Source organism: Nocardioides sp. CPCC 205120 (assembly GCF_048654585.1).
Classification (GTDB): Bacteria; Actinomycetota; Actinomycetes; order Propionibacteriales; family Nocardioidaceae; genus Nocardioides.
Window position 1 is genome coordinate 283156 of record NZ_JBMCYY010000002.1, and the last position, 57671, is coordinate 340826.

Sequence of the window (57671 nt, forward strand, 5' to 3'; positions counted from 1 at the left end):
GTCGCCGGCGAGCTCCAGGCGCCCCGCGAGCATCTCGAGCGCCGCCTCCGCCTGGCCGGTGAGGAGACGCACGAAGCCGAGCGCCGTGACGCGCACGACGACCTCCGGGCGGCCGGGCACGGTGCGGCCCGCCGTGCCCGCGCCGGTGCGGACGTGCCCGCCCTCCACGACCACGGTGCGGCGGTGGACGAGCGCACCGCGCCGGGTGAGCTCGAAGGTGACGGCGCAGCGGGTGCTCCCCTCGGGAACGCCGGAGGCGGCCACGAGGGCGTCCACCAGCGCGTCCACGAGCGCGGCGCCGTCGGGTCCGGTCACGCGCTCGAGCACGAGGGTGTCGTCGGCGTCGCCCAGCAGGGCGAGGAGAGCGGGGCCCTCCAGCGCCAGCAGCTCACCCGCGTCGAGCAGCCCGCCCGGGGCGCTCACGCGACCACCACGACGACCGCGACGACCGGCGCGGCGCCGGGCCGCCCACGTCGGGACGCCGGCCGCGGGGCGCGACTGGTGAACATCTGGACTCCGTTCCACTCCCTCAAGCGGTCACAGGGGTAACGCCGGGTTCACCCTGGGGTTACGCGAGTCACATCGTAACCGTCGCAACCGCTGGTCCGTGGCGTGGCTCACGTTCCGGCGGGAGGAACCTACTCGCGGGTACGGGCGCTGCCAAGGGGCTCGCCAGCCCGTCCGCCGCCCTCCGACGACGATCCGGCGGCCGGGCGCGCGCGGTCACCGGCCGGCGCGGCGCACGGGCAGGTGGGTGCGCGGGGACATGCGTGCGCCGTGCCGCGGCCGACGCAGCCCCGCCATCGCCAGCAGCTCGGGCACCCGGGCACGGTGGGGGCGGTAGGGCTCCAGCAGCTCGGCCATCCCGGCGTCGTCGACGGGCTCTCCGGTCAGCGCCCAGCCCACGTCCTTCGCCACGTGGTAGTCGCCGAAGCTCACCGCGTCGGCGTCGCCGAGCGCCCGGCGGGTGGTCTCCGCGGCGGTCCAGACGCCGACACCGGGAACGGTGCGCAGGCGCCGCGCGACCTCGGCCGGCTCCAGCCCGACGGCCCGCTCGAGGGAGTCGGCGAGCCGCGCGACCCGGACGAGGGTGCGGGAGCGACCCGGGTCGATGCCGAGCGCCAACCACTCCCAGGACGGCACGAGCGCGAGGGTCGCCGGAGCGGGGGGCACGAGGAGCGGGCGGCCGGGCCGCACCTGCGCACCCGTCCGCGCCGCGCCCGCCACCGGCCGGTCCCCCGGCGCCGGCCCCGGGGCGGGCTCACCGTGGCGGCGCAGCAGCGCGGCGTACCCGGCGAACGCCTCCTGACCCGTCACCTTCTGCTCGATGACCGCGGGCACCAGCGCGTCCATCAGCACCCCGCTGCGTCCGAGGCGCCACGCGCCGTGGCGCCGCCAGACCTCCCGCACGACCGGGTGGTGGGCCTCGAAGCCGGCGACGTCGTCCGCCGCGCCCAGCAGCCCGGGGGCCGCGTCGGCGAGCCAGTCGGCGCCGGGCCCCCAGCACGTCAGGTCGACCTCGCCGTCGCCGGCGCGGGCGAGCACGCGCAGGGTGGCCGGGCCCTCGGGCGTGCGCTGGGCGCGCCAGTGCGCGCCGTCGGGGGTGACGGCGTACGACGGGTCCCCCGCCCCGTGCCGCTGCTGACGCAGCACGACGGTCGCCGGGCACGGCCACCCGGGCCGCCAGGTGCGTCGTACCTCCCGGCTCACCGCCCGCTCACCCGCCCTCCGACCGCTCGACCCGCACCTCGTCCCACCCCCGCGACGCTAGCCCGTCGCACCGACGTGCGGGCCGGGTCCCCGCCCGGTCCCGCCCCGCCGCCGGCCGTCGTCGCGCGGACATGCGTGCCACGCCCGTGCAACTGTGAGTTGCACTACGATGCGGCGCATGAGCGAGGCGGCGGCACCCTCCCCCGACGAGGCGGGCGGGACGACCCAGGAGAAGGCACCCGGCGGTGACCGGAGGCGGTCCGCGGCGGCGACGCGGCGACGTCGCCGCGAGCAGGACATCCTGGAGGCGACCCGGAGCCTCTTCGACGAGCGGGGCGTGCGGGACGCGCAGATCGAGGACGTCGCGCAGGCCGTCGGCATCAACCGCGCCATCGTCTACCGCCACTTCACCGGCAAGGAGGAGCTCTTCGCCCTCACCCTGGTGGGGTACCTCGAGGAGCTGCGCGACGCGCTCGCCGCCGGCGCCGCCACCTCCGAGCGTGCCGCCGAGCGGCTCGAGGCGGTCGTGACCGCCTTCATCGAGTACGGGATGAGCTACCCCGCGTTCGTGGACTGCGCGCAGACCCTGATGCGCCGCACCGGCACCGAGCTGCTCGACGAGATCAGCGAGAGCGCCATGCTCCGCCTGGGCCGGGGCATCTCCGGGTGCCTGGCGGTCCTCACCGGCGTGCTCGAGGACGGCGTCCGCTCCGGGGAGTTCTCGGTGGCCGACCCGATCCTGCTCTCCAACACCCTCTACGCCAGCGGGCTCGGCGCGCTCCAGCTCGCCCGGGTGGGCATCCTGGTCAAGGAGGCCGCACCCGGCATCCCGACGGTCTCGAGCATCTCGCCCGAGCAGGTGCGGGTCTACATGGTCACCTCGGCGCTCGCCCTGGCGACGACGCGGGGCTGAGCCCACACCTCCCGACGGCCGACGGCGGCGACCCCCACCCGGGGGCCGCCGCCGTCGTCACGTGCGGGATGGTGAGGTGGTGCCGGAGGTGCGTCGTCAGTCGGCCGGGCGCTCGAGGATCGCGGTCACGCCCTGCCCGCCCGCGGCGCAGATCGAGATCACGGCCTTGCCCTCGCCCTTGTCGGCGAGCAGCTTCGCGGCGTTGGCGATGATGCGCCCGCCGGTGGCGGCGAACGGGTGGCCGGCACCGAGCGAGGAGCCCTTCACGTTCAGCTTGTCGCGGTCGATCGAGCCCAGCGGCGCGTCGAGGCCGAGGCGCTCCTTGCAGAACACCGGGTCCTCCCACGCGGCGAGGGTGGAGAGCACCTGCGAGGCGAAGGCCTCGTGGATCTCGTAGAAGTCGAAGTCCTGCAGCCCGTACCCCTCGCGCTCCAGCATCCGCGGCATCGCGTAGGCCGGCGCCATGAGGAGGCCCTCGCCGCCGTGCACGTAGTCGACCGCGGCCGTCTCGTAGGCGGTGAGGTAGGCCAGCACGGGCAGGCCCTTCTCCTTCGCCCACTCCTCCGACGCGAGCAGCACCACGGAGGCGCCGTCGGTCAGCGGGGTCGAGTTGCCGGCGGTCATCGTCGCGGCCTCGCCCTTGCCGAAGACCGGCTTGAGCTTGGCCAGCTTCTCCGCCGTGGAGTCGGCGCGGAGGTTGTTGTCGCGCTCGACGCCGCGGAAGGGCGTGACCAGGTCGTCCTGCCACCCCTCGTCGTACGACGCCGCGAGGTGCTGGTGGGACGCGGCGGCCAGCTCGTCCTGGGCCTCGCGGGTGATCTGCCACTCGACGGCGGTCAGGGCCTGGTGCTCGCCCATCGACAGGCCGGTGCGCGGCTCGCCGTTCTGCGGGATCGTCGGCACGACGTCGGCCGGGCGGATGCGGGCCAGGGCGGCCAGGCGGCCCTTGAGGTCCTTGGCGCGGTTCGCGTCGAGGAGGATCTTGCGGAGGTTCTCGCCCAGCGCGATGGGGGCGTCGGAGGTCGTGTCCGACCCACCGGCGATGCCCGAGTCGATCTGGCCGAGGGCGATCTTGTTGGCGACGTAGATGATCGCCTGGAGACCGGTCCCGCACGCCTGCTGGATGTCGGTGGCGGGCGAGGTCGGCGCGAGCTTGGAGCCCAGCACCGCCTCGCGGGTGAGGTTGAAGTCGCGGGAGTGCTTGAGCACCGCGCCGGCGACGACCTCGCCGACCTGCTCCCCGGCGAGGCCGAAGCGGTCGACGAGACCGTCGATGGCCGCGGTGAGCATGTCCTGGTTGGAGGCGTCCGAGTAGACGGTGTTCGAGCGGGCGAAGGGGATGCGGTTGCCGCCGACGACGGCGACACGACGGGTCTGGGCCTGCATGTCGATCTGCTCCTGATCCTGGGGACGACGGGTGTGCCTATCCTGGCGGCGACCGCGGCCTGGGCGGTACCCGGTGAGCGCCAGGTCACGGAATGTGGACACCGAGTTGCACCACACGTTACTACTGGTGAGTAGTGTACTGCTCGCACATCATGCACCGTCTTGTCGTCGAACCACCCCGCGCACTGGAGGACGTCTGACCATGACCGACCGCTACCAGGGGTTCGTCGCGAGCCCCGTCGGCAAGCTCCTCGTCAAGAACCTCGGCCTGCCCAGCCCGGTCGCCCTCGACCGCTACGTCGAGGGCGCACCCCTCGTGGGCGGCACCGTGCTCGTCGGCGGCGAGGGCCGCCTCGTCGAGCAGCTGCCCGAGGTGCTCGACGGCCTCGGCATCACCGCCACCACGGCGCGGGAGGACGGCGCGACGTACAAGGGCCTCGTGCTCGACGCCACCGGCCTGACCTCGGCCGACGAGCTCCGCGTCCTGCGCGACTTCTTCACCCCCGTGCTGCGCAGCCTCGCGCCGTGCACCCACGTCGTCGTGCTGGGCACGCCCCCCGAGGCGACCGGGTCCACGAGCGAGCGGGTCGCGCAGCGCGCCCTGGAGGGCTTCACGCGCTCGCTGGGCAAGGAGATCGGCCGCGGCAGCACCGTGCAGCTCGTGTACGTCGCCCCCGGCGCCGAGGGCGCGCTCGACTCCACGCTGGCCTTCTTCCTCTCCCCCAAGTCGGCCTACGTGTCCGGCCAGGTCGTGCGCGTCGGCACGACCGGCTCCACCACCGCCGAGCCCGTCGCCGACCTGGCCAAGCCGCTCGCGGGCAAGGTCGCGCTCGTCACCGGCGCCAGCCGCGGCATCGGCGAGCAGATCGCGCGCGTGCTGCACCGCGACGGCGCCACGGTGGTCGGCGTCGACGTGCCGCAGGCCGCCTCCGACCTCGTCGCGCTGGTCAAGGAGCTCGACGGCGACCACATCGCCCTCGACATCACGGCCCCCGACGCGCCGCAGCGCATCGCGCACCACGTCAAGGAGAAGCACGGCGGCGTCGACATCGTCGTGCACAACGCCGGCATCACGCGCGACAAGAAGCTCGCCAACATGGGCGAGGACCGCTGGGACTCCGTCATCGCGGTCAACGTCTCGGCGCCGGAGCTCATCACCGCCGAGCTGCTCGAGCAGGGTGCCATCCGGCCCAACGGGCGCATCATCGGTGTCGCCTCGATCGCCGGCATCGCCGGCAACGTGGGCCAGACGAACTACGCGGCCTCGAAGGCCGGCGTCATCGGCCTCGTCGACGCGCTGGCCCCCACGCTGTCCGACGGCATCACGGTCAACGCGGTCGCCCCGGGCTTCATCATCACGCAGATGACGGCCGCCGTGCCGTTCGCGACCCGCGAGGTGGGCCAGCGCCTCAACGCCATGGCGCAGGGCGGCCTCCCGGTCGACGTCGCCGAGACCATCGCCTGGTACGCCTCCCCCGGCTCCACCGCCGTCAACGGCAACGTGGTCCGGGTGTGCGGCCAGATGATGCTGGGGGCCTGAGCCGGTGGCCGCGCAGGACGAGGCCCGCACGCTGTCGGGGAGCACCGGCGGCCTGTCGGTGCTCGCGCGGGCCGCGCTGCCCGCCGTACCCGGTCTCAACCAGCTGCCCGGGGTGCGCAAGCGCCCCGCGGCGGACTTCACGGGCCTGGCGTTCACCCGCCCGGCCGTGGTGGTCGACCGCGCCGAGGTGGCGGCGTACGCCGCGGTCTGCGGCTTCCCCACCAAGGACGTCGCGCCGCTGACCTACCCCCACATGCTCGCGTTCCCGCTGCACATGGCGATCATGAGCGACCCGGCGTTCCCCTACCCGGCCATCGGCACGGTCCACCTGGAGAACGCGATCACGCAGCACCGGCCCGTCGCGATCGGCGAGACGCTCGCCGTGCGCACCGCGGTCGCCCCGCCGCGGCCGCACCCGAAGGGCCAGGTGCTCGACTTCACGACGACGGCCTACGTCAGCGAGGAGCTGGTCTGGGAGAGCACGTCGGTCTACCTGCGGCGCGGGCGCGGGGACGCCGATGCCCCGTTCGGCACGACCTTCGAGGAGGTGGCGCCGACGGGGACGCAGTGGAAGCTGCCCGCCGACCTGGGGCGGCGCTACGCCGCGGTCTCGGGCGACCACAACCCGATCCACCTCTACCCGGTCACGGCGAAGGCGCTGGGCTTCCCGCGCCAGATCGCGCACGGCATGTGGAGCAAGGCGCGCTGCGTCGCGCAGCTGGAGAACCGGCTGCCCGACGCCGTCACCGTCGAGGTGTCGTTCCGCAAGCCGGTCTTCCTGCCGGGCACCGTCGCGTTCGGGTCGCGCCCGACCGAGGACGGGTTCGCGTTCTCGCTGTCCGACCCGCGCCGCGGCACCGTGCACCTGCTGGGGCGCAGCACCGCGCGCTGACGCACGCTGTCGAGCCCGCCGACCGTGGTGGGGGCACCCGGGACGACCGGGGCCCCCACCACGTGTCGTTCCCGGGCACGGAGGTCAGGGACCGCCGACGTTCGGGCCCGCGACGGGCCGGATGAGGCCCTCCTGCGCCACGGTCGCGGCGCGCGTGCCGTCCTCGGTGTAGATGCCGGCCAGCGACAGCCCGCGGGCGCCGGAGGCCGAGGGCGACTCCTGGTCGTAGAGCCACCAGCGGTCGGCCCGGAACGGGCGGTGGAACCACACCGTGTGGTCGAGCGAGGCCGGCTGGACGCCCGGCGAGTTGAGCGTGAGGCCGTGGGGCACCAGCGTGGCGCCGAGCAGCGTCAGGTCGCTGGCGTAGATGAAGACCGCCCGCTGCAGCGCCTGGTCGTCGGGGATCTCGCCGTCCACGCGCACCCAGATGCGGGCCTGGGCCGGACGGGCCGGGTCGACGGGCAGGCCCATGCCGCTCACGCCGACGTAGCGCACGTCGAGCGCCGACCACTCCCGCTCCCACGCCTCGACGTCGACGCCGCCCTCGCTGCGGCTGCGGATGATGTCGACGAGCCGCAGGGACTCCTCCGGCGGCACGACCGCCGGCGCGCCCGCCTGGTGGTCGAACCCGGGCTCCTCGTCCTGGAAGTTGATGGTCACGTAGAAGATGTCGCGCCCGTGCTGGCGCGCCACGACACGACGCGTCGAGAACGCGCGGCCGTCGCGGAGGCGCTGCACGTCGTACACGATCGGGACCGCGGGGTCGCCGGGGCGCAGGAAGTAGGCGTGCAACGAGTGCGCGAGACGGTCCGGCGCGACCGTGCGGGCACCGGCCAGGAAGGCCTGCGCGGCGACCTGGCCGCCGAAGACCCGCTGGCGCGAGGTGTCCGGCTGGCGCCCGCGGAACAGGTTGACGTCGATCGTCTCGATGTCGAGCAGGTCGAGGAGGTCGGCGGCGGTCTGCGGCATGGCGGGCCTTTCTGCGCCCGCCGCGGGGTGTCGGCGGGGGTGGGTCGGTCGGGTGCGGGGTGGGTCGGGGCGGCGGGTCAGGTGCGGTCGTCGGGCACGTCGGGGCCCTCGAGACCCGCGAGGAACTGCTCGAACTGCCGGCCGATCTCCTCGCCGGAGGGCAGCGGCTCCTCGGGCGCCAGGAGGTTGGAGCCCTGCTCCTCGGCGCGGTGGAACGTGTCGTACTGACGCTCCAGGCCCTGCACCACCTCGAGCACCTCGGCGTGCTCGGTCAGGTAGTCGGCGATCTCGGCGTCGGTGCGCTCCGCCTCGGCGCGCAGCGTGGTCAGGTCGAACGACAGCGACGCCGCCTGCGCGACGTGCTCGAGCAGGCTGATCGCGGCCCGTGGGTAGCCCATCTGCGCCAGGTAGTGCGGCACGTGCACGACGACGCCCTGCATCGGGTGCCCCCACTCGCCGAGCCGGATCTCGAGCATCGCCTGGGCGCTGGACGGCACCCGCAGCTCGCCCTGCCACGGCGACGGACCGGTGACGAGGTCGGCCTCGTTGGCGTGCACCGTCAGCGCGACGGGGCGGGTGTGCGGCACGGCCATCGGCACCGCGGCGAGCGCGACGACCCGGGAGACCCCGAGCCGCTCCACCAGGACGCGCACGGCGCGGGCGAAGGCCTCCCAGCGCACGTCGGGCTCGGGACCGACCAGCAACAGGTACGGCGTGCCCTCCGCGTCGCGCTGGCGACGGACCACCAGGCGGGGGGCCGCGTAGTCCTCGTAGCGGTCGCGGACGAACGACACCGGCGGGCGCCGGGCGCGGTAGTCGTAGAGCTCGTCGACGTCGAACGTCGCGACCACCGGGCCGCGGTCGGCGAGCAGGTGCTCGGCGGCGAGCACCGAGGCCCGCCCCGCGTCGAGGAAGCCCTCCAGGGCCAGCACGAGCACCGGGGCCTCGAGCGGCTCGACGTCGTCGACGATGTGCACCAGCCGGTCGGCTCGGTCGTGGTCCATCGGGCGGCTCCTCTCGCTCGGGCAGGGTCGGTGGCTCAACCGTAGTGGTGGTGCCCCTTGTTCCCCGCCGGGCGGCCCCGGGGGTGAGACCTGCGCCCCACCCCCGGGCCCACGCCCGCGAGGACGTCGACCGGGTCAGCCGCGGGCCGCGGCCTCCTCGCGCGCCAGGTTGGAGCGGCGCACGCCGTACGCGAAGTAGACGACCACGCCGATGACCATCCAGATGCCGAAGCGCAGCCACGTCTCACCGGTCAGGTTGAGCATGAGGTAGCCGCACAGCAGCACCGACGCGGTCGCGACGAACCCGACCGCGGGGGTGCGGAACGCCCGCGGCAGGTCGGGACGGGTACGACGCAGCACGACGACGCCGATGCTGACGAGGATGAAGGCGAACAGCGTGCCGATGTTGACGAGCTCGCCGAGCGTCGTGAAGGGCACGAAGCCGCTCATGAGGGCGACGGCGGTGCCGGTGATGAGCGTGATCCGGTACGGCGTGCCGAACTTCGGGTGGACCGTGGCCAGGCCCTTGGGGAAGAGGCCGTCGCGGGCCATCGCGAAGGCGACGCGGGTCTGGCCCATCATCAGGATCATCACGACGACGGTGAGGCCGATGCAGGCACCGACGGCGATGAGGTCACCGATCCAGTCGCGACCCACCGCGGCGAAGGCGTCGGAGAGCGGCGCCGCGCTGTCGGGGTCGATGTCCTCGTAGCTCTGCATGCCCGTGATCACGAGGCTGACGGCGATGTAGAGGCCGGTCACGATGGCGAGGGAGGACAGGATCCCGATGGGCACGTTGCGCTGCGGGTCGATGGTCTCCTCGGCGGTCGTGGCGACGACGTCGAAGCCGATGAAGGCGAAGAACACGATCGAGGCACCGGCGATGACGCCCGCGACGCCGTACACGGCCGGGTCGAGGCCGAAGATGGAGGAGACGAGCGGCGTGTGGAGGAAACCGCCCTCGGCGTCCGGGGCGGGCTGCGACGGCGGGATGAACGGTGAGTAGTTGTCGGCGCTGATGTAGCCGATGCCCATGATGATCACGATGGCGACGACGGCCAGCTTGATCGCGACGACGACCTGGTTGATGCGGCTCGACAGCTTGATCCCGCCGATGAGCACGGCCATGACGAGCAGCGAGATGACGACGGCGGGCAGGTCGACGACCCCGTCGGTCGAGCTGGACAGCTGGGTCGGCAGCGCGAGCGCGGTGCCGTCGAGCAGGCTCGACAGGTAGCCGGAGAAGCTCGCGGCCAGGGCCGCCGAGCCGACGGTGAACTCGAGCACCAGGTCCCACCCGATGATCCACGCCACGAGCTCGCCGGCCGTGGCGTAGCTGAACGTGTAGGCGCTGCCCGCGACCGGGACCGTCGAGGCGAACTCGGCGTAGCACAGCGCGGCGAGCGCGCAGGCGAGGCCGGCGACCGCGAACGACAGCGCGATGGCCGGCCCGGAGTTCGAGGCGGCGACCGTTCCGGTGAGCACGAAGATGCCCGCGCCGATGATGACGCCGACGCCGAACACCGTGAGGTCGATGGCCGTCAGGTTCTTCTTGAGCCGGTGCTCGGGCTCCTCGGTGTCGGCGATCGAGCGCTCGACGGACTTGGTGCGCATGACGTTCACGCGGAGGACCGTACGACGTGCCACCCGGCCCGGGCGAGCGGGCTCCCGGGTCAGCCGGTGTGGTCGACGTCGAGGAGCGGGCCGCGGTCGGCGAGCGCGGTGATCTCCTCGAGGCACTGGCGCGCGAGCGTCTGCGGGTCGAGGCCGACCTGCTCGAGGATCGCGGCGCGCTTGGCGTGGTGGAGGAACTCCTGCGGCAGCGCGTGGATGCGCACGGGCGTGGTCACGCGGGCCTCGTTGAGGGCGGTGAGGAGCGCGACGCCGCAGCCGCCGACGCGGCCGCCGTCCTCGATGCTGACGACGAGGCGGTGGCGCCCCGAGAGCTCGACCAGCGCGGGGTTGACGGGCACGACCCAGCGGGGGTCGACGACGGTGACGCCGATGCCGTGGGCCCCGAGGCGCTGCGCGACCTCGAGGGCGGTGGTGGCCATCGCGCCGACGGCGACGACGAGGACGTCCTCGTCGCCGTCGCGGTGGAGCACGTCGACGCCGTCGACCTGCTCGAGCGCGGGGATGTCCTCCGGCGGGGGCCCCTTCGGGTAGCGCACCACCGTGGGCGCGTCCTCGACGGTGACGGCCTCGGCGAGCAGCTCGGCGAGGCGGGCCCCGTCGCGCGGCGCGGCCAGGCGCAGGCCGGGCACGAGCTGCAGCAGCGACATGTCCCACATGCCGTTGTGGCTGGCCCCGTCGTCGCCCGTGACGCCCGAGCGGTCGAGCACGAACGTGACGCCGCAGCGGTGCAGGGCGACGTCCATCAGCACCTGGTCGAAGGCGCGGTTGAGGAACGTGGCGTAGACGGCGAAGACCGGGTGCATGCCGGCGAGCGCGAGGCCGGCCGCCGAGGTCGCCGCGTGCTGCTCGGCGATGCCGACGTCGAAGACGCGGTCGGGGAAGCGCTCCGCGAAGGCCTGCAGGCCGACCGGGTGGAGCATGGCCGCGGTGAGCGCGACGAGGTCGGGGCGCTGCTCCCCCAGGGTGACGATCTCCTCGGAGAACACGTCGGTCCAGCCGCGGGCCTTCGGTTTCTCGACGCCCGTGCCGACGTCGAACGGCCCGGGGGCGTGGAACTGGTCGGCCTCGTGGCGCTCCGCCGCGTCGTACCCGTGGCCCTTGCGGGTCAGGGCGTGGACGATGACGGGGCCGCCGAATCCCTTGGCCTGGGCGAGCGCGTGCTCGAGCGCGTCGAGGTCGTGCCCGTCGACGGGTCCGACGTACTTCAGCCCGAGGTCCTCGAAGAGGCCCTGCGGGGCGATGGCGTCCTTGACGCCCTTCTTGATGGCGTGGAGCGCGTCGTACGCCGCGGGGCCGACGCCGGGCACCGCGTTGAGGCGGCGCTTGACGAGGTCGAGCACGTTCTCGTAGCGCGGGCTGGTGCGCAGCGTCGTCAGCGCGGTCGCGAGACCGCCGATGGTCGGGGTGTAGCTGCGGCCGTTGTCGTTGACGACGATGACGAGCCTGCTGCGCGGGGAGATCGCGATGTTGTTGAGCGCCTCCCAGGCCATGCCGCCGGTGAGGGCGCCGTCGCCGATCACGGCGACGACGTGGCGGTCCTCGCCCTGCAGCGCGTAGGCCTTGGCGAGGCCGTCGGCGTAGCTCAGCGCCGTCGAGGCGTGCGAGTTCTCCACGATGTCGTGGGCGGACTCGTCCTGGCTGGGGTAGCCCGACAGGCCGCCCTCCTGCCGCAGCGACGAGAAGCGCGGGGCCCGGCCGGTCAGCAGCTTGTGCACGTAGGTCTGGTGGCCGGTGTCGAAGACGACGCGGTCGTGGGGGGAGTCGAAGGTGCGGTGGATCGCCAGGGTCAGCTCGACGACGCCGAGGTTGGGGCCCAGGTGGCCGCCCGTCGTGGCGCAGGTCGCGACGAGGAGGTCGCGGATCTCCGCGGCCAGCTCCTCGAGCTGAGGGCCCGTCAGGTCACGCAGGTCCTCCGGCGCCGTCACCGACTCCAGGTAGCCCATCAGCCGCGTCCCTTCCGTCGTGTCGTCGCTCGTCCGCATCGTCGTGCGCGCCCGCGACCGTGCCGTGGGCGTCTGTCGAGTGTATCGACCGGGTGCGCGCAGCCCCCGATCCCGACGGGCGCGGGCGGGATCGGGGGCGGGATCGGGGGCGGGATCGGGGGGCGCCCGCTCAGAGGTCGACGCGGGCGACGGAGCCCTCGTGCAGGCTGCCGAGCCAGACCCGGCCCTCGTGCTCGCGCACCCCGGTCACCATGTGGAACTGCGCCCGGGTCGCGGGGTCGCGCACCTCGAGGTCGTGGACGACCGCGCCGTCCGCGTCGAGCGCGACGGCCCGCACGGTACGCCGCGGCGCGGGCTGGAGGCGGTCGGGCAGGGCGGTCGCGGCGCGCCGTACCCAGTGAGGGGCGTGCTGCATGCGGGTGACCAGCGGGTCCGCGGGGCTGGCGACCGCGATCCAGACCAGGCCGTCGCTGCCGGTCGCGATGTTGTCGGGGTAGCCGGGCAGGTCGTCGGCCAGCAGGTCGCGCTCGCCGGCGCGGGGGCCGGTCAGCCACAGCCGTACGACGGTGCGCAGCGCCGTCTCGGCGACCGCGACCCAGGAGCCGTCGGGGGCGAGCGCGACGCCGTTCGCGAAGCCGAGGTCGTCGAGGAGCACCTCCACCGTCCCGTCCGGCGAGCGGCGCAGCAGGCGGCCGGTGCGGGTGAGGCGGACCATCTCGTGCTTCCACTCGTCGATCCCGTGCCGGAGCGAGGAGTCGGAGAAGAAGATCGTGCCGTCGGGCGCGACGGCGGCGTTGTTGCAGAACCGCATCGGCGTCCCGTCCACCTCGCGCACGAGCGTCTCGACGCGGTCGCCGGCCAGGTCGACGGCGAGCAGGCCGCGCCGGGCGTCGCAGACGAGCAGCCGACCGTCGGGCAGGTGCTCGAGGCCCAGCGGGCGACCGGCGGTGTGGCCGACCCGGGTGACGCGGCGACCGTCGTGGGAGATGCGCAGCAGCGCGCCGTCCTCGGTGCCGGTGAACACCGCGCCCTCGTCGGGCCCCTGCGTGCCCACCAGCACGTCCTCCGTCCCGAACCCGGGGACGTGGACGAGGTCCAGGGTGCGGACCACGGCCCCGTCGGCCCCGTCGGCGCCGCTGGTGCCGTTGGGCCGGGTGGCGCTCACGCCTGCTCCCGCAGCGCGGCCTCGACGCGCTCGACCTTGCCGGTCAGCTCGCCGGTCCACCCGGGGCGGATGTCGGCCTTCAGCACCAGGCTCGTGCGCGGCGACACAGCGGCGACGACGTCGACGGCCTCCTTGACGACGGCCATCACCTCGTCCCACTCCCCCTCCAGCGTGGTGAACATGGCGTCGGTGCGGTTGGGCAGGCCCGAGGCCCGCACGACGCGCACCGCGGCGGCCACCGCCGCGCTCACCGACCCGTCGTCGTCCCCACCTCCGGTCGGGGCGACCGAGAACGCAACCAGCACGGAGCACTCCTCTCCTCGTGGCCACCGGTCGCCGCGCGGCGCCCGGGCCGCCGGTGGACCCCACCGGCGACGGCCTCGGCCCAGCATGCCCGCCGGTGCGTCTACCCGACAGTAGGGTGGCCGCCATGTCGCGATCCGTGGAGGAGCTGGCCGCCCGGCTCGGCCTGCCGGCCGAGCGCCTGGCGCTGCTGGAGGGCCACGCCGAGGCCGACGTGGCCGTGCTGGCCGACGCCGTCGGGCTCGCGGTCCTCGCCGAGGACCGGGCGGTCGAGGACGGGCTGGCCGCCGCGCTGCGGATGGTGCCGCCGCCGCTGCGGGGCCGTGCCCGCGCGCTGCTGCTGGGGGACGACGATGCCTGAGCCCGACGTCCCCGGGGCCCCGGGCGCTCCCGACGCCCCGGCGGCTCCCCCGCCCGCGCTGGGCGACGTCGCCGCCCGCCTGGCGACCCGGGCCGAGCTGGCGAAGCTCGCCCACGAGCTCGACCTGGCGCCCGAGGAGCTCGCGTTCCTCGCCGACGAGCCCGCCGACGCCCTGCGCGCCCTCCGCACCGACGTGGCCACCAGCCTCGCCGGGCGCCACGCGGCCCGGCTGCGGCGGGTCGCGAGCCTCGCCGGCGCGCTCCCGCCCGGGCTCGCGGCCCGGGCGGCCCAGCAGGCCGGCCCCGTCGTCGGCGCGCGGGTGGCGAGCGCCCTGGACGCCGAGGAGGCCGTGCGCCTCGCCGGCCGCCTGCCCCTGGACTTCCTCGCCGAGCTCACGCTCTCCCTCGACACGGCCGGCGTCGAGCGGGTCGTGCCCGGCCTCGACCCGGCCCTGGTCACGGCCGTGGGTCGCCGCCTCCTCGAGGACGGCGAGCACCTCGTCCTGGGCCGGCTCGTCTCGGCCGTGCCGCCTCAGGCCGCCCTCGCGGTGGTGGCGCACGCCGACCCGGCCGCGCTGCTGCAGGTCGCGCTGCTCGTCGACGACCGCTCCGTCCTGCCCGGCCTGGTGCGGGAGCTGCCCGCGGAGCAGCTGCGCGCCGTCCTCGCCGCGTGCCACGACCACGGCACCGAGACCGACGCCCTCACGCTCCTCACCGCCCTCGACGCCCCCGGGCGCGGGCGGGTGCTCGTCGCCCTCGCGTCGCTGCCGGCGGAGCACCGCGCCGGGTTCCTCGCCGTGGCCGACGGGCTCGGGGCGTGGTCGGAGGTCCTGCCGGGCCTGGCGCACGTGGACGACGCCTCCCTGCGCACCCTCCTCGGCTCCCCCGCCGGCCCCGCCGCGCGCGCCGGGGTGGGGGCCGCGGCCCGCGCGGCCGGCGACGAGGCCACCGTGGCCCGCCTCGACGCGGTGGGCCCGTGACCCAGGGCGTCCCGGTCCCGCCCCCGCTGGCACGCGTCGCGGAGCGTCTCGACGTACCCCTCGACGAGCTCGCCGCCCTGCAGGGCTGCGAGCCGGCCGACCTCGAGGCGCTCGACACCGCGATCGCGATGGCGCAGCACGCCGAGGACCTCGAGGTACGCCGGAGCATGCGCGACGCCGTGCGCTTCGTGCCCGCTCCGCTGCGCCGCCGCGTCGCCGCGGCGCTCTTCCCCGACGAGGAGCCCGCCGACGCCCGCCGGGACGGCGACGGCGACGGCGACGGCGACGGCGAACCGGAAGCGCGGGCCGAAGGTGCCTGACGTGACGGGCACCGCGGCGGCGACCGGTCACGTCGCGACCGAGCTGGCGCGCCTGCGCCACGAGCTGGCGCTGGACGCCGACGACCCCACCCTCGACTTCCTCGCCGGCCTCGGCCCCGACGAGGTCGCGCGGCTGCGCCGCCGCGTCGTCGACGCCCGCCACCGCCGCCACGAGCACCGCTTCGCGCGGCTGGCCGGTCTCACGCGGTTCGTGCCCGTCGCCGTCTGCGCCCGCGTGGCCGAAGCCGCGCTCGGTCCGCTCGTCGCGGCCCGCACGGCCGAGGTCATGGCCGAGCCCGACGCCGTGCGCCTCGCGGCGCGGATCTCCCCCGACTTCCTCGCCGAGCTGACGACGCACCTCGACCCGGTGCGCAGCGGGTCGCTCGTGGCCGGGCTCCCGGAGCCGCTGCTCGTCGCCGTCGGCCGCCGGATGCTGGAGCGCGCCGAGCACCTGGCGCTGGGCGGCTTCGTCGGCGTCATGGCCCCGCGGGCGAGCGTCGAGGTCATCCGCGACGCCCCGGGACTGGCGGTGCTGGAGGTCGCCCTGCACGCCGAGGACGCCGGGGCGCTCGACGCCGTGGTCGCCGGCCTGCCCGACGCCACGCTGCTGCGGGTGCTGGCCGACGCCGCCGACGCCGGGCGCGCGGCCGACGCCGTGCTCCTCCTCGGTGTCCTCGCGCTCGAGACCCGCACCCGGCTCTTCGAGCTGCTCACCCGCCTCGAGCGCGACCAGCAGCGCCAGGTGGTGGCCGCCGTCGTCACCCGCGGCGACTGGGAGCACGTGCTCCCGGTGCTGTCGCGCATCGGCCCGGAGACCCTGCGCCAGCTGCTGACGCTGCCGGAGATCGCTGATCCCGACGTCGTCGCCGGCCTCGTGCGCCAGACTGCGGCCCATGCCGGTCCCCACGCCCTCCCGTGACCTGGCCGTCGACGCCGCGCGCGGCGTCGCCCTCCTGTCGATGTTCGTGGCGCACTTCGCCCCGACCCTCGGTCCCGGCCAGGTGCTGCTGCTCGCGGACCACCTGACCGCGCCCCTGTTCGCCCTCCTCATCGGGTGGGGCGCCCAGCTGGGCCGGGGCCGGCGCGGGGAGTGGTCGTCGGTGCTCGTGCGCGGCGCGGCGCTCGTCGGTCTCGGCCTCGTGCTGGAGGACGCCGGCGCCCAGATCGCCGTCGTGCTGGTCTGGCTCGGGGTGCTGACGCTGCTGGCCGTGCTGCTCGTGCGGCTGCCGGACGTCGTCCTCGCCGTGGCCGCGGCGGCCCTGCTGTGGACCGCCCCCGACCTCGTCTCCTCCGCCACCACCCACCTCGGGGAGTGGCGCATCGAGCGGGTGTTCGCCGGGGAGCCCGCCGACGGGCTCTACCCGCGGGCGCTGGAGGTGCTGGCGGCGGGCCCCTTCTACCGGCTCGTCGAGCTGGCACCGATGGCCGCGGCCGGGGTCCTCCTGGCCCGCCACTCCGGGCGCGTCGTCACGCTGGTGACGCTCGCCGCCGCCGCGCTCCTCGCGGCCGCCCTGCTCGGGGCGGAGGCGGCCGGCGAGGTCGCGCTCGCGCCGTACTCGGGTACCCACCTCGTGCTCGCGCTGGAGCTCGCCCTGTGCGTGCTCGTCGTGCAGGGCGCCCGCGCGCTCGAGAGCCTGCCCGGCGCCGCCGGTCGCGTCGTGCGCCCCGTGCTCGCGCTCCTCGCCGGCGCCGGGGCGGTGGCCCTCACGGCGTACGTCGTGCAGGTCCTCGTCGCCGCCGCCTGGGTGCGCGACGCACCGCCCGGCACGACCGACGACTCGTGGCTGCTGCTCGGCGGCCTCGCCGCCGGCACGGTCGCCCTCGGGTGGGCGTGGCCCCGGATCGTGCGGTGGCGGCCGTGGGACCGCGGGCCGGTCGAGGGACCGCTGCGCGCGCTCGCGCAGGGGCTCGACCGGGTGCCGCCGTTCCGCCGGCGCCGCGGCTGAGCGCCGGCTGAGCGACGGCCGGCCGACGGCTGTCCGACGGCTCGCCGACCGGACAGCACGACGGCCCGCCACCCCTCGCGGGGTGACGGGCCGTCGTGGTCGTGCGGGGGTGCTCAGGCCTTCAGCAGGCTCCGCAGCACGTACTGCATGATGCCGCCGTTGCGGTAGTAGTTCGCCTCGCCGGGGGTGTCGATGCGGACGACGGCGTCGAACTCGACGTCGCCGGCGCGCACCTTGACCGTCTTCGGGGTGCGGCCCTCGTTGAGCTCGGTGATGCCGGTGATCGAGAACGTCTCCTCACCGGTCAGGCCGAGGCTCTCGGCGTTCTGGCCCGCCGGGAACTGCAGCGGGATGACGCCCATGCCGATGAGGTTGGAGCGGTGGATGCGCTCGTAGCTCTCGGCGATGACGGCCTTGACGCCCAGCAGCGACGTGCCCTTGGCGGCCCAGTCGCGCGAGGAGCCCGAGCCGTACTCCTTGCCCGCCAGCACGACGAGCGGGATGCCCGCCGCCTGGTAGCGCTCGGAGGCCTCGAACACGGAGGTGACCTCGCCGTCGGCGGTGAAGTCGCGCGTCACGCCGCCCTCGGTGCCGGGGGCCAGCTGGTTGCGCAGCCGGATGTTGGCGAAGGTGCCGCGGATCATGACCTCGTGGTTGCCGCGACGCGAGCCGTAGGAGTTGAAGTCCCGGTTCTCGACGCCGTGCTCGGCGAGGTAGCGGCCCGCGGGCGAGTCCTTCTTGATGGCACCGGCCGGGCTGATGTGGTCGGTGGTCACGGAGTCGCCGAGCTTGAGCAGCACGCGGGCGCCGTCGATGTCGGTGACCGGGGTCGGCTCGTCCGGCATCCCGTCGAAGTACGGGGGCTTCCGGACGTAGGTCGACTCGGGGTCCCAGGCGAACGTCTTGCCCTCGGGCGTCGGGAGCGAGCGCCACTGCTCGTCGCCCGCGAAGACGTCCTGGTAGCTCTCGCCGAACATCTCGGAGCTGATCGCCTGGGCGATCGTCTCCTCGACCTCGGTCGGGGAGGGCCAGACGTCCTTGAGGAACACGTCGTTGCCGTCGGCGTCCTGGCCCAGCGGGTCGGTGAACAGGTCGACGTCCATCGAGCCGGCCAGGGCGTAGGCCACGACCAGCGGGGGCGACGCGAGGTAGTTCATCTTCACGTCAGGGTTGATGCGGCCCTCGAAGTTGCGGTTGCCGGACAGCACCGAGACGACCGAGAGGTCCTTCTCGTTGACGGCCGCGGAGACCTCGGGGATGAGCGGGCCCGAGTTGCCGATGCACGTCGTGCAGCCGTAGCCGACGAGGTTGAAGCCCAGCTTGTCCAGGTACGGCGTGAGGCCGGACTTCTCGTAGTAGTCCGAGACGACCTTCGAGCCCGGCGCCAGCGTCGTCTTGACCCACGGCTTGCGCTGCAGGCCCTTCTCGACGGCCTTCTTGGCGAGCAGGGCCGCGCCGATCATGACCGACGGGTTGGACGTGTTGGTGCACGACGTGATGGCCGCGATGGTCACCGCGCCGTGGTCGAGCGTGAACTTCGTGCCGTCCTCGAGGGTGACCTCGACCGGGCTGCTCGGCCGGCCGCCGTCGGTGGACGCGGCGGAGAGGTGGTCGGTCGGCGGGGCCGACTTGCCGTGGCCGTTGCTCGTGGCCGGGTCGGAGGCCGGGAAGGTCTCGGCGACGGACTCGTCGTACCCGTCCTCCTCCTCGCCCGCGACGTAGTCCTTGAGCGACGCGCGGAAGGACTGCTTGGCGTCGGTGACCTGGATGCGGTCCTGGGGACGCTTCGGGCCGGCGATCGACGGCACGACGGTGGCGAGGTCGAGCTCGAGCTTCTCGGAGAAGCGCGGCTCGGCGGCCGGGTCGTGCCACAGGCCCTGGGCCTTGGCGTACGCCTCGACGAGCGCGAGCTGCTCGGGCGAGCGGCCGGTGAGCTCGAGGTACTTCGTGGTCTCCTCGTCGATCGGGAAGACCGCGATGGTCGAGCCGAACTCCGGGCTCATGTTGCCGATCGTGGCGCGGTTGGCCAGCGGCAGCGCGGAGACGCCGGGGCCGTAGAACTCGACGAACTTGCCGACGACGCCGTGCTTGCGCAGCATCTCGGTGATCGTCAGCACCAGGTCGGTGGCCGTCGAGCCCTCGGGCAGGTCGCCGGAGAGCTTGAAGCCCACGACGCGCGGGATGAGCATGGAGACCGGCTGGCCGAGCATCGCGGCCTCGGCCTCGATGCCACCGACGCCCCAGCCGACGACGCCGATGCCGTTGACCATCGTCGTGTGCGAGTCGGTGCCGACGCAGGTGTCGGGGTAGGCCTGCAGCTCGCCGTCCACCTCGCGGGTGAAGACGGTGCGCGCCAGGTGCTCGATGTTGACCTGGTGCACGATGCCGGTGCCCGGGGGGACGACCTTGAAGTCGTCGAACGCGCCCTGGCCCCAGCGCAGGAACTGGTAGCGCTCGCGGTTGCGCTCGTACTCGATCTCCACGTTGCGGCCGAAGGCCTCCGGCGTGCCGAAGACGTCGGCGATGACCGAGTGGTCGATGACCATCTCGGCCGGCGCGAGCGGGTTGATCTTGGCCGGGTCGCCGCCGAGGTCCGCCATCGCCTCGCGCATGGTGGCGAGGTCGACGACGCAGGGGACGCCGGTGAAGTCCTGCATGATCACGCGCGCCGGCGTGAACTGGATCTCCTTGTCGGGCTCGGCCGTCTCGTCCCAGCCGGCCAGCGCCTTGATGTCGTCTGCGGTGATGTTCGCACCGTCCTCCGTACGGAGGAGGTTCTCCAGCAGGACCTTGAGCGAGAACGGCAGCGACGCGACGTCGAGCCCCTCACCGGTCACCGCGTCGAGACGGAAGATCTCGTAGGACCTGCCGTCCACGTCCAGGGTGCTCTTCGCACCGAAGCTGTCCTGACTTGCCACAGTCACACTCCTCGTCGCTGGTCTCGCGCTCCCGGCCCATCTTGCCGCCGGGCCCGGTCACCTTCCTAGGAAGGCTCGCCTTACCTCGGGCCCGGACGGCCTCGCCGCGGTCGGAGCGGCTGGCCGGCATTTGTCTCGACGTCAAGATACATGACGTCGAGCGAAAACCGGAGGGGCCCGCTCAGGCCGTGTCGCCCTCGTCGGGCACGAGCAGCGCGACGCACTCGACGTGGTGGGTCATGGGGAAGAGGTCGAAGCCGCGGAGCCGCTCCAGGCGGTAGCCCCGCTCGCCGAACGAGCCGAGGTCGCGCGCCAGCGCGGCGGGGTCGCACGCGACGTACGCGACCGCCCGCGGTGAGCGCCGGACCACCTCGTCGACGACCTCGCGGCCCGCACCCTCCCTCGGCGGGTCGAGGACGACGAGGTCGACCGGGCCGGCGAGACCGTCGCGCAGCACCTGCGCGACGTCGCCGCGGCGCACCAGCGGGGGGCCGGGGGCGTCCGCCAGGTTGGTCGCGGCGTGGGCCGAGGCGGCGGCGTCCCCCTCGACGCTGACGACCGAGCCGTCCGGGCCCACGCGGTCGGCGAGGAAGCGGGCGAACAGGCCCACCCCGCCGTACAGGTCGAGGGCGTGCTCCCCCGGTCGGGGGTCGAGCATCCCGAGCACCGCCTCGACCAGCGTCGCCGGCGCCCCCGGGTGCACCTGCCAGAACCCGGCGGCCTCGACGGCGAAGCGGTGGCCGGTCCCGGCCGCCGTCACCTGCTCGTGCACCACGCCGGGCCGGGGCTCGCGGGCGTCGGGGTGGGCGATGCGGCAGTCGTCGACCTCGACCACGTCGTGGGCCCGGTGGCGGCGCATGCCGCGCCCGCCGTCGGGGAGCGCGACGTACCGCACCCGCGTGCGCCAGCGCAGGCCGGCCAGCTGCTCGGGCAGGTCGCCGGCGACGGCCTCCACCTCCACGTCCATGTCGAGCCCGGCGAGGCGGCGCAGCTGCTCGGCCACCACGTCGGCCTTCAACCGGCGCTGGTGGGCGAGGTCCACGTGCTGGAAGTCGCAGCCGCCGCACAGCCCGGGTCCGGCGAACGGGCACGGCGCCTTCACGCGGTGCGGCGAGGCCTCCTCGACCACGACGGCGTCGGCGCGCCAGAACCGGTCGCCGTCGCTGCCCTCGGTCACCTCGAGCACGACGCGCTCGCCGGGCAGCGCGTGCCGCACGAAGACGACGCGGGTCCGCTCCTCGTCCGGCAGCTGCACGCGGGCGACGCAGTGGCCGCCGTGGGCGACCGGGCCGACCTCGGCGGTGAACCGCTCGCCGACCCGGGAGGTGCCCCGCGGGGCACGGGTACGACGCGCCCCGCCGCCGCGCGGCCCGCGCCCCCGCCCGCCACCGCGGCGCTGCTGCCCGCTCACCGTCGGCGCTCCGACGGCGGCGGGTCGGCGACCCGGCCGCGGCGCAGGTCGCCCGGCCGCACGCGGGTCATCTGCCGGTCCTCGCGCTCGAGGGCGGCGGCCGACGAGCGCAGCTGGTAGGGCACCGACGTGACCATGACGCCGGGGGTGAAGAGCAGCCGGCCCTTGAGGCGCAGGGCGCTCTGGTTGTGGAGCAGCTGCTCCCACCAGTGGCCCACGACGTACTCGGGGATGTAGACGGCGACCACGCCGCGCGGGTTGGCGCGGCGGATCTCCACGGCGTAGTCGACGATCGGCCGGATGAGCTCGCGGTACGGCGAGTGCAGCACCTTGAGCGGCACGTCGATGCGCCGGGCGTCCCAGGCCTCGAGCAGGCGGTCGGTGTCGGCGGAGTCGGTGGAGACGCAGACGGCCTCGAGCACGTTGGGGCGCGACGCCTTGGCGTAGGCCAGTGCCCGCAGCGTCGGCTTGTGCACCTTCGAGACGAGCACGATCGCGTGCACCCGGGTGGGCAGGACCTTGTCGCCCTCCTCCGCCGCCAGCTCGAGCGCGACGCGCTCGTAGTGGCGGCGGATGCCGCGCATGAGGAAGAACGCGGCCAGCATCGCCAGGATCGTGATCCAGGCGCCCTCGAGGAACTTCGTCACCAGCACGACGACGAGCACGACCGCGGTGAAGCAGAGGCCCACCGTGTTGATGGCGCGCGAGCGGTGCATCGAGCGACGCCTCGCCGGGTCCTTCTCGCTCGCCAGGAGGCGCGTCCAGTGCCGGATCATGCCGAGCTGGCTGAGGTTGAAGGAGACGAAGACGCCGACGATGTAGAGCTGGATCAGCCGCGTGGTCTGGGCGTCGAACGCGACGATGAGCACGATCGCCATGACGGCGAGGAACACGATCCCGTTGCTGTAGGCCAGCCGGTCGCCGCGCGAGCCGAGCGCCCGCGGGGCGTAGCCGTCCTTCGCCAGGATCGAGCCCAGCACCGGGAAGCCGTTGAAGGCCGTGTTGGCGGCCAGCACGAGGATGACGCCCGTCATGGTGACGATGAAGTAGAAGCCCGGCGGGAAGTCGGAGAACAGCGCGCCGGCGATCTGCGCGATCACCGTGTGCTGGTCGTAGCCCTCGGGCAGCGGGTCCCCGGCGACGGTGCGCAGGCGGTCCACCTCGTGGGGGTCGACGTAGCGCAGCCCCATCTCGCGGGCCAGCAGGATCACCGACATCATCATCGTGATGGCGATCGCGCCCAGCATGGCCAGCGTCGCGGCCGCGTTGCGGCTCTTGGGCCGGCGGAAGGCCGGCACGCCGTTCGAGATCGCCTCGACACCGGTCAGCGCGGCGCAGCCCGACGAGAACGCCCGGGCCAGCAGGAAGATCATCGCGAACTGGCTGAGCGGGTCCTCGAACCCCTCGCGCGGCACCACCTGCAGGTCGGCGCTCTCCACCTCCGGCAGCGTGCCCGCGAACCAGCGGATCCCGCCGTACACCGCCATGCCGAGGATCGCGACCATGAACAGGTACGTCGGGACGGCGAAGTAGCTGCCCGACTCGCGGATGCCGCGCAGGTTGGCCGCCATCAGCGCCACGACCAGCGCCGACGCGAAGAAGACCTCGTGGCCCGACAGGAAGGGGATCGCCGCCGCCGCGTACTGCGAGCCCGAGGAGATGGACACCGCGACGGTGAGCACGTAGTCGACCAGCAGCGCGCTCGCCACCGTCGTGCCCGCCACCGGGCCGAGGTTGACGCTGGCGACCTCGTAGTCGCCGCCGCCGCTCGGGTAGGCGTGCACCGTCTGGCGGTACGACAGGATGACCGCGGCCATGACGAGCGCGACGGCCACACCGATCCACGGGGAGAAGACGTACGACGTCGCCCCCGCGATCGAGAGCATGATGAAGACCTCGTCGGGGGCGTAGGCCACGGACGAGAGCGCGTCGCTGGCGAAGACGGGAAGCGCGATGCGCTTGGGGAGGAGTGTTTCCCCGAGCTGGGAGCTGCTGAGCTTGCGCCCGAGCAGGACCCGTTTCGAGGCGTCGGCGAGACCCACGAGGCGCGATCGTACGCCCGCGGGGTTGCGGCGCCACTTCCTCGTGGCGGGGCCCGGCCGCGCCGGACTGGGCTACGGTTCGCCACGTGCATGTCGTGATCATGGGCTGCGGCCGCGTCGGCTCGACGCTGGCGCGCAGCCTGGAGGACCGCAACCACACCGTCTCGGTGATCGACGTGGCCTCGGAGGCCTTCCGTCGGCTCGGTCCGGGCTTCAACGGCGAGAAGGTGACCGGCCTCGGCTTCGACCGCGGCGTGCTCGTCAAGGCGGGCATCGAGCGGGCCGACGCCTTCGCGGCCGTGTCGAGCGGTGACAACTCCAACATCATCGCCGCCCGCGTCGCCCGCGAGTCGTTCGGCATCGAGCAGGTCGTGGCCCGGATCTACGACCCGGGTCGCGCCGAGGTCTACCAGCGGCTCGGGATCACGACGGTCGCCACCGTGAAGTGGACGGCCGACCAGGTGCTGCGCCGGATCCTGCCCGCCGGCGCCGAGCCCGACTTCCGGGACCCCTCGGGCACCATCCGGCTCGACCAGGTGCCGGCGCCCGACCGCTGGGTCGGCGTGCGCACCGTCGCGTTCCAGGAGCAGACCCGCACCCGCATCGCCTGGATCGACCGGCTCGGCGAGGGCACGCTCCCCCACCGCGACAGCGTCATCCAGGACAACGACATGCTCCACCTGGTGATGCGCGAGGAGAACGCCGCCCACGCCTACCAGACCATCGACCGCGGACCGGAGGAGAGCTGATGCGCGTCGCCATCGCCGGCGCCGGGGCGGTCGGCCGCTCCGTCGCGGCCGAGCTGATCGACAACGGCCACGAGGTGCTGCTCATCGACAAGGCCGCCGTCGCCATCCGCCCCGAGCGGGTGCCCGAGGCGGAGTGGCTGCTCGCCGACTGCTGCGAGCTGTCCTCGCTGGAGGAGGCCCGCCTCGACCAGTGCGACGTGGTCATCGCGGCCACCGGCGACGACAAGGCCAACCTCGTGACCTCGCTGCTCGCCAAGACCGAGTTCGCCGTGCCCCGCACCGTGGGCCGCGTCAACCACCCCGACAACGAGTGGCTCTTCAACGAGGCCTGGGGCGTCGACGTCAGCGTGTCGACGCCGCGCATCATGTCGGCCCTCGTCGAGGAGGCCGTCGCGGTCGGCGACCTCGTGCGCCTGTTCACCTTCCGCCAGGGCCAGGCCAACCTCGTGGAGCTCACGCTGCCGGAGGACTCGCCGTACGTCGGGAAGCCCTCGGGCCTCGTGCCGTTCCCGGACAACTGCGCGCTGGTGACGATCCTGCGCGACGGGCAGGTCTACACCCCGGACGCCGAGCAGCCGCTCGAGTCCGGCGACGAGCTGCTCCTCGTCGTGCCCGCCGAGCTGGAGGACGACGTCGAGCGCCTGCTGGCGCCCAGCACCCACCCCTGAGCGGGCCCCGCACGGACGACGACGGGCCGCCGCCCCACCCCGGGAGGGTGGTGGCGACGGCCCGTCGGTGCGTCCGGACCGAGCCGGGGGCCGGGCTCAGCCCTGGGCGTTCGCCGGGTCCGTTGCCGCAGCGGCGCCCGCCTCCGCCTTCACGACGGGCTTGGCGTCGACGCCGGCCTCCTTGCGCTGCGCGGGCGTGATCGGCGCGGGCGCGGCGGTCAGCGGGTCGAACCCGCCGCCCGACTTGGGGAAGGCGATGACCTCGCGGATCGAGTCGACGCCGGCGAGCAGCGACACGATGCGGTCCCAGCCGAAGGCGATGCCGCCGTGCGGGGGCGCGCCGTACTTGAACGCCTCGAGCAGGAAGCCGAACTTCTCCTGCGCCTCCGCCTCGTCGAGGCCCATGAGGGCGAACACGCGCTTCTGCACGTCCTCGCGGTGGATACGGATCGAGCCGCCGCCGATCTCGTTGCCGTTGCAGACGATGTCGTAGGCCCAGGCGAGCGCCTCGCCCGGCTGCTGGTCGAAGGTCTCGACGTCCTGGGGCGAGGTGAAGGCGTGGTGCACGGCCGTCCAGGCGCCCGAGCCGACCGCGACGTCACCGCTCGCCACGGCGTCGCCGGCGGGCTCGAACAGCGGCGCGTCGACGACCCAGAGGAAGCTCCACGCCGACTCGTCGATGAGACCGCCGCGGCGGCCGATCTCGAGGCGGGCGGCGCCGAGCAGCGCGCGGCTGCTCTTGGGCGCGCCGGCCGCGAAGAACACGCAGTCGCCGGGCGCGGCACCGATGTGGGCGGCCAGGCCGGCCTTCTCGGTGTCGGAGAGGTTCTTGGCGACGGGGCCGGTCAGCTCGCCGTCCTCCTGCACCAGCACGTAGGCGAGACCCTTGGCGCCGCGCTGCTTGGCCCACTCCTGCCAGGCGTCGAGCTGCTTGCGCGGCTGCGAGGCGCCGCCGGGCATGACGACGGCGCCGACGTACTCGGCCTGGAAGACGCGGAACGTCGTGTCCTTGAAGTACTCCGTGCACTCGACGAGCTCGAGGCCCATCCGCAGGTCGGGCTTGTCGGAGCCGTAGCGGGCCATCGCCTCGGCGTACGTCATGCGGGGCAGCGGCGTGGGCACGTCGTACCCGACGAGGGCCCACAGCGCCGACACGATCTCCTCGGCGAGGCGGATGACGTCGTCCTGCTCGACGAAGCTCATCTCGATGTCGAGCTGGGTGAACTCCGGCTGCCGGTCGGCGCGGAAGTCCTCGTCGCGGTAGCAGCGGGCGAGCTGGTAGTAGCGCTCCATGCCGGCGACCATCAGCAGCTGCTTGAACAGCTGCGGGCTCTGCGGCAGCGCGTACCAGCTGCCCGGCTGCAGGCGGGCGGGCACGAGGAAGTCGCGGGCGCCCTCGGGGGTGGAGCGGGTCAGCGTCGGCGTCTCGATCTCGACGAAGTCGTGACCGGCGAGCACCTCGCGGGCGGCCTTGTTGACCTCGCTGCGCAGGCGCAGGGCGCGACCCGGGCCGGTGCGGCGCAGGTCGAGGTAGCGGTGGCGCAGGCGCGCCTCCTCCCCCACGTCGACGTGGTCGTCGATCGGGAACGGCAGCGGCGCCGCGGCGCTCAGCACCTCGACGTCGGTCGCGATGACCTCGATCTCGCCGGAGGCGAGGTTCGGGTTGGCGTTGCCCTCGGGGCGCAGGGCGACCTCGCCCGTCACCTTCACGCAGTACTCGTTGCGCAGGCCGCCGGCGACCTCCTCGTCGCGCACGACGACCTGGGCGACGCCGCTGGCCTCGCGCAGGTCGAGGAACGCCACGCCGCCGTGATCGCGCCGCTTGGCCACCCACCCGGCGAGGGTGACGGTCTGGCCTACGTGCGCCGGGCGCAGGGCGCCGGCGTCATGGGTGCGGATCACGGGGTCTTCTCCTGGGGCTGGGGGGCGGGGCGGTCGGGTGCGTCGGTGAGCACCTGCGGGCGCAGGTCCTCGGGCGAGGGTGCCCAGGTGGAGGGGTCGGCGTCCACCTGGTTCCCGTCGCGGATGTCCTTGACCTGGTGGCTGCCGTCGTCCTGGGGGAACCAGACGAACGGGATGCCGCGGCGGTCGGCGTAGCGGATCTGCTTGCCGAACTTCGCGGCGCTCGGGGCGACCTCGCAGGGGATGCCGCGGGCGCGCAGGGCGGCGGCCACCGCGTCGGCGGCCGGGCGGGAGCCCTCGTCGACGAGGGCCACGAGCACGGCGCTGGGCACCGAGCGGCTGCCGCGCACGACGCCGCGGGACAGCAGCGGCACGAGCACGCGCGAGACGCCGAGCGAGATGCCCACCCCGGGGTACGTCGTGCGCCCGTCAGAGGCGAGCGCGTCGTAGCGGCCGCCGGAGCAGATCGAGCCCATCGACTCGTAGCCGTCGAGGCGGGTCTCGAAGACGGTTCCCGTGTAGTAGTCCAACCCGCGGGCGATCGACAGGTCGGCGGTGATGCGGACCTTCCCGCCGGCCAGCGGCGCGGCGGCGCGCACCAGCGTGGCCAGCTCGTCGAGGCCCTCCTCCAGCAGCGGGTGGGTGACGCCGAGGGCGCGCACCCGCTCCACGAAGCCGTCGTCGTCGGTGCGGATGGTCGCCAGGCGCAGGCACGCGTCCGCCTGCTCCGGCGTCGCCCCGGCGTCGGCGACGAGCATCTCGCGCACCCGCTCGGCCGGCACCTTGTCGAGCTTGTCGACGAGGCGCATGACCTCGTCGGTGTCGGCGAGGCCGAGGCCCGCGTAGAAGCCCTGGATGAGCTTGCGGTTGTTGACCTGCAGCCGGAAGCCGGGCAGCCCGATGGAGCCGGGGTCGGCCAGGCGGCGCAGCGCGTCGAGCATGACGCGGGTGACCTCGACGTCGTGGTGGAAGGGCAGCTCGTCGCGGCCGATGACGTCGATGTCGGCCTGCGTGAACTCGCGGTAGCGCCCGTCCTGGGGACGCTCGCCGCGCCACACCTTCTGCACCTGGTAGCGCCGGAACGGGAAGTCGAGCTTGCCGGCGTTCTCGAGCACGTAGCGGGCGAAGGGGACCGTCAGGTCGAAGTGGAGGCCGATGCCGGCGTCGCGGCCGCCGTCCTCCTCCTGGAGGCGGCGCAGGACGTAGACCTCCTTGGAGGTGTCGCCCTTGCGCAGCAGCTGGTCCATCGGCTCGACGGCACGGGTCTCGATGCCGGCGAAGCCGTGGAGCTCGAAGGTGCTGCGCAGCGTGTCGATCACCTGCTGCTCGACGACCCGCTGGGCGGGCAGCAGCTCGGGGAACCCGCTCAGCGGGGTGGGCTTGCTCATGGGTGGCTGGCTCTCTCGGTCACAGGCCGCGGTCGACGCGACCGGCGTCGCCCTCGCGGCCGGTCTCGATCAGGTCGCGGAGGAAGGGGTTGGTCGCGCGCTCGCGGCCGATGGAGGTCTGCTCGCCGTGCCCGGGCAGCACCACGATGTCGTCCGCGAGCGGGAGCACCTTCGAGCTGAGGGTGCGCAGCATCGTGGCGTGGTCGCCGCCGGGCAGGTCGGTGCGCCCGATCGAGCCCGCGAAGAGCAGGTCGCCCGCGAACATGACCTCGGAGACGTCGGGCTCGCCCTGCCCCGCGCCGTACGGCGTGCGGAAGGTGACCGAGCCCTCGGTGTGGCCGGGGGTGTGGTCGACGACGAAGCGCAGGCCGGCGAGCTCCAGCTCCTGGCCGTCGGAGAGCTCGGCGACGTCGTCGGGCTCGACGAACTCGTGGCGCCCGCCCAGCAGCATCGCGGCGCTCTCCTTGCTGATGCCCGCCATCGGGTCGGTCAGCAGGTGGCGGTCGCGGGGGTGGATCCAGGCCGTCGCGTCGTAGGCGCCGGCCACCGGCGTGACCGACCACATGTGGTCGATGTGCCCGTGGGTCAGCAGCACCGCGACCGGCTTCAGGCGGTTCTCGGCGACGACCTGCTCGACCCCTGCCGTGGCGTCCTGCCCGGGGTCGACGACGACGCACTCCGTGCCCTTGCCCGTGGCCACGACGTAGCAGTTCGTGCCCCAGGCACCTGCGGGGAATCCGGCGATGAACACTCCGGCACACTACCGAGCGGGTACGGCGCGCCGCACGTCGGCGGGCACGCCGCCCCACGCGGGGGGGTGGGGATGACTAGCATGTGCCCCGGACAGCCGTGCGCGCGACCAGCGCGCCCGGAGCGAGGCCATCGGGTAGCGAGAAGAGGACGACCACGTGACGGGTCAGGACTGGGGTCGGGTCGACGAGGACGGCACGGTGTACGTGCGCACCTCCGAGGGTGAGCGTTCCGTCGGGCAGTACCCGGCGGGGTCACCCGACGAGGCCCTGAAGTTCTTCACCGACCGCTTCGACGCGCTCAGCTTCGAGGTCGAGCTGCTGGAGAAGCGCATCGGCAGCGGCGTGCTCAGCCCCGAGGACGCCGCCGCGTCCGTGGCGAAGGTGCGGGCCAGCGTGGCGGGGGCGAACGCCGTGGGCGACCTCGAGGGCCTGCTGGCCCGGGTCGACGGCCTCACGGGTGCGGTCGACTCGCAGCGCGAGGCGAAGAAGGCCGAGCGCGCCGAGCGCGTCGCGGCCGCCCGCGTCGAGAAGGAGCGCATCGCCGCCGCCGCCGAGGAGCTGGCCGCGGGCAACGACTGGCGCAACGGCGCCAACCGCCTGCGCGACCTGCTCGAGGAGTGGAAGGCGCTCCCCCGCCTCGACCGTGCCTCGGACGACACCCTGTGGCGCCGCTTCTCGGGCGCCCGCACGACCTACACCCGTCGTCGCAAGGCGCACTTCTCGCAGCTCAACGAGCAGCGTGACTCCGCCCGCGCGGTCAAGGAGCGCCTGGCCACCGAGGCCGAGGCGCTGTCGACGTCGACCGACTGGGGCCCGACCGCGGGCCGCTACCGCGACCTCATGCGCGAGTGGAAGGCCGCCGGCCCGGCTCCGCGCGACGTGGACGAGGCGCTGTGGCGCCGATTCCGTGGCGCGCAGGACACGTTCTTCGGGGCCCGCGACGCGGCGAACAGCGCGCTCGACGCCGAGTTCGCCGGCAACGCCGAGGTGAAGGAGCAGATCCTCGCCGAGGCCGAGGCGCTCCTGCCCGTCGAGGACCTCGACGCCGCCAAGCGCGCGTTCCGCGACCTCGCCGACCGCTGGGACGCGGCCGGCAAGGTGCCGCGCGACCGCGTCAAGGAGCTCGAGGGCCGCATGCGCAAGGTCGAGCAGGCCATCCGCGGCGTCGAGGACGAGCAGTGGAAGCGCTCGGACCCCGAGAAGTCGGCGCGCGCCAACGACGTCATCGTCAAGCTCGAGGCCGCCATCGCCGAGGTCGAGGCCGACCTCGAGAAGGCCCGGGCGGCCGGCGACGCGAAGAAGGTCGCCGACCTCGAGGGCAACCTGGCGTCGCGCCAGATGTTCCTCGACGCCGCGCGCCGCGCCTCCGCCGACTTCGGCTGAGCGGCCGGCTCCTCACCGAGCACCCGCGACCGAGGCCCGGTCCCGCACCTCACCGGTGCGGGGCCGGGCCTCGCTCGTCTGCTGGGGCTGGTGGTCGGTGGCGCCCGACCCGTCAGTCGGCTTCCGCTCGGTGCCCTGTCGTGTCGGGACGCCGGCGCCACGCGCTGACGCCGCTCACCAGCAGCATCCACACCGCCAGGGCCGCCGTCCACGGGGCGTCGAGCAGCAGGGCGACCGGGATCATGACCACCCACAGGACGCAGAGCACGACCAGGGTGCGCGGTGAGGCGTGCACGGCGGCCACCCTAGTCGGGGCGTCGCGCCCTGCCGGTCCGCCACAGCTCGAACATGCTGCTCCCGGCCCCGACGGCCGTGAACGCGCCACCGGCTGCCGTCCACCACAGCCCTCCGAGCAGCGCGATCGAGGTCAGGACCGCGGACACGACGAGCACGCCCAGCAGGGTCCAGAACAGGGGCCGCATGACCGGCAGCCTAGATCGCGGCTCGAGGAGCCGCCGAGCTCGTCGGCCGTGCGATCCGCCCCTGGTCGGATGCGTCGCCCCCGGTCGCCTGGTCAGTGGCGCCCTACTGCGTCAGGCGGTAGGCGTCGAAGACGCCCGGCACGGTGCGCACGGCCCGCAGCACGGTGTCGAGGTGCTTGGCGTCGGCCATCTCGAACGTGAACTTGCTCTTGGCCACGCGGTCGCGGGTCGTGCTCAGCGAGGCGCTGAGGATGTTCACGTGCTGGTCCGACAGCACCATGGTGATGTCGGAGAGCAGGCGGGCCCGGTCGAGCGCCTCGACCTGGATGTTGACGAGGAAGGTCGACTGGGCGGTCGGCGCCCACTCCACCTCGACGAGGCGCTGGGGCTGCGACAGCAGGTTGTCGGCGTTCGTGCACGTCTTGCGGTGCACCGAGACACCGCCGCCCTTCGTGACGAACCCGAGGATCGGGTCCGGCGGCACAGGGGTGCAGCACTTGGCGAGCTTGACCCACACGTCGGCGGCCCCGCGCACGATGACGCCGGAGTCGGTCGAGGTGGGGGTGGCGGCGCGTCGGCGGCGCGGCGAGGTGATGGTGACGCCCTCGGCCGCGTCCTCCCGGGCGCCCTCCTCGCCGCCGTGGAGGTCGATCACGCGTCGTACGACGGTCTGGGCCGAGAGGTTGCCCTCGCCGACCGCGGCGTACAGCGCGGTGATGTCGGCGAGCTTGAAGTGGACCGCGACCTCGGTCAGCGACTCGGCGGACATGAGCCGCTTGAGCGGCAGGCCCTCCTTGCGCATGAGCTTGGCCAGCTGCTCCTTGCCGCGCTCGATGGCCTCCTCGCGCCGCTCCTTGGTGAACCAGGCGCGGATCTTCGAGCGGGCGCGCGGGGAGCGCACGAAGCCCAGCCAGTCGTGCGACGGGCCGGCGTTGGGGGCCTTGGAGGTGAAGACCTCGACGACGTCGCCGTTGTCGAGCGTGGACTCCAGCGGGACAAGGCGGCCGTTGACGCGCGCGCCGATCGTGTGGTGGCCGACCTCGGTGTGCACGGCATAGGCGAAGTCGACGGGCGTCGCCCCGGTCGGGAGCGCGATGACGTCGCCGCGCGGGGTGAAGACGTAGACCTCGGCCTGGTTGATCTCGTAGCGCAGCGAGTCGAGGAACTCCCCAGGGTCCTCCACCTCGCTCTGCCAGTCGAGCAGCTGGCGGACCCACGCCATGTCGTCGCGCTCGGCCAGCCGGTCGGTGTCGACGCCGGCGCGGCCGTCCTCCTTGTACTTCCAGTGGGCCGCGACGCCGTACTCCGCCCGCTTGTGCATGGCGTAGGTGCGGATCTGGATCTCGACGGGCTTGCCCTGCGGGCCGATGACCGTCGTGTGCAGCGACTGGTACATGTTGAACTTCGGCATCGCGATGTAGTCCTTGAACCGGCCCAGCACCGGGTTCCAGCGCTGGTGGACGGCACCCATCACGGTGTAGCAGTCGCGGTCGTCCTCGACGAGCACGCGGATCCCGACGAGGTCGTAGATGTCGGAGAACTCCCGGCCGCCGACGATCATCTTCTGGTAGATCGAGTAGTAGTGCTTCGGGCGTCCCGTGACGGTCGCCTTGATCCGCGCTTCCTTCAGGTCCGACGTCACCCGCGCGATCACCTCGGCGAGGAACTGGTCGCGCGACGGCGCACGGTCGGCCACGAGGCGCACGATCTCGTCGTAGATCTTCGGGTGCAGGGTCGCGAACGCCAGGTCCTCGAGCTCCCACTTGAGCGTGTTCATGCCGAGGCGGTGGGCCAGCGGCGCGAAGATGTCGAGGGTCTCGCGGGCCTTGCGCTCCTGCGTCTCCTGCTTGACGTAGCGCAGCGTGCGCATGTTGTGCAGCCGGTCGGCGAGCTTGATGACGAGCACGCGGATGTCGCGCGACATCGCGACGATCATCTTGCGGATCGTCTCGGCCTGGGCCGAGTCGCCGTACTGCACCTTGTCGAGCTTCGTGACGCCGTCGACCAGCACGGCGACCTCGTCGCCGAAGTCGGCGCGCAGCTCGTCGAGCGTGTACGGCGTGTCCTCGACCGTGTCGTGGAGCAGGGCCGCGACGAGCGTCGGCTCCGTCATGCCGATCTCGGCCAGGATGGTCGTCACGGCGAGCGGGTGGGTGATGTAGGGGTCGCCGCTCTTGCGCATCTGCGTGCCGTGCAGGCGCTCGGCCGTCACGTAGGCGCGCTCCAGCAGGGCGAGGTCGGCCTTCGGGTGGTTGGCCCGCACCGCGCGGAACAGCGGGTCGAGGACCGGGTTCGTGCCGGGCTGGCTGCGGGTGCCGATGCGGGCGAGGCGGGCCCGCATGCTGCGGGCGGACGTGACGGACTCGGTCGAGCGGGTGCCGCCGGGGACCGGGAGCGGGTCGCCCGAGCGGGCCAGGCGACGCGAGCGCTGGCTCGTGGCGGGGACGGCCCCGACCGCTGGGCGATCAGGCGCCGGGCGATCGGGCGCCGGGCGATCGGGCGCCGGGCGGTCGGGCGCGGGGCGCTCCGGCGCAGCCGGGATCAGCGGCGCGTCCGCCCGAGACGCGGCGCCGGCGTCCTCGGTCGGCTCCACCGACGGGTCCGCGGGAGGCGCCTCGGCGACGGGCACACGTGTCCGGGGCTCCGCACGGCTCCCCTGCTCGTCGCTCACCCTCGTGAGTCTAGGACCACGCCGGTCGCGGCGCGCGGGCAGCGGTCGGCTGGTCTCAGACCTGCAGCAGCGCCGTCACCGGCACGCCGTCCACCGCGGCCCTGCCGGGCAGGAAGGTGAGCTCGAGGAGCAGCGCGACACCGACCACGTGCGCCCCGCAGCGCTCGACGAGCGTGCGCGTCGCGGCGGCCGTGCCCCCGGTGGCGAGGACGTCGTCGACGACCAGCACGCGGTCACCCGGCGCGAGGGCGTCGACGTGCAGCGCGAGCGAGGTGGACCCGTACTCGAGGTCGTAGTCGACCTCGTGGGTGGCGCGGGGCAGCTTCCCGGGCTTGCGCACGGGGACGAACCCCACCCCGAGCGCCTGGGCGACCGGCGTGCCGAACAGGAACCCGCGCGCCTCCATGCCGACGACCTTGTCCACGACCGGCGCCCCGTCGGGTCCGCGGCCGACGTCCGCCAGGGCCGCCACGACGGTCCCGAACGCCGCCGGGTCGGCCAGCAGCGGCGTCACGTCCTTGAACACCACGCCGGGCTGCGGGAAGTCGGGCACGTCGACGAGGAACGTGCGCACGGCCTCCGCGGCGGCGGCGCGGCGTCCCTCGACCGAGCCGGACGCGGGCACGCCCGGGGTGCCCGGGATGCCCGACGCGTCCGGCGCGGGGGACGTGGTGGGGTTCGTCGGGGCCATCGGCCTCGGTCTCCGTTCGTGGTGGGTCAGGGCGTCGACACGGTACGGCGTGGCGCAGCGCCCGCGGCACGCGCCGTACCCGCTGTACCCGCCGTACCCGCCGTACCCGAGGTGGGACCAGCCACGGGCGGCAGCGGCGGCGGGGCCATGAGACGGGTCGGGGCGAGCAGCACGGCCGTCGTGGCGGCGACCAGCAGGCCGGCGGCCACGACGAGGAACGGTCCCCGCACCGAGGGCGCCGCGAGCACGACGCCGACCAGTGGCACCAGCGCGAGCACGGCGGCCTCGGCGTAGCGGCGCCACCAGTCGACGACACCGCGCCCGGTCACGACGGCGACGTGCGCGACGACCGCCGTGACGGCGACGGCCAGCAGGGCGGCGAGCGTCGCGGGCGAGGCCGTCACGCCCACCCAGGCGGCGAGCCCGGTGCCGGTCAGCAGGGCGAGGGCGGTGGCCGCCACGACGACGCCCACGGCGCGCACCGACCAGGCCAGCAGGCCCCGGGTCAGGGCGAGCCCGGCCAGCAGCGCGGCCAGCACGAGGGCGCCCGCGCCGACCCAGGCCAACGGCGAGCCCGCGGCCCGGAAGCCGGCCGAGGAGACCCCACCGCCCTCGGTGACGGGCAGCGCGGCCAGGTCGGCCGTCAGGGAGGTGCGCTCGGCGGCGGAGAGGCGCGGCGTCGTGACGAGCACGGCGCCCTCACCGGCGGTCCGCACCGAGGAGACGGGCACGCCGCTCCCCCGGGCCGCGTCCCGCACGGCCGACCGCGCGTCGACGGGATCCCCCACGACCGCGACGAGGTGCTCCTCCCCGGCCGTGAACGCGGGGTCGGAGGCGACGCCTCGCAGCGCGAGACCGACCGCCGCCACGACCGCCGCGGCGACGAGGAGGCCGACGACGACCCGGTGGGCGACCGTGGAGCCCGAGGTGACGGCCGGGGTGACGGCCGAGGTGACGGCTGGAGTGGTGACCGGTGTGCCCGGCTCGCCGGTCCCGCCGGTCTCCCCGTCCCCGGCTGTCCCGGCGGGCGCCACCGAGCCGCGACGCTCGGCGAGGACCACGGCGAGGGGACGGACGAGCAGGAGCCCGCTGAGGAGCGCGGCACCGAGCACGACGCCGACAGCCACGGCCACGTCGCCCAGCTCGCCCCCGGCCACGAGGCGCACCGCGCCCGCACCCACCACGCCGGCGGCGACGCAGGGCCACCAGCGGCGCCACGCCTCGGCGCCGCCGCGCTCGGCGGCCGCGGCCGGTGTGCGTCCCGGGGCCTCACGCTCCCCGGCGACGAGCACCCCGGCCGCGAGCAGCGGCACGACGGGCAGGGTGCCGGCCACGGCCACGGCCACCGGGAGGGTCAACGGCAGGCCGACGACCTGGTCGGCGAGGAGCAGCAGGGGTACGACGAGGGCCGCCGTGCCGGCCGTCGCGACCAGCGGCAGCACCGCCCGCCGACGGGCGACGGCCCCGACGACCGCGGCGGCGAGGAGGAGCCCGAGACCGGCCGCCAGCGCGCCGTGCGCGCCCTCGTCGCGGTCGAGGGTCGAGCCGAGCCGGATGACGTCGACGTGGTCGACCGCGACCGGGAGGGCCCCGGCGCGCACCCGCTCGGCGGCGGCCTCCGCGTCGGGCTGGTCGAGCCGGCCGACGAGCACGGCGCCGTCCGCGGGCTCGGTGAGGTCGGAGACGGCGACGACGTCGCCGTCGATGGCGAGGGCGACCTGCGGGACGTCCGCGTCCGCACCGGGGCCGGTCGGGTCGGTGGCGTCGGTTCCCGACGGGGCTCCCCCACCCGCGGTGTCGCCGGTGTCGCCGGCGCCGTCGGTGGCCTCCCCACCCCCGGTCTCGTCGTCCGGGGCGCTCAGCGCCGCCAGCGTCGCGACGCCGTCCGCGGCCCCGGGCTCGAGCGCCACGCGGACGCCCCAGCGGCCGCCGTCGAGCACCGGCTCCTGCCCGCCGGGCACGAAGTTGCCGTCGGCGGGGTCGTCGCCGAACTCGGCGTCGGGGTCCACGGGTGCGTCGCCGCCCCCGGTCCCGTCCTCCTGCGCCCCGCCCTCGGGCGCGTCGTCGCCGGGCGCCTCCTCGCCGGGGCCCGGGTCGCCGGGCACCTCGTCGCCGGCCGCGGGCTCGTCCCCGAGCCCCTCGGCGCCGTCGCCCGGAGCATCCGCCCCGCCGGGCGTGCCGGGCTCGACGTCGTCGCCGGCAGGTGCCTCCCGCAGCTCGGCCGCGGCGCCCGTGACGGTGTCGCCGGCCGCGAGGGCCGGCCCGAGCAGGTACGTCGTGCCGTCCGCGTCGCAGGCGAGCAGCGGCTGGTCGGCGGCGACGGGGCCGATGTCGTCACCGCAGCGGTACGACGGGAGCGCGGCCACCCAGGCCGGGTCGGGCGACCGGGTCCACGCCACGGCCGAGTCGCCGGTCGTGGGGAGCGCGGCGAGGTCGACGCCGCCGGGTCCGGGCGACGTGCCGGAGGCGGCCGGGTCCGCGCCCTGCCGGGCGACGACCGCGCGCAGCCCCACCTGGCCCGTCGAGCGCAGCGCGTCGACGACCCGCTCGTCGGGCCGCCCGGGCAGGGTGACGAGCAGGGCGCCGTCGCTGCGGCGGCGTGCCGTCGCGCCGGGCGCGCCCGCGTCACGGGCGCGCGCCTCCAGCACCTCGGCAGTGGCGTCGAGCGCGTCGGCGGAGGCGTCCTCGGTGGTCGGGACGACCACCACGCGGGTGCCGGCCAGCACGTCGACGCCCCACCGGGGCGCCCAGCTGGCGGTCAGTGCCACCACGCCGAGGGCGGTGGCGACGAGCAGGACGTGGAGGACGATCGCCCTGCCGTGGGTGGTGGCGCGTCCCCCGGCCACCGGTCAGGCCCCGTCGGCCCGCTTGTCGAGGTCGACCGCGGTGTCCGCGGTCGGGTCGGCCGCGTCGGCCGGGAGGGAGGTCTCCTCGTCCGTGACGACGACCGCGACGGCGGCGCGCACGACCTCGACGACGGTGCCGGGGGCGAGTTCGACGCGCACGCGCTCGCCGTCCCCCACCTCGCGCAGGACCCCGAAGACCCCGCTGGTGAGCATCACCTCGTCGCCGACCCGGAGCGAGCTCTGGAGCTCCAGCTGCGCCTTCTGGCGACGCTGCGCCGGACGGATCATGAGGAACCAGAAGAGCAGGAACAGCAGGGCGAGGAACAGCAGCTCGTACACGAGGCGACATCTCTTCGGCGTCGACGACAGGGACCGGCCGCGCGAGCGACCTCCGCGATCCTAGCCCGCCGGCCGGTCCCCGGGCCCGCGCGGCGCCCGTCGTCGGCCGGTCGCCGGTGGGTGCAGCTCAATCGTCGAAGAGCGGGGCGTCGGCGCCGCGGGCGCCGGGTCCGTCGTACGACGCGGGCACCGCGAGCCCGAGGTGCGCCCAGGCCGCCGTGGTGGCGACCCGGCCCCGGGGCGTGCGGGCCAGCAGCCCGGAGCGCACGAGGAAGGGCTCGGCGACCTCCTCGACCGTCTCGCGCTCCTCGCCGACGGCGACGGCGAGCGTGGAGACGCCCACCGGTCCCCCGCCGAAGCGGCGGCACAGGGCGTCGAGCACGGCCCGGTCGAGCCGGTCGAGGCCCGAGGCGTCGACCTCGTAGAGGTCGAGCGCGGCGCGGGCCACGTCGCGGGTGACGACGCCGTCGGCGCGGACCTGGGCGAAGTCGCGCACCCGGCGCAGCAGCCGGTTCGCGATGCGCGGGGTGCCGCGCGAACGGCCGGCGATCTCGGCGGACCCGGCGTCCTCCAACGTCGTGCCGAGCAGCCCGGCGGAGCGGCGGACGATGCGGTCGAGGTCCTCGGGCTCGTAGAACTCGAGGTGGGCGGTGAACCCGAACCGGTCGCGCAGCGGGCCCGGCAGCAGCCCCGCGCGGGTGGTCGCGCCGACCAGGGTGAACGGCGGGATCTCGAGCGGGATGGCGGTGGCGCCCGGGCCCTTGCCGACGACGACGTCGACCCGGAAGTCCTCCATCGCCATGTAGAGCATCTCCTCCGCCGGGCGCGACATCCGGTGGATCTCGTCGACGAAGAGGACGTCGCCCTCGTTCATGCCCGAGAGGATGGCGGCCAGGTCGCCGGCGTGGGTGATGGCGGGGCCGCTGGTCAGGCGCAGCGGCGCCGACATCTCGGCGGCGATGATCATGGCCAGGGTCGTCTTGCCCAGCCCCGGCGGACCGGAGAGCAGCACGTGGTCCGGCGTGCGGCCCCGCCGCCGCGCGGCCTCGAGCACCAGGCCGAGCTGCTCGCGCACGCGCACCTGCCCGACGACCTCGTCGAGCGTGCGGGGGCGCAGCGCGGCCTCGACGGCCCGCTCGTCGCCCTCGGCCTCGGCCGCCGTCAGGGTGCGGAGGTGGGCCTCTTCCGCGGCGCTGAGGTGGTCGTCGTACCCCTCGAGGTGCTCGTCGCCCACGTCAGGCCTTGCTCAGCGTGCGCAGCGCGGCGCGCAGCAGCGCGCCCACGTCGGGGACGTCACCGGCCTCGGGGGCCACCGCGTCGACGGCGCGGTCGGCCTCCTTCGCCGACCAGCCGAGCCCGACGAGGCCGCTGTGCACCGGCGCGCGCCACGCGTCACCGGGGGCGACGACCGGCTGGCCCGGCGCGACCGCCGTGCCGGGGGCGCCGATGCGGTCCTTCAGCTCGAGGATGATCCGCTGCGCGCCCTTCTGGCCGATCCCGGGCACCCGCGTGAGCGTCTTGACGTCCTCGTCGGCCACGGCGCGGCGCAGGTCGTCGGGCCGCAGCACGGCGAGCATGGCCTGGGCCAGCTTGGGCCCGACCCCCGACGCGGTCTGCACCAGCTCGAAGACCTGCTTCTCGTCGTCGTCGACGAACCCGAAGAGGGTCAGCGAGTCCTCGCGCACGACGAGGCTCGACGCCAGCGTGGCGCGCTCGCCGCGGCGCAGGGTGGCCAGCGTCGCGGGGGCGCACAGCAGCTCGACGCCGATGCCGCCGACCTCCAGGACGGCGCTGGTCAGACCGACCGTGGCGACCTCGCCGCGGACGAACGCGATCATCTCTTCCTCCCGTGGGCGGCGACGGCCGCGGCGTACCGGTTCGGTGCGGTCGTGCTGGTGGCGCCCGTGGCGGTCCCCCGGGCCGGGGCCCGCGTGGTCGCCCGCGCCCCGGCCACGGCGGCCTCGAGACGGTCCTGCGCGCCGCCGCGCCAGATGTGGGTGACGGCGAGGGCCAGGGCGTCGGCGGCGTCGGCGGGCTTCGGCATCTCGGTGAGGCGCAGGATGCGGGTGACCATCGCGCCCACCTGCGCCTTGGTGGCGCGGCCGCTGCCGGAGACCGCGGCCTTGACCTCGCTGGGCGTGTGGAGCGCGACGGGGATGCCCCGGCGGGCGGCGACGACCATGGCGATGCCGCTGGCCTGGGCGGTGCCCATGACCGTGCTGACGTCCGAGCGGGCGAAGACCCGCTCGATGGCGACGACGTCGGGCCGGTGCTCCTCGATCCAGGCCTCGACGCCCTTCTCGATCGTCACGAGCCGGACCGGGACGGGCTCGGTGGCCGTGGTGCGCAGCACGTTGACGTCGACCAGGGTCAGCGGTCGACCGACGCTGCCCTCGACGACGCCCATGCCGCAACGGGTGAGGCCGGGGTCGATCCCGAGCACGCGCATCCGTGGTCCTCCCGACGCGAGGTGGTGGTGTCGAACGTGTGTTCTAGCGCGCCACCGTAGCCCGCGGGCGGAGCGGAGGTGCGGCGACGCGCCGCCGCACCGTCGGGTCGCCTCAGGCGTCCTCGAGCTCCGCCATGACGTCGTCGGAGATGTCGAAGTTGGCGTAGATGTTCTGCACGTCGTCGAGGTCCTCGAGCACGTCGACGAGGCGCAGCATCTTGCCGGCCGCGTCGCGGTCCAGCTCGACCTTGAGGTCGGGGCGGAACTCGGCCTCGGCGGAGTCGTAGTCGATGCCCGCGGCCTGCAGCGCGGTGCGGACGGCGACCAGGTCGGTGGCCTCGGAGACGACCTCGAAGGCGTCGCCGATGTCCTCGACCGCGTCGGCGCCGGCCTCGAGGGTGGCCTCGAGCACGTCGTCCTCGTCGACCGTGCGCGCGTCCTGCGCGGCGGGGACCACGACGACGCCCTTGCGGTGGAAGAGGAACGACACCGAGCCCGGGTCGGCGAGCGACCCGCCGTTGCGGGTCATCGCCGTGCGGACCTCCATGGCCGCGCGGTTCTTGTTGTCGGTGAGGCACTCGATGAGCATCGCGACGCCCGCCGGGCCGTAGCCCTCGTACATGATCGTCTGGTAGTCCGCCCCGCCCGTCTCCGCGCCCGAGCCGCGCTTGACGGCGCGGTCGATGTTGTCGTTGGGGACCGAGCTCTTCTTCGCCTTCTGGATGGCGTCGTACAGCGTGGGGTTGCCCCCGGGGTCACCGCCGCCCATGCGGGCCGCGACCTCGACGTTCTTGATGAGCTTGGCGAACATCTTGCCGCGCTTGGCGTCGATGGCGGCCTTCTTGTGCTTCGTGGTCGCCCACTTGGAGTGGCCAGACATGCGTCCCTCTTCTACTCAGCTGGTACGACGGGCCCGGCCGCACCCACCACCGAGTCCCAGAACATCCGGTGGACGACGGGGTCGTCACCGATCTCGGGGTGGAAGGACGTCGCCAGGAGCGAGCCCTGCCGGACCGCGACGATCCTACCTGCGGCGCCGCCGTGCGTCGGGGAGCCCTCCACCCGCGCCAGGACCTCGACCCCGGGCCCGACGGACTCGACCCACGGGGCGCGGATGAGGACCGCCGGCACCCGGGACCCGGCGAGGTCCACGGTGGTCTCGAACGAGTCGACCTGTCGGCCGAAGGCGTTGCGGCGCACGGTGACGTCGAGCCCGCCGACGGCCTCGCTGCCGTCCTCCTGCGCCGGGGTGCCGTCGAGCACCCGGTCGGCGAGGAGCACCATGCCCGCGCACGTGCCGAGCACGGGACGTGCCTGCGCCACGAAGGCGCGCACCGCGTCCATCACCCCGAAGCGCACCGCGAGCCGGCCGATCGTCGTCGACTCGCCGCCCGGCAGCACGAGCCCGTCGAGGTCGGCGAGCTCCTCGGCGCGACGGACGGGCACGACGTCGGCACCCAGGCGGCGCAGCGCAGCCACGTGCTCGCGGACGTCGCCCTGCAGGGCGAGCACCCGACGCGGGGCCGGTCCGGGGCCGCGGGGCGGTCCGCGGCGGAGGGGCGCTCGGGCGGGGGCACGGGCGCCGAACCCAGCGGGCGGCACCCGCCCGCCCCGGAGCGTCCCGCATCCCGGCGCGGCTCAGCCCGCGCGGAGCGTCACCACCACGACCTCGGGCGGGGCGCCGACACGCACCGGCGGGCCCCAGGCGCCGGCGCCCCGGCCGGTCACCAGGGTCACCCCGCCGACGTCGTCGACACCGGCGACGGTCGGTTGGTCGAGGGGCACGAACCAGCCGAACGGCCACAGCTGGCCGCCGTGCGTGTGCCCGGACAGCTGCACGTCGACGCCCCGGTCGGTGACCACCTGGGACGGCTCGTGGGCGACGTAGAGGATGGCGTCGTCGGGGGTGGTGCCGGCGAGGGCGGCGTCCGGGTCGGGGGCGTCCGCGCCGGTCCCGACGGCGTCGTGGACCCCGGCGACGACGAGGCGCGCTCCCCCGGCCTCGACCACGACCGACTCGTTGCCCAGCACCGTGGTGCCGAGCTCCTCGAGGCGGGCGACCAGCTCGTCCGCGTCGCCGTTGAGGAACTCGTGGTTGCCGGTCACGCCCACCACGCCGTGCGGCGCGTCGAGGTCGCCGAGCGGGTCGAGGTACGGCCCGACGTGGCGGTGCAGGCCGTCGGCGTAGTCGCCCCCGAGCACCACGAGGTCGGCGTCCGTCCCGGCCACCTGGTCGACCACCTCCCGCACGAAGTCCCCGTCGCGGACCGGCCCGACGTGCAGGTCGCTGACGAACGCCACCCGCAGGCCGTCGAGGCCCGCCCCCAGGTCGTCGACGACGACCTCGTGCTCGGTGGTGCGCACGTGGGCGGCCTCGATGTGCCCGTACGCCGTGGTGGTCGCCGCCGCGAGGACGGCGAGCACGGCCCCCCACCGGGCGGCCCGCAGGCGGGCCGACGGACGTCGCGCGAGCCGGAGCGCCCCGCACACGAGCGCCACCACGAGGAGACCGAGCGTCAGGTACCAGGTGAAGGCGACCGCCGTCAGGCCGAGCCACAGCATCGGGCGCCACGGCGCGGGGTCGGTCGTGCGCTGCACGACCTCCGCCGCCACGAACGCGACGACCCCGAGGGCCGCGACGGCGACGGTCGCGCGCCGTACCACCGCGGAGCGCCGCGGGCCCAGCACCTCGGCCCACGCGGGTGCCACCGCCAGGCGCCGCACCAGCCACGTCACCCAGCCGGCGAGCACGAGGAGGGCGAGCGCGGCGCCGAGCCAGATCACCCGCTCATCCTGCCGGGCGCGGCCTGACCGCCGGCCCGGCGGGCGTCACCAGCCGCGCTCGGCGAGCCGGTGCGGCTGCGGGATCCCCTCGACGTTGATGCCGACCATGGCCTCGCCCAGGCCCCGCGAGGCCTTCGCGACCACGTCGGGGTCGTCGAAGAAGGTGGTCGCGCGCACGATCGCCTCGGCGCGCTGCGCGGGGTTGCCCGACTTGAAGATCCTTGAGCCGACGAACACACCCTCGGCGCCGAGCTGCATCATCATCGCGGCGTCCGCCGGGGTCGCGATGCCGCCCGCGGTGAACAGCACGACGGGCAGGCGCCCCGCGGCCGCGACCTCCGCGACCAGCTCGTACGGCGCGGACAGCTCCTTCGCCGCGACGTACAGCTCGTCGGGGGCCAGGGAGGACAGCCGCGCGATCTCGGCGCGGATGGTGCGCAGTGGGTCACCGCGCTGGACACGTCGCCGGTGCCGGCCTCGCCCTTGGAGCGGATCATGGCGGCGCCCTCGGTGATGCGCCGCAGCGCCTCGCCCAGGTTCGTCGCGCCGCACACGAACGGCACGGTGAAGGACCACTTGTCGATGTGGTGGGCGTAGTCGGCCGGGGTCAGCACCTCGGACTCGTCGACGTAGTCGACCCCGAGGCTCTGCAGCACCTGGGCCTCGGCGAAGTGCCCGATGCGGGCCTTGGCCATGACCGGGATCGAGACCGCCTCGACGATCGAGTCGATCATGTCGGGGTCGCTCATCCGCGACACCCCGCCCTGCGCCCGGATGTCGGCCGGCACCCGCTCCAGCGCCATCACGGCCACCGCGCCCGCGTCCTCCGCGATCCGCGCCTGCTCGGCGGTGACGACGTCCATGATCACGCCACCCTTGAGCATGTCGGCCATGCCCCGCTTCACCCGCACCGAGCCGGTCGTCGGGCGGCCGGGCGCGTCACCGGACGTGGGCGAGGCGGGCGAGGCGGGCGAGGCGGGCGAGGCGGGCGAGGCGGGCGAGGCGGGCGAGGCGGGCGAGGCGGGCGAGGCGGGCGAGGCGGGCGAGGCGGGGGCGTCCGTGGGGGTCATGGGCGGCAGCCCTAGGGTCGACGGCGCGCGCGGCGTCCGCCGTGCCGAGGGGTGGGCGCGACCGGCCGCGACCGGGCCACCTCCACCATGGCGTCGCGGTCGACGAGCTTGCGGCGGGGCCGCCCGTCGCGCGCTCCCCAGGCCCGCTCGTAGGTGTCGACGGCGGCCCAGCCGGCCGCGTCGATCGACCGCGGGGCCCGGCGGCGCACCAGCTGCGCGAACGCCTCGCGGTGCGCGCCCGGGGCGCCGTCGGGGCCCGCCGGGACGCCGGCTGTGGGGGCGCCGGGCTCCGGCAGCAGGCCCGCGTTGAAGTCGGCCACGAGGTGCGCGACCGTCTCCTCCGCGTCCGACTTGTTGGTGCCGATGTAGCCGCTCGGTCCCCGCTTGATCCAGCCCGCGACGTACGTCCCCGGCACGGGCGTGCCGGTGCCGTCGTGGACCCGTCCGGCGTCGTTGGGGATGGTCGCGCTGACCTCGTCGAAGGGCAGGCCGGGCACGGGGCGACCGCGGTAGCCGACGGAGCGGAGCACGAGACCGGCCGCGACGGTGGAGACCCGGTCGGTGGCCACGGCGCGGGCGTTGCCCTCCGCGTCGACGACGAGGTCGTTGTCGACCACCTCGAGGCCGGCGACGGCCCCCTCGCCCAGGATGCGGAGGGGGGACTGGGCGAAGCGCAGCACCACGCGGCGCCGGCCCCCGCCCCGGGGCTCCGGCAGGTGCTCGAGCATCCGGATCTTCTGCTCCAGCATCGGCTCGAGGGTGCCGGCGGCCCGGCGGCGCGACGTCTCGTCGTCGAGGCGCAGCCCGCCCTCCACGACCACGTCGATGTCGTCGCGCATGACGAGACCGGTGAGCTCGGGCAGCGTGTACGCCGCCTGCGCCGCGCCGCGCCGGGCCACGAGCACGACCTCGCGGACCTTGCTCTCGCGTAGGGCCTCCAGCGCGTGGTCGGCGATGTCGGTGCCGGCCAGCCGCTCGGGGTCGGTCGCGAGGATCCGGGCGACGTCGAGGGCGACGTTGCCGTTGCCGACGACGACGACGCGCTCGGCGTCGAGGGGGACGTCGAGCTCGGTGTGGTCCGGGTGGCCGTTGTACCAGGCGACGAAGGCCGTGGCCGTGCCGCTTCCGGGCAGGTCCTCGCCCTCCACGCCGAGGCGCCGGTCGAGCGAGGCGCCCGTCGCGTAGAGCACGGCGTGGTGGTGGGCCAAGAGGTCCTCGTGCGTCAGGTCGACGCCGACCTCGACGCCGAGGTGGTAGGAGAACCCGGCCTCGCGCTCGATGGTGCGGAAGAGGTCGACGACCTTGCGGGTGTCGGGGTGGTCGGGGGCGACGCCCGCGCGGGCGAGGCCGTACGGCGTGGGCAGCCGCTCGATCACGCTCACCTGCGCGCCGTCCTGCTTGAGCACCTCGTCGGCGGCGTACATGGCCGCCGGCCCCGAGCCGACGACGGCGACGCGCAGCGGGCCACGGGCCGGGTCGGCCCGCTCGATGGGCCGCAGGGGCGCCTGCACCGGGCGCGGCCGCGGCGGGGTGTGGAACAGCTCGTTGATCTCGAGGAAGGGCAGCTCGCCGTCGGTCAGCTTCGTGTGGGGCTTGATCGCGCCCACCGGGCAGGCGCTGACGCACGCGCCGCAGTCGACGCACGACGCCGGGTCGATGTACAGCATCTCCGCGGTGCCGAAGTCCGGCTCGTCGGGCGTGGGGTGGATGCAGTTGACCGGGCACGCGAAGACGCACGAGGCGTCCCCGCAGCACGAGCGCGTGACGACGTGGGGCATGGGGGGGTTCGCTGTCTGTTCGGGGGCGCCGCGGGGGTGCGGGCGGCCGGCTCGACCGGGGGAGAACGGTACGGCGGCACCGGCGACGTGGTGACCGTCACCGGCACCGCCGTACCGGGGGTGCTGGGCGCGTTGGGTGCCGTGGGCCGGGGCCCGGGACCTCAGGCGGCGAACTTCACCGGGGGCTCGCTGCGGTAGCGCGAGGGGCGGGTGCCGTACATGCCGAGGCGCTTCCACAGTCGCTTGGCCAGCGGGTTCATCAGCCCGGACTGCTCGGCGAGCATGCGCACGTCGGCGAAGGTGTCGGCCAGCATCTTCTGCGACTCCGGGGAGTCCCAGTAGAGCTCCTTGATGAGGCTCTCCGGCACGTCGAACTTGCGGCGGAACTCCTTGGGCGGCATCAGGATGGCGTCGCCGAGGATCCGCATGATGATCGGGTAGAGCAGCGAGACCGCGAGCTTGTTGACGCGGCCCATCTTCGGCGCGCGGCGCTTGATCAGCTCGTGGGCGAAGGAGATGTGGCGCGCCTCCTCGGCGACGTGGATCTCCATGATCCGCCCCATCATCGGGTGGATCTCGTCGCGGCTGCGCAGGATCGCCTTCTGCGTGTGGTCGATCGGCTCCTCGCCGGCGAGGACGCCGACGAAGAAGATGACCGGCAGGCGGTTCGCGACCAGCGAGAACGTGGGGCTCAGGGCCCGGATCCACCGCGGCATGCCCGAGACGTCCATGCCGACGCGGTTCACGGCCTCCTGGAACATCTGGGTGTGGTGGCACTCCTCCGTCGCCTCGTGCATGAGGTAGCGGTACTCCGGCGAGCCGTTCTTCAGGCTGAAGACGTACTGCATGATCCCGCGGATCAGGATGTTCTCGAACTGCCAGCCGACCTTGAAGATGTTGGCCTGGCGCCACAGGCCCATCTCGATCTGCTTCTCCACGGGCTGCGAGCGGTACCACTCGCTGGCGCCCAGCGGGTCCGCGCTCGGCAGGATCCAGCGGGGGTCGTCGTGACGCACCTGGAAGTCCGGGTGGTCCCAGTCGATGTCGACGAACGCGTCGAAGTGACGCTCCACGGACGCGACCGAGAGGCGGTGCAGCACCTCGGCGTACTCCTCGTCGGACAGGCCTTCGGGCACCTCGGGCGCGTCCCAGTCGATCATCTCGAGGGTGAACTTCTCCGGCTCACCGGAGGCGTCGGGCTTCTCGGACACCTGTGCGGTCATCGCTGGCACTCTCCTCGCGTCGTCGCGGCACGGCCGGTCTCCCGGTCGTTCGAGGGTGGCTGGGCCACCCGTTCACCCGATCGTGCTCCGCCGCACGGACGATGTCAAGGACTATGTAACATTCAGAGTGTCATGTTCGCGGACCGCCGTCGTCAGCCCGCGGGCGGCGGCACCGTGCCCTCTGCGAGCGCCTGCTGGCGCACCACCCAGATGCGCTGCACGACCGTGACCGTGCTGGCGACCGCCAGGGCCCAGAGCGTCACCTGCATCAGGATCGGCAGGTCGAAGATGCCCGTCAGGCCGGTCATGACGAGGATGGCGACGAGCCGGTCCGCCCGCTCGGCGATGCCGACCTTGGCCTGGAAGCCGAGGCCCTCCGCCCGTGCCCGGGCGTAGGAGGTCACGCTGCCCATGACGAGGCAGACGAGGCTCAGCACGAGGTAGAGCCGCGAGTCGCCCGGGCCGGCGAAGTAGAGCGCCAGGCCGCCGAAGATGGCGCCGTCCCCCACGCGGTCGAGCGTGGAGTCGAGGAACGCGCCGAACTTCGAGCTGCGCCCCGTCTCCCGCGCCATGAACCCGTCGATGAGGTCGGAGAAGACGAAGGCGGTGATGAACAGGACGCCGACGAGCAGCTCGCCCTGCGGGAAGAACACGAGGGCGCCGACGCAGACACCGATCGTGCCGACGAGGGTCACGGCGTCGGGGCTGACCCCGCGGCGGATGAGGAAGCGGGCGATGGGCGAGAGGAGTCGGGTCCAGAACCCGCGGAAGCGCTCGAGCATGGTGACGGCAGGCTAGCGGCCCGCGAGCGCGGCGCACGCCTCGGCGACCGCCGTCGGCGCGCCCGCGGCGTACCAGTCGAGCCCGTCGACGACCTCGTGCCGCGTCGTGCCGCCCACCCCGCGCACCAGCGCCGCGCCCGGCAGCTCGTCCCACGTCGGCACCGAGTGCTGGAACACCAGGCCGAGACGGCCCTGCGCGACGGCGGTGGCGTCCATGCTCCCCGACCCGAGCATCCGCACCGCGGCCACGGCACCGGTGGCGCGACCGAACGCCCGGCCGGCCGCCCCCGCGAGGGCGGCGGGGTGGAAGTAGGTGGCGGCACTGGCCCGCGCGAGCGGTACGTCGTCCAGCTGCGGCAGGCGCTGCCCGTCGCGGGTGGTCGGCAGGCCGGGCCCGCCGACGAACAGGGCGTCCTCGTGCGGGTGGTAGACGGCGCCGAGCACGAGCTCGTCGCCGTCGAGCAGGGCGAGCGCCGAGCACCACCACGACAGCCCGGAGAGGAAGTTGTAGGTGCCGTCCACGGGGTCGATCACCCAGCGGCGACCAGTCGTGCCCGCCTCGTCGACGCCCTCCTCCCCCAGCAGCCCGTCGCCGGGGCGCTCGGCGCGCAGCCGTTGCGCCACCAGCTCCTCGGCGGCGTGGTCCGCGGCCGTCACCACGTCGGAGACCGACGTCTTCTCGGCCACGGCGAGACCCTCGACGCCCTCGTCGCGCATGGCCGCGGCCAGCCGGCCCGCGGCGCGCACGACGTCCCCGGCGAGGCGGACGTCGTCGGGGTCGGGCGCGCTCACGCCGGCCACGCGTCGCGCAGCAGGTCGCGCGTGTCGGTGAGCAGCTGCGGCAGCGTCTTGGTCGCACCGAGCACGGTCATGAAGTTGGCGTCGCCGGACCAGCGCGGCACCACGTGCTGGTGCAGGTGCGCCGCGAGCGAGCCGCCGGCCGCCGAGCCGAGGTTGAGGCCGACGTTGAAGGCGTCGGGCGCGGCGATCGCCCGGATCGCGCGGATCGCCGACTTCGTCATCGCCGCCACCTCTGCGGTCTCGTCGTCGTCGAGGTCCGTGTAGTCCGCGACGTGCCGGCGCGGCAGCACCATGAGGTGACCCGGGTTGTAGGGGTAGAGGTTGAGCACCACGAAGGTGGTCGGCCCCTCGGCGACGACGAGGTCGGGCTCGGTCGACGTGCCCGCCACCATCCGGCAGAAGGGGCAGCCGCGCGGCTCGGTGCGCGGCTGCTCCTCACCGTCGCCGCCCCGGATGTAGGCCATCCGGTACGGGGTGTAGAGCCGCATCAGCCCGTCGGGGTCGCTCACGTCGCTCCTCCGCCTCTCTCGCACGAGTCCGTCAGTACTGGTGGAACCACCGGCGCAGCTCGCTGGCCACGCCGGGACAGGTCACGTTCTGGTCGCGCTCGTCGGCCACCCACTGGCCCAGCACCGCCGGGCCGCCCTGGATCACCCATTCCTCGCCGCAGCGCTCGAGGGCATCCTCGCGGGAGGTGTGCCCGGCCGCCCGCCACTCCGGCACGCCCAGCGCCAGGTCACCGACGACCTGCTCCCACAGGTACGGCGTGGAGTAGACGCCGATGGCCAGCCCGGCGTCCGTGTAGCCCCGGGCCACGCCCTCGACGACGGCCGCGTTCGCGTCCGGGTCGTCGCTCCACTCGAAGTCGGGCACCGGCTCGACGTCGATCCACACCACGGGCGAGACCAGGCCCGCGGAGCGCATGGACGCGACGTTGAACCGCGCCTGCTGGTAGCCGGTGTTGCGCAGGGCGCCGTCGGGCGTCGAGCCGTCGAACGGGCCCGTCGTGCCGTGGCGGGCCACGGTCGCCGCGTCGGGGAAGCTGGCGACGGCGTACGCCGCCGCGAGCAGCCGGCGCTCGGCGACCCACGCGACCTGCTCGGCGAGGCACGGGTTGGGGTGGAACCCGGGGCCGTTGGTGAGGCCGATGACGACGTACTCCGCCTCCGGCAGGGGCATCGGCATGCCGAGCGTCCGCTTCTGCGGGATGCCGAGGCCACGGGGGCACTGGGGCCAGCTGATGTCCCCGCCGAGCACGGCCTCGTCCGGGTCGCGCGCCGGCGGCTCGGCCTGCTCGCCGGCCAGCTCCTCCGCGAGTCCCGCCAGGTCGCCGGCGGCGGGGCCGGGGCCCGCCGTGCCCGGGTCGGGGACGTCGGTCAGCCCGGTGGTCGCCGCCGCGGGGGCGCTGGGTGGCGAGGTGGTGCTCGGCGACGACGCACCGTCCCCGTCACCCCCGCCGCAGGCGGCGAGGGGGACGACGAGGAGCGCGGCGGCCAGCAGGCCGCGCACTCCCCCGACGGCCCCCACGCCGTCCCCCACGTCGCTCAGACCTGGGTACGGGCGGCGACGGCCTCGACGACCCGGCTGACCGCGTCGTCGATCGGCACGCCGTTGTCCTGGTCGCCGTTGCGGTAGCGGAAGGACACCGCGCCCGCCTCGACGTCCTGGTCGCCCACGATGACCATGAAGGGCACCTTCTGCAGCTGGGCGTTGCGGATCTTCTTCTGCATCCGGTCGTCGGAGTCGTCGACCTCGACCCGGATGCCCGCGGCCCGCAGGCGCCTCGCCACGTCGTACAGGTAGTCGACGTGGCGCTCGGCGACCGGGATGGCCTGCACCTGCACCGGCGCGAGCCACGGCGGGAAGACGCCGGCGTAGTGCTCGACGAGCACGCCCAGGAAGCGCTCGATGGACCCGAACTTCGCGGAGTGGATCATCACGGGCTGCTGGCGCGAGCCGTCCGCGGCGGCGTACTCCAGCCCGAAGCCCTGGGGCTGGTTGAAGTCGTACTGCACGGTGCCCATCTGCCAGGTGCGGCCGATGGCGTCCTTGGCCTGGACCGAGATCTTCGGGCCGTAGAAGGCGGCGCCGCCCGGGTCTGGCACGAGCTCGAGGCCGGAGCCCAGGGCCACGTCCTCCAGCACCTTCGTCGCGGTCGCCCACTGGTCCTCGGTGCCCACGAACTTGCCCGGCTTGGAGTCGTCGCGGGTCGACAGCTCCAGGTAGAAGTCGTCGAGCCCGAAGTCGCGCAGCACGCTCAGCATGAAGTCGAGCAGGTGCTTGACCTCGGCCGGCGCCTGCTCGGGGGTGCAGTAGGAGTGCGAGTCGTCCTGGGCGAAGCCGCGCACGCGGGTGAGGCCGTGGATGACGCCGGACTTCTCGTAGCGGTAGACCGAGCCGAACTCGAAGAGCCGCAGCGGGAGCTCGCGGTAGGAGCGTCCGCGCGAGGCGTAGATGAGGTTGTGCATCGGGCAGTTCATCGCCTTCAGCTGGTAGTTCGAGCCCTCGAACTCCATCGGCGGGAACATGGTGTCGGCGTAGTACGGCAGGTGCCCCGAGGTGTGGAACAGGCCGTCCTTGCTGATGTGCGGGGTGCCGACGTAGGAGAAGCCCTCCTCGATGTGCCGGCGGCGGACGTAGTCCTCCATCTCCCGCTTGATGACCCCGCCCTTGGGGTGGAAGACCGGCAGGCCCGAGCCCAGCTCGTCGGGGAAGCTGAACAGGTCCAGCTCGCGGCCGAGCTTGCGGTGGTCGCGGCGCTCGGCCTCCTCGAGGCGGTGCAGGTGGGCCTCGAGCGACTCCTTGCTCTCCCACGCGGTGCCGTAGATGCGCTGCAGCTGCTTGTTCTTCTCGTCGCCGCGCCAGTACGCCGCCGCGCTGCGCATCAGCTTGAACGCCGGGATGCGCTTGGTGGTGGGCAGGTGCGGGCCGCGGCACAGGTCCTTCCAGACCACGTCGCCGCTGCGACCGATGTTGTCGTAGATGGTGAGCTCGCCCGCGCCGACCTCGACGCTCGCGCCCTCGGCGGCGTCCTCCGCCGCGCCGCCGCCCTTGAGCGCGATGAGCTCGAGCTTGTAGGGCTCGTCGGCGAGCTCGGTGAGCGCGTCGCCGTCGGTGGTGACCCGGCGGGAGAACCGCTGGTTCTCCTTGATGATCTTGCGCATCCGGGTCTCGATCTTGTCGAGGTCCGCGGGGGTGAACGGGGTCTCGACGTCGAAGTCGTAGTAGAAGCCGTCGGTGATCGGCGGGCCGATGCCGAGCTTCGCCTCCGGGAACAGCGCCTGCACCGCCTGGGCGAGCACGTGCGCGGTCGAGTGGCGCAGGATGTCGAGGCCGTCCTTGCTGGTGATCTCGACGGCCTCGACCTCGTCGCCGTCGGCCAGCTCGTGGGAGAGGTCGCGCAGCTCGCCGCCGACGCGCGCGGCGACCACGTCGGGCTGCTCGGCGAAGAGCTCCCAGGCCTTCGTGCCGGCCGTGACCGTCCGCTCCTCGCGCGCGTCGGCGTGGATGCGGGCGATCGAGATGTCGGACACGAGGTATCTCCTGGGGACGTGCGGTCGGGTGGCGGGTGCACGGGGCGCCCGGCGCGATGCTATCGGTCCCCGTCGGCCGCGCTCGCCCCGGTTTCACCCCGCGGCGGGCCCGTGACGGCCTACCCTGCGCGGGTGAAGCAGACGACCCGCCGCAGCAGCCCTCCCGCCAACCGGTGCGCCGTGTGCTGGAGCGCCGTCGACCTCACCGACGGCACCACCGTGCGCCTGGTCCTGGCCCGCGGGCTCGACGAGCCGGCGTCCGACCCCACGACGGCCTCGAGCGAGATCGAGACCGACTGGCGGCACTCGTACGCCGTCAGCTTCTGCGGGATGGACCACGCGCGGTCCTGGGCCGCCGAGGCCGACGTCCCGCAGCACGCGTGGGTGCGCTCGTCCCCGGTCAGCGACCGTGGGCTCACGCTCGCGCTGCTCGCGGTCCTGCTGGTGCTGGTGCTCGCCGGGTTGGGCGTCGCGGACCTGGTGGGCACCGACCTCTGAGCCGGTACGACGGCACCGGCCACCCGCTCGGGCCGCGGGTCAGACCATGTCGCGGTAGCGACGGGCCGCGGCGAGCCGCTCCTCCAGCAGCGGGCGGGTGACCTGGCGCGGGTTCGCCCAGTCGTCGTCGGCGACGAACAGGCCGGCGTACGCCGCGGTGTCGCGCTGGTAGCGCCACCCCTCGGCCAGCGGACCGACGTCGAGCGCGTCGTACCCGAGGCGGTCCATCACCTCGCGCACGGTCGCCTTGGCGCCGGGGTCGTCGCCCGCGATCGGCAGCACGCTGCGCTCGGGGTCGCCGCTCTCGCGGGCCCGGTTGAAGAGGTGCTCGAAGAAGATGTTGTTGAACGCCTTCACGACGTGCGCCTCCGGCAGGTGGGCCTGCAGCAGCTCGCTGGTGGTCGTCGACTCGTCGTCCAGCTCGGCGACGTGGCCGTCGCGCTCGGGGTAGTAGTTGTTCGTGTCGATGACGACCTTGCCGCGCAGGGCGTCGACCGGCACGTCCCGGTAGGCCTTGAGCGGGATGGTCACGACGACGACGTCGCCCCGCTCCGCGGCCTGCTCCGCGGTTGCCGGACGGGCGCTGCCGCCCAGCTCGGTGACGAGGTCGACGAGGCTCTCCGGCCCGCGGCTGTTGCTCAGCACGACGTCGTACCCCGCCGCGACCGCGAGGCGGGCGAGCGTGCCGCCGATGTTGCCGGCGCCGATCAATCCGATGGTGGTGGTCATGGCGGCTGCAACCGCGGTCGGCGCGCCGCTGTTCCGCGAGGCGCGACACCGGCGCGGCGACCTGCCACGATCGGCGGCATGGCGATCAACCCCACCGGCAAGGACATCAAGCGCTACCTGACCGACGACCCGGGCGGCCCCGTGGTCATGCTCAACCTGCTGCGTTTCACCGAGGGCGGGCGCGAGGAGTACGCGCGCTACGCGGCGGCACTCAACGACACGTTCCTGCCGAGGTACGGCGCTGAGGTGCTGTTCGCCGGCGACGGGTCGACCACCCTCGTCGCCGAGACGGGTCAGGACTGGGACGCGGTGCTGCTGGTGCGCTACCCCGACCGCCAGGCCTTCAGCCGGATGGTCGCCGACCCCGAGTACCAGCAGGTCACGCAGCACCGCACCAACGCCCTGACCGAGGCCGTGCTGCAGGCCACCGTGCCCTGGGGCCGGCCCACGAGCTGACCGTCGCAGGTCCCCCGAGACGCAGGAACGCCCCCGGCTCGTGAGCCGGGGGCGTTCCGTCGGTGGGCGATACTGGGTTCGAACCAGTGACCTCTTCGGTGTGAACGAAGCGCGCTACCACTGCGCCAATCGCCCGCGTGGTGCGGTCGCACACGTTAGCGCACGACGCGCACCAACTCACAATGCGGGGTCCCCGACCGTCACGGGTCGACGTCCTGGGCCTCGCGCTCGGCCCACACCTGCTGCGCCCGGGCGGTCACGGGGCCGGGGGCCGGGAGCTCGCGCTCCCCCCACCGCGCGACGGCCTGGACGTCGCGGGTGGTGCTGACGAGGAAGACCTCGTCCGCCTGCTCGGCGACCGTGACGGGCTCGTCGACCTCGCGGGCACCCAGCCACTCGATCACCAGCGCGCGGGTCACGCCGGCGAGGCAGCCACCGGCGAGCGTCGGCGTCCGCAGCTCACCGTCCACAACGTAGAAGACGTTCGACCCCGTCCCCTCGCAGAGGTTCCCCGCGGTGTTGGCGAACACCGCCTCCGAGGCGCCGTGCTCGGCGGCGTGCGCGAGGGCGACCACGTTCTCGGCGTACGACGTGGTCTTGAGGCCGGCGACCGCGCTGTGCTCGTTGCGGCGCCACGGCACGGTGACGACCGTCGTGGAGGTGGGCAGCGGGTCCATGGGGACGGCCGAGACCAGGACGGTGCAGGGCGCGTCGCCCCGCCCGGAACCGAGCGGGCCCGGGCCCCCGGTCACGGTGATGCGCAGCCGCCCCAGGGGCAGGTGCTCGGCCCCGAGCACCGCGTCGATGCCCGCGCGGACCGCGGCGACGTCGACGCGGCCGAGACCGAGGCCGGAGGCGGAGCGCTCCAGGCGCTCGAGGTGGCGGGTCAGCGCGAAGGGGCGGCCGTCGACGACCTTGACGGACTCGAACACCCCGTCCCCCACCGTGAGCCCGTGGTCGGTCGCCCGCACCACCGGCTCGTCGGGATCGGTCAGGAGCCGGCCGTCCACCCACGTCTGCATGGGGGTCATCGTAGGACGGCTGCGGAACGGCACAGCGGCCGAAAACCCCGCAACGACGGGCCCGTTCGCCTGCTCGCCACGCCGCCGTGGACCCGATTTTGCACCGGGTGGGGCATCCGCTAATGTTCTCGACGCACGCCGGGCCGGGAACGGAACGGAGCGCAAGCGGACGTAGCTCAGTTGGTAGAGCGCAACCTTGCCAAGGTTGAGGTCGCGAGTTCGAGCCTCGTCGTCCGCTCGGAGAGAACAATGGTCGAAGCCTCCACGGTGGAGTGGCCGAGAGGCGAGGCAACGGACTGCAAATCCGTCTACACGGGTTCAAATCCCGTCTCCACCTCGACTTCCTCGATCCCCCGGGATCGTGGTCGTTTAAAGGGCGATTGGCGCAGTGGTAGCGCGCTTCCTTGACACGGAAGAGGTCACTGGTTCAAACCCAGTATCGCCCACTTCCAAACGGGCAGGTCAGAGACTAGTTTCTCGGGCCTGCCCGTTTCTCATGCCAAACCCATGCCAAACTGTGCGACGTTTCCTGCTGTGTTTCTGCTCGCCTCGCCCCTACCCGTCCCGAACTGGCTGCAGCGCAAGCTGACAGCATTGAAGTCGGCTATCCACTCGGACCCCCCTCGACGAACAGGTGTCTGCGCGTGTTCCTCACAGGAGTGTCGGACTTATCCGTCATGATGGGCGGCGACAGCCGACATGGAGTGGTGTACGCAGAGTGACGAAGCGCAGCGGGGGTCCGGGCCTCACTGGGTCCATTCAGAAACAGGGGCCTCTACCAACATGCGAATGGCGGAGCGCCGTACTCGGCGGCCTTGCTCCCCAGAGGCAGCCCGGGGTCCATCCGTGACGCCGACCATCGTCGAGGAGCAGTTGGTGAAGTCCCGACACCGGGTCAGAACCTATGGCGAGGTCCTCACGCCCCGCCACATGGTCGATCGCATGCTCGATCTCGTCCGCGACGATTTGGAGAGCGGCCCCGGCTTCGTCGACAAGACCTTCTTCGAGCCTGCAGCAGGCGACGGCAACTTCCTGGTCGCAATCTTGCACCGCAAGCTCCGCGCGATCGAGAAGAACTATTCGCGCCCAGACTGGCCCGAGACCTCGCTGTTCGCCCTGGCCTCGATCTACGGCGTCGAACTGTTGGAGGACAACCACCAGGACGCCAAGGTAGCCATGCTTGCCACGTTCATGCGCTTCCACGAGGAGCGCGAGGTCCCGTGTGGCCCAGAGACGGACCTGCGTCGAGCCGCGGCCTTCCTCATCGACACAAACATCATTCGCGGCAACACGCTGATCGGCTTGGACTGGCGCGGCAAGGAGATCCAGTTCTCCTGGTGGAACCGCGTCCAGGATGCACCTGGGATGGTCCAGCGCGAGCCGTTCACCCTCGCCTCATTGCGCGACCACGCCTTGGATTTCACCGTCTACGACAGCTACGAGCCTTGCCGGATCGACAAGGTTCACGAGCAGCGGGGGTCGAATGCCTAGTCCGAAGATCAGCACGTTCCGCGAGATCATTCCACTCATCTACTCGTGGACCACTCCTGATATCCCGAAGTACGAGGGCTGGGAGAAGATCGGGTACACCGAGCAGGAAACCGCGGACGCACGGATCGCCCAGCAGGCATCCCAACTGTCCGTCGAGAAGAAGAAGCTGTGGGCGAAACGGGCACTGTTCACATCTGAGTCTGGTGGGCGGTTCACAGACACGGAGTTCCACGCCTACCTCCAGCAGCAGGGCGTGCAGCGGGAGATAACACCGAAGCGGACCGAGTGGTTCCACTTTGCCCCCGCTCCGCGCAAGTCGCTCGACTACTTCTACGAGTTCGCTGGGCAGGACTTCGCGCCCGTGCCCGGCAGCCTGGAGGACGACTACACCCTGCGGCCCGAACAGCAGGCGGCGGTCGACCAGGCCGTGGCGGCCTACAAAGACGGTAAAGACGAAGTTCTTTGGAACGCCAAGCCGCGGTTCGGCAAGACGTTGACGACGTACGACCTGATGCGGACGCTGGACGTCCAGCGCGTCCTAGTCGTCACCAACCGTCCGGCCATCGCGAACTCCTGGTTCGACGACTTCACGCGCTTCATCGGTCACCAGACCTCGTTCCGCTTCGTCTCGGAGTCTCCCTCGCTGGCCGGCCGCTCGCCCATGACCCGCGAGCAGTGGCGGACTTTCTCGCTCGAGCATCAGGACGAGGACCCGCGAATCGTGGAGTTCCTGTCACTGCAGGACCTCAAGGGATCGCAGTACTTCGGCGGCGCCTACGACAAGCTCAAGCACATCGCGCAATTCGACTGGGACTTGCTGGTGATCGACGAGGCCCACGAGGGCATCGACACCACGAAGACCGACGTCGCCTTCGACCAGATCAAGCGAAAGTGGACGCTGCACCTGTCGGGCACCCCATTCAAGGCGCTGGCCTCCGGCAAGTTCGACCAGGACCAGATCTTCAACTGGACGTACGAGGACGAGCAGGTCGCCCGCCAGCAGTGGGAGGACGAGAAGGGGGAGAACCCGTACGCGCCGCTGCCGATGCTCAACCTGCTGACCTACCAGATCTCGCGCATGGTTACCGATCGTCTGGCTGAGGGTGTGGCGATCGACGAGGACGAGGCGAACATCGACTTCACCTTCAACCTCAACGAATTCTTCGCGACCAAGGACAACGGGTTCTTCGAGCATGAGGCCGAGATCATCAAGTTCCTTGACTGCCTGACGGCCAACGAGAAGTACCCCTTCTCTACACCTGAGCTGCGAGACGAGATCCGCCACTCGTTCTGGCTGCTCAACCGCGTCGCCTCAGCTAAGGCCCTCGAGAAGCTGCTCAAGAAGCACGACGTCTTCAAGGACTACACGATCGTCCTCGCCGCAGGCGACGGGCGCTCCGACGAAGACACCGACCCGGTCGTTGCCGGCAAGTCACTCAACAAGGTGCGCCAGGCCATCGAGGCGGCTGAGCAGGTAGGTGGCAAGACCATCACCCTGTCGGTCGGACAGCTCACCACGGGCGTCACAGTGCCCCAGTGGACCGCCGTCATCATGCTGTCCGACCTATCTTCGCCGGCGCAGTACATGCAGGCGGCATTCCGGGCGCAGAACCCCTGCACCTTCGAGCGTGCCGGGCACGTCTTCCAGAAGCAGAACGCCTACATCTTCGACTTCGCGCCCGAGCGCACGCTGACGATCTTCGACGCCTTCGCCAACAACCTGCACCCGAGCCCCCCTGGCGACCAG

Annotated in this window: 50 protein-coding genes, 4 tRNA genes and 2 pseudogenes (2 of these 56 only partly in view); 18 read left to right on the top strand and 38 right to left on the bottom strand. The window is 73.6% G+C overall.

Annotated features, from left to right (window positions below; translation table 11 throughout):
* Both ACOACO_RS12415 and ACOACO_RS12420 read right to left on the bottom strand, forming a co-directional pair.
* On the bottom strand, positions 1-423 hold the 5' portion of the coding sequence (locus tag ACOACO_RS12415; protein WP_420296588.1) for an SCP2 sterol-binding domain-containing protein. The gene continues 525 nt to the left of window position 1, outside the view; the window shows 423 of its 948 coding nt (coding positions 1-423); the start codon lies at positions 421-423; its stop codon lies beyond the left edge, outside the window.
* 300 nt (positions 424-723) lie between these two features.
* Positions 724-1653, bottom strand: coding sequence for a DNA-3-methyladenine glycosylase family protein (locus ACOACO_RS12420; RefSeq protein WP_420296589.1), 930 nt, complete (start codon positions 1651-1653; stop codon positions 724-726).
* A 235-nt stretch (positions 1654-1888) separates the two neighbouring features.
* Between ACOACO_RS12420 and ACOACO_RS12425 the strand changes: the two genes are divergently transcribed.
* The gene (locus ACOACO_RS12425; protein ID WP_420296590.1) at positions 1889-2623 is read left to right on the top strand and encodes a TetR/AcrR family transcriptional regulator; all 735 of its coding nucleotides are present in this window, start codon (positions 1889-1891) and stop codon (positions 2621-2623) included.
* Positions 2624-2719: 96 nt separating this feature from the next.
* Here the strand turns inward: ACOACO_RS12425 and ACOACO_RS12430 are convergent, their stop codons facing one another.
* The gene (locus ACOACO_RS12430; protein ID WP_420296591.1) at positions 2720-4009 is read right to left on the bottom strand and encodes an acetyl-CoA C-acetyltransferase; all 1290 of its coding nucleotides are present in this window, start codon (positions 4007-4009) and stop codon (positions 2720-2722) included.
* A 202-nt stretch (positions 4010-4211) separates the two neighbouring features.
* On the opposite strand from ACOACO_RS12430, the gene ACOACO_RS12435 reads away from it, so the two are divergent.
* Positions 4212-5549 carry a 3-oxoacyl-ACP reductase gene (locus tag ACOACO_RS12435; protein ID WP_420296592.1) on the top strand — a complete coding sequence of 446 codons (1338 nt, stop codon included), beginning with the start codon at positions 4212-4214 and terminating at the stop codon, positions 5547-5549.
* 4 nt (positions 5550-5553) lie between these two features.
* Positions 5554-6441, top strand: a complete 888-nt coding sequence (locus ACOACO_RS12440) for a MaoC family dehydratase (RefSeq protein ID WP_420296593.1) — start codon at positions 5554-5556, stop codon at positions 6439-6441.
* Between the two features lie 84 nt (positions 6442-6525).
* Here the strand turns inward: ACOACO_RS12440 and ACOACO_RS12445 are convergent, their stop codons facing one another.
* From ACOACO_RS12445 to ACOACO_RS12470, 6 genes are all read right to left on the bottom strand, one after another.
* Positions 6526-7410: an acyl-CoA thioesterase gene (locus ACOACO_RS12445; RefSeq protein ID WP_420296594.1), complete on the bottom strand. Its 885-nt coding sequence runs from the start codon at positions 7408-7410 to the stop codon at positions 6526-6528.
* A gap of 77 nt (positions 7411-7487) precedes the next feature.
* Entirely contained in the window at positions 7488-8414 is a 927-nt protein-coding gene (locus ACOACO_RS12450) for a PAC2 family protein (protein WP_420296595.1), read from the bottom strand.
* A gap of 135 nt (positions 8415-8549) precedes the next feature.
* Positions 8550-10028, bottom strand: a complete 1479-nt coding sequence (locus tag ACOACO_RS12455) for an amino acid permease (RefSeq protein ID WP_420297231.1) — start codon at positions 10026-10028, stop codon at positions 8550-8552.
* Positions 10029-10087: 59 nt separating this feature from the next.
* Positions 10088-11992, bottom strand: coding sequence for a 1-deoxy-D-xylulose-5-phosphate synthase (gene dxs, locus ACOACO_RS12460; RefSeq protein WP_420297232.1), 1905 nt, complete (start codon positions 11990-11992; stop codon positions 10088-10090).
* Between the two features lie 169 nt (positions 11993-12161).
* Positions 12162-13157 (bottom strand): SMP-30/gluconolactonase/LRE family protein, encoded by a 996-nt coding sequence (locus tag ACOACO_RS12465; protein WP_420296596.1) that lies wholly within the window; start codon positions 13155-13157, stop codon positions 12162-12164.
* The gene (locus tag ACOACO_RS12470; RefSeq protein WP_420296597.1) at positions 13154-13462 is read right to left on the bottom strand and encodes a thiamine-binding protein; all 309 of its coding nucleotides are present in this window, start codon (positions 13460-13462) and stop codon (positions 13154-13156) included. The genes ACOACO_RS12465 and ACOACO_RS12470 overlap by 4 nt, the downstream gene beginning before the upstream one ends.
* A gap of 125 nt (positions 13463-13587) precedes the next feature.
* Between ACOACO_RS12470 and ACOACO_RS12475 the strand changes: the two genes are divergently transcribed.
* From ACOACO_RS12475 to ACOACO_RS12495, 5 genes are read left to right on the top strand one after another with little or no spacing between them, the layout of a single operon-like run.
* Positions 13588-13821, top strand: coding sequence for a hypothetical protein (locus tag ACOACO_RS12475; protein ID WP_420296598.1), 234 nt, complete (start codon positions 13588-13590; stop codon positions 13819-13821).
* Positions 13814-14800: a hypothetical protein gene (locus ACOACO_RS12480; RefSeq protein WP_420296599.1), complete on the top strand. Its 987-nt coding sequence runs from the start codon at positions 13814-13816 to the stop codon at positions 14798-14800. The genes ACOACO_RS12475 and ACOACO_RS12480 overlap by 8 nt, the downstream gene beginning before the upstream one ends.
* Positions 14797-15120, top strand: a complete 324-nt coding sequence (locus tag ACOACO_RS12485) for a hypothetical protein (protein WP_420296600.1) — start codon at positions 14797-14799, stop codon at positions 15118-15120. Before ACOACO_RS12480 ends, ACOACO_RS12485 begins: the two co-directional genes overlap by 4 nt.
* A gap of 1 nt (position 15121) precedes the next feature.
* Positions 15122-16039, top strand: coding sequence for a hypothetical protein (locus tag ACOACO_RS12490; RefSeq protein ID WP_420296601.1), 918 nt, complete (start codon positions 15122-15124; stop codon positions 16037-16039).
* On the top strand, positions 16014-17066 hold the full coding sequence (locus tag ACOACO_RS12495; protein ID WP_420296602.1) for a heparan-alpha-glucosaminide N-acetyltransferase domain-containing protein: 1053 nt from the start codon (positions 16014-16016) through the stop codon (positions 17064-17066). The genes ACOACO_RS12490 and ACOACO_RS12495 overlap by 26 nt, the downstream gene beginning before the upstream one ends.
* A 113-nt stretch (positions 17067-17179) precedes the next feature.
* Here ACOACO_RS12495 and ACOACO_RS12500 read toward each other — a convergent pair whose 3' ends face one another.
* The 3 genes from ACOACO_RS12500 to ACOACO_RS12510 form a co-directional block, all read right to left on the bottom strand.
* Entirely contained in the window at positions 17180-19984 is a 2805-nt protein-coding gene (locus ACOACO_RS12500; protein WP_420296603.1) for an aconitate hydratase, read from the bottom strand.
* Between the two features lie 181 nt (positions 19985-20165).
* On the bottom strand, positions 20166-21395 hold the full coding sequence (locus ACOACO_RS12505) for a class I SAM-dependent RNA methyltransferase (RefSeq protein WP_420296604.1): 1230 nt from the start codon (positions 21393-21395) through the stop codon (positions 20166-20168).
* On the bottom strand, positions 21392-23437 hold the full coding sequence (locus ACOACO_RS12510; RefSeq protein WP_420296605.1) for an amino acid permease: 2046 nt from the start codon (positions 23435-23437) through the stop codon (positions 21392-21394). The genes ACOACO_RS12505 and ACOACO_RS12510 overlap by 4 nt, the downstream gene beginning before the upstream one ends.
* A 101-nt stretch (positions 23438-23538) precedes the next feature.
* Between ACOACO_RS12510 and ACOACO_RS12515 the strand changes: the two genes are divergently transcribed.
* Positions 23539-24186, top strand: coding sequence for a potassium channel family protein (locus ACOACO_RS12515; protein ID WP_420297233.1), 648 nt, complete (start codon positions 23539-23541; stop codon positions 24184-24186).
* Entirely contained in the window at positions 24186-24854 is a 669-nt protein-coding gene (locus tag ACOACO_RS12520) for a potassium channel family protein (protein ID WP_420296606.1), read from the top strand. Before ACOACO_RS12515 ends, ACOACO_RS12520 begins: the two co-directional genes overlap by 1 nt.
* 96 nt (positions 24855-24950) lie before the next feature.
* Here the strand turns inward: ACOACO_RS12520 and aspS are convergent, their stop codons facing one another.
* Genes aspS through ACOACO_RS12535 form a run of 3 tightly spaced genes read right to left on the bottom strand, consistent with a single transcriptional unit; the run spans position 24951 to position 28895 of the window.
* Positions 24951-26756, bottom strand: coding sequence for an aspartate--tRNA ligase (aspS, locus tag ACOACO_RS12525; protein WP_420296607.1), 1806 nt, complete (start codon positions 26754-26756; stop codon positions 24951-24953).
* Positions 26753-28144: a histidine--tRNA ligase gene (gene hisS / locus ACOACO_RS12530; protein WP_420296608.1), complete on the bottom strand. Its 1392-nt coding sequence runs from the start codon at positions 28142-28144 to the stop codon at positions 26753-26755. The genes aspS and hisS overlap by 4 nt, the downstream gene beginning before the upstream one ends.
* A gap of 19 nt (positions 28145-28163) precedes the next feature.
* Positions 28164-28895, bottom strand: coding sequence for an MBL fold metallo-hydrolase (locus ACOACO_RS12535; RefSeq protein ID WP_420296609.1), 732 nt, complete (start codon positions 28893-28895; stop codon positions 28164-28166).
* Between the two features lie 157 nt (positions 28896-29052).
* Between ACOACO_RS12535 and ACOACO_RS12540 the strand changes: the two genes are divergently transcribed.
* A complete protein-coding gene (locus ACOACO_RS12540) occupies positions 29053-30279 on the top strand; it encodes a DUF349 domain-containing protein (protein ID WP_420296610.1) in 1227 nt (408 codons plus the stop codon).
* A gap of 112 nt (positions 30280-30391) precedes the next feature.
* On the opposite strand, the gene ACOACO_RS12545 is transcribed toward ACOACO_RS12540, so the two are convergent.
* The 20 genes and pseudogenes from ACOACO_RS12545 to thrS form a co-directional block, all read right to left on the bottom strand.
* Positions 30392-30574, bottom strand: coding sequence for a hypothetical protein (locus ACOACO_RS12545; protein WP_420296611.1), 183 nt, complete (start codon positions 30572-30574; stop codon positions 30392-30394).
* Between the two features lie 10 nt (positions 30575-30584).
* Positions 30585-30761: a hypothetical protein gene (locus tag ACOACO_RS12550; RefSeq protein ID WP_420296612.1), complete on the bottom strand. Its 177-nt coding sequence runs from the start codon at positions 30759-30761 to the stop codon at positions 30585-30587.
* A 103-nt stretch (positions 30762-30864) separates the two neighbouring features.
* Complete coding sequence (locus ACOACO_RS12555) at positions 30865-33102, bottom strand: RelA/SpoT family protein (protein ID WP_420297234.1); 2238 nt, start codon at positions 33100-33102, stop codon at positions 30865-30867.
* A 385-nt stretch (positions 33103-33487) separates the two neighbouring features.
* A complete protein-coding gene (locus ACOACO_RS12560; protein WP_420296613.1) occupies positions 33488-34123 on the bottom strand; it encodes an adenine phosphoribosyltransferase in 636 nt (211 codons plus the stop codon).
* 26 nt (positions 34124-34149) lie between these two features.
* A complete protein-coding gene (locus ACOACO_RS12565; protein ID WP_420296614.1) occupies positions 34150-36969 on the bottom strand; it encodes a hypothetical protein in 2820 nt (939 codons plus the stop codon).
* A 3-nt stretch (positions 36970-36972) separates the two neighbouring features.
* Positions 36973-37308: a preprotein translocase subunit YajC gene (yajC, locus tag ACOACO_RS12570; RefSeq protein WP_420296615.1), complete on the bottom strand. Its 336-nt coding sequence runs from the start codon at positions 37306-37308 to the stop codon at positions 36973-36975.
* Positions 37309-37435: 127 nt separating this feature from the next.
* Positions 37436-38473, bottom strand: coding sequence for a Holliday junction branch migration DNA helicase RuvB (gene ruvB, locus ACOACO_RS12575; RefSeq protein WP_420297235.1), 1038 nt, complete (start codon positions 38471-38473; stop codon positions 37436-37438).
* A gap of 70 nt (positions 38474-38543) precedes the next feature.
* A complete protein-coding gene (ruvA, locus tag ACOACO_RS12580; protein WP_420296616.1) occupies positions 38544-39146 on the bottom strand; it encodes a Holliday junction branch migration protein RuvA in 603 nt (200 codons plus the stop codon).
* Positions 39143-39757: a crossover junction endodeoxyribonuclease RuvC gene (gene ruvC, locus ACOACO_RS12585; protein WP_420296617.1), complete on the bottom strand. Its 615-nt coding sequence runs from the start codon at positions 39755-39757 to the stop codon at positions 39143-39145. Before ruvC ends, ruvA begins: the two co-directional genes overlap by 4 nt.
* Positions 39758-39869: 112 nt before the next feature.
* Positions 39870-40637, bottom strand: coding sequence for a YebC/PmpR family DNA-binding transcriptional regulator (locus ACOACO_RS12590; RefSeq protein ID WP_420296618.1), 768 nt, complete (start codon positions 40635-40637; stop codon positions 39870-39872).
* An 11-nt stretch (positions 40638-40648) separates the two neighbouring features.
* Positions 40649-41269, bottom strand: coding sequence for a pyridoxal 5'-phosphate synthase glutaminase subunit PdxT (gene pdxT, locus ACOACO_RS12595; RefSeq protein ID WP_420296619.1), 621 nt, complete (start codon positions 41267-41269; stop codon positions 40649-40651).
* A 126-nt stretch (positions 41270-41395) separates the two neighbouring features.
* The gene (locus ACOACO_RS12600) at positions 41396-42541 is read right to left on the bottom strand and encodes a metallophosphoesterase (RefSeq protein WP_420296620.1); all 1146 of its coding nucleotides are present in this window, start codon (positions 42539-42541) and stop codon (positions 41396-41398) included.
* A 45-nt stretch (positions 42542-42586) separates the two neighbouring features.
* Positions 42587-43434 (bottom strand): annotated as a pseudogene (gene pdxS, locus ACOACO_RS12605) (pyridoxal 5'-phosphate synthase lyase subunit PdxS).
* Between the two features lie 188 nt (positions 43435-43622).
* On the bottom strand, positions 43623-45389 hold the full coding sequence (locus ACOACO_RS12610) for an FAD-dependent oxidoreductase (RefSeq protein WP_420296621.1): 1767 nt from the start codon (positions 45387-45389) through the stop codon (positions 43623-43625).
* Positions 45390-45550: 161 nt separating this feature from the next.
* Entirely contained in the window at positions 45551-46612 is a 1062-nt protein-coding gene (locus tag ACOACO_RS12615) for an AurF N-oxygenase family protein (RefSeq protein ID WP_420296622.1), read from the bottom strand.
* A gap of 152 nt (positions 46613-46764) precedes the next feature.
* On the bottom strand, positions 46765-47394 hold the full coding sequence (pgsA, locus tag ACOACO_RS12620; protein ID WP_420296623.1) for a phosphatidylinositol phosphate synthase: 630 nt from the start codon (positions 47392-47394) through the stop codon (positions 46765-46767).
* 12 nt (positions 47395-47406) lie between these two features.
* Positions 47407-48186 (bottom strand): inositol monophosphatase family protein, encoded by a 780-nt coding sequence (locus ACOACO_RS12625; RefSeq protein WP_420296624.1) that lies wholly within the window; start codon positions 48184-48186, stop codon positions 47407-47409.
* The gene (locus ACOACO_RS12630) at positions 48183-48704 is read right to left on the bottom strand and encodes an HIT family protein (RefSeq protein WP_420296625.1); all 522 of its coding nucleotides are present in this window, start codon (positions 48702-48704) and stop codon (positions 48183-48185) included. The genes ACOACO_RS12625 and ACOACO_RS12630 overlap by 4 nt, the downstream gene beginning before the upstream one ends.
* A gap of 31 nt (positions 48705-48735) precedes the next feature.
* A complete protein-coding gene (locus ACOACO_RS12635; RefSeq protein ID WP_420296626.1) occupies positions 48736-49734 on the bottom strand; it encodes a hypothetical protein in 999 nt (332 codons plus the stop codon).
* Between the two features lie 5 nt (positions 49735-49739).
* Positions 49740-51728, bottom strand: a complete 1989-nt coding sequence (gene thrS / locus ACOACO_RS12640; RefSeq protein ID WP_420296627.1) for a threonine--tRNA ligase — start codon at positions 51726-51728, stop codon at positions 49740-49742.
* A gap of 132 nt (positions 51729-51860) precedes the next feature.
* Between thrS and ACOACO_RS12645 the strand changes: the two genes are divergently transcribed.
* A complete protein-coding gene (locus tag ACOACO_RS12645) occupies positions 51861-52226 on the top strand; it encodes a hypothetical protein (protein WP_420296628.1) in 366 nt (121 codons plus the stop codon).
* Between the two features lie 39 nt (positions 52227-52265).
* Here ACOACO_RS12645 and ACOACO_RS12650 read toward each other — a convergent pair.
* A pseudogene (locus ACOACO_RS12650) lies at positions 52266-52958 on the bottom strand (NADPH-dependent F420 reductase); the annotation flags it as partial.
* 75 nt (positions 52959-53033) lie between these two features.
* Between ACOACO_RS12650 and ACOACO_RS12655 the strand changes: the two are divergent.
* The gene (locus ACOACO_RS12655; protein ID WP_420297236.1) at positions 53034-53411 is read left to right on the top strand and encodes a DUF1330 domain-containing protein; all 378 of its coding nucleotides are present in this window, start codon (positions 53034-53036) and stop codon (positions 53409-53411) included.
* Between the two features lie 63 nt (positions 53412-53474).
* On the opposite strand, the gene ACOACO_RS12660 is transcribed toward ACOACO_RS12655, so the two are convergent.
* A tRNA-Val gene (locus ACOACO_RS12660) sits at positions 53475-53546 on the bottom strand.
* A 65-nt stretch (positions 53547-53611) separates the two neighbouring features.
* Complete coding sequence (locus tag ACOACO_RS12665; protein ID WP_420296629.1) at positions 53612-54433, bottom strand: aminotransferase class IV; 822 nt, start codon at positions 54431-54433, stop codon at positions 53612-53614.
* A gap of 165 nt (positions 54434-54598) precedes the next feature.
* On the opposite strand from ACOACO_RS12665, the gene ACOACO_RS12670 reads away from it, so the two are divergent.
* From ACOACO_RS12670 to ACOACO_RS12690, 5 genes are all read left to right on the top strand, one after another.
* A tRNA-Gly gene (locus ACOACO_RS12670) sits at positions 54599-54671 on the top strand.
* Between the two features lie 28 nt (positions 54672-54699).
* Positions 54700-54770: transfer RNA gene (locus ACOACO_RS12675), tRNA-Cys, on the top strand.
* A 37-nt stretch (positions 54771-54807) separates the two neighbouring features.
* Positions 54808-54879: transfer RNA gene (locus tag ACOACO_RS12680), tRNA-Val, on the top strand.
* A 400-nt stretch (positions 54880-55279) separates the two neighbouring features.
* The gene (locus ACOACO_RS12685) at positions 55280-55924 is read left to right on the top strand and encodes a DNA methyltransferase (RefSeq protein WP_420296630.1); all 645 of its coding nucleotides are present in this window, start codon (positions 55280-55282) and stop codon (positions 55922-55924) included.
* Positions 55917-57671: the 5' portion of a DEAD/DEAH box helicase family protein gene (locus ACOACO_RS12690; protein WP_420296631.1), read on the top strand. Its footprint extends 1533 nt past the window's final position; 1755 of the gene's 3288 nt are visible here — the first part of the coding sequence; its start codon is at positions 55917-55919; its stop codon lies off the right edge, out of view. The genes ACOACO_RS12685 and ACOACO_RS12690 overlap by 8 nt, the downstream gene beginning before the upstream one ends.

What these genes read in the sequence shown, in the direction of transcription:
- ACOACO_RS12425 (WP_420296590.1), top strand. Translation starts at nt 1,889, where the DNA reads ATGAGCGAGGCGGCGGCACCCTCCCCCGACGAGGCGGGCGGGACGACC.
- ACOACO_RS12430 (WP_420296591.1), bottom strand. Translation starts at nt 4,009, where the DNA reads ATGCAGGCCCAGACCCGTCGTGTCGCCGTCGTCGGCGGCAACCGCATC.
- ACOACO_RS12435 (WP_420296592.1), top strand. Translation starts at nt 4,212, where the DNA reads ATGACCGACCGCTACCAGGGGTTCGTCGCGAGCCCCGTCGGCAAGCTC.
- ACOACO_RS12445 (WP_420296594.1), bottom strand. Translation starts at nt 7,410, where the DNA reads ATGCCGCAGACCGCCGCCGACCTCCTCGACCTGCTCGACATCGAGACG.
- ACOACO_RS12450 (WP_420296595.1), bottom strand. Translation starts at nt 8,414, where the DNA reads ATGGACCACGACCGAGCCGACCGGCTGGTGCACATCGTCGACGACGTC.
- ACOACO_RS12455 (WP_420297231.1), bottom strand. Translation starts at nt 10,028, where the DNA reads ATGCGCACCAAGTCCGTCGAGCGCTCGATCGCCGACACCGAGGAGCCC.
- dxs (WP_420297232.1), bottom strand. Translation starts at nt 11,992, where the DNA reads ATGGGCTACCTGGAGTCGGTGACGGCGCCGGAGGACCTGCGTGACCTG.
- ACOACO_RS12475 (WP_420296598.1), top strand. Translation starts at nt 13,588, where the DNA reads ATGTCGCGATCCGTGGAGGAGCTGGCCGCCCGGCTCGGCCTGCCGGCC.
- ACOACO_RS12480 (WP_420296599.1), top strand. Translation starts at nt 13,814, where the DNA reads ATGCCTGAGCCCGACGTCCCCGGGGCCCCGGGCGCTCCCGACGCCCCG.
- ACOACO_RS12495 (WP_420296602.1), top strand. Translation starts at nt 16,014, where the DNA reads ATGCCGGTCCCCACGCCCTCCCGTGACCTGGCCGTCGACGCCGCGCGC.
- ACOACO_RS12515 (WP_420297233.1), top strand. Translation starts at nt 23,539, where the DNA reads ATGGGCTGCGGCCGCGTCGGCTCGACGCTGGCGCGCAGCCTGGAGGAC.
- ACOACO_RS12520 (WP_420296606.1), top strand. Translation starts at nt 24,186, where the DNA reads ATGCGCGTCGCCATCGCCGGCGCCGGGGCGGTCGGCCGCTCCGTCGCG.
- hisS (WP_420296608.1), bottom strand. Translation starts at nt 28,144, where the DNA reads ATGAGCAAGCCCACCCCGCTGAGCGGGTTCCCCGAGCTGCTGCCCGCC.
- ACOACO_RS12550 (WP_420296612.1), bottom strand. Translation starts at nt 30,761, where the DNA reads ATGCGGCCCCTGTTCTGGACCCTGCTGGGCGTGCTCGTCGTGTCCGCG.
- ACOACO_RS12555 (WP_420297234.1), bottom strand. Translation starts at nt 33,102, where the DNA reads ATGCGGGCCCGCCTCGCCCGCATCGGCACCCGCAGCCAGCCCGGCACG.
- ACOACO_RS12560 (WP_420296613.1), bottom strand. Translation starts at nt 34,123, where the DNA reads ATGGCCCCGACGAACCCCACCACGTCCCCCGCGCCGGACGCGTCGGGC.
- ruvA (WP_420296616.1), bottom strand. Translation starts at nt 39,146, where the DNA reads ATGATCGCGTTCGTCCGCGGCGAGGTCGCCACGGTCGGTCTGACCAGC.
- ruvC (WP_420296617.1), bottom strand. Translation starts at nt 39,757, where the DNA reads ATGCGCGTGCTCGGGATCGACCCCGGCCTCACCCGTTGCGGCATGGGC.
- ACOACO_RS12590 (WP_420296618.1), bottom strand. Translation starts at nt 40,637, where the DNA reads ATGTCTGGCCACTCCAAGTGGGCGACCACGAAGCACAAGAAGGCCGCC.
- ACOACO_RS12610 (WP_420296621.1), bottom strand. Translation starts at nt 45,389, where the DNA reads ATGCCCCACGTCGTCACGCGCTCGTGCTGCGGGGACGCCTCGTGCGTC.
- ACOACO_RS12615 (WP_420296622.1), bottom strand. Translation starts at nt 46,612, where the DNA reads ATGACCGCACAGGTGTCCGAGAAGCCCGACGCCTCCGGTGAGCCGGAG.
- pgsA (WP_420296623.1), bottom strand. Translation starts at nt 47,394, where the DNA reads ATGCTCGAGCGCTTCCGCGGGTTCTGGACCCGACTCCTCTCGCCCATC.
- ACOACO_RS12655 (WP_420297236.1), top strand. Translation starts at nt 53,034, where the DNA reads ATGGCGATCAACCCCACCGGCAAGGACATCAAGCGCTACCTGACCGAC.
- ACOACO_RS12665 (WP_420296629.1), bottom strand. Translation starts at nt 54,433, where the DNA reads ATGCAGACGTGGGTGGACGGCCGGCTCCTGACCGATCCCGACGAGCCG.